We start from the raw sequence: 57,671 nt of genomic DNA, 5'->3' as shown, positions 1-57,671 counted from the left end.
GTAATGTCCAAAAAAATCTCGGCAAAGCTCAGAAAGGCTATGGCGATATCAAGCAGGACATTAAGGAAGGCAAGTAAGAAAACAGCTGGCCGGTGGACTGATCGCCGCCCCCCTTTGGCGTGACGTTAGCCGGCCAGCTGCCCGAATAACCCTGTAGAGAAGCCATATCAGGCGTCTTTACAAGTGCCACGTAACAGCCTGACTGTTAGCGGCAAAAGCTGGCGCTTTCCCGGTCGGCATTTGCTTCCGGGTCGAATTGACTCCCCTACTCTATGGAGAATTCCATGCATCAAACATCCCAATCAGAACATGCCACGCAAGCTTGCATAGCGGCGTGCAGCCTGTGCCACCAGATTTGCCTGCAAACCGCGATGAACCATTGCCTGGAAACCGGCGGCAAGCACGTCAAAGCCAAACATTTGCGCCTGATGTTGAACTGTGCCGAGATCTGTCAGACTTCGGCAAATTTTCAACTGACCGGTTCGCATTTTCTGCATCGCCTGCACGAGCTTTGCGCGGAGATTTGCGAAGCCTGTGCGGCGGAATGCGATGAAATCGGTGACATGAAGGATTGCGTCGTCGCCTGCCAACAATGCGCCGACAGTTGCCGGCAAATGCTCAGCACACATCATTAAGCCCGGATTTTCCGCCGTCATGCGCCCTGTATCTCTGTTATTGGCGGCGGTAGTGGTAATGGGCCTATCCAGCTGCGCGACAGTTCCGGAGACCACTTTGCCGGCCCCCGCCACCTGGTCAGGCGATCACGCGGCAAACAGCTCCCTACTCGGCAAAATCAAGTGCCGCGCCAGTCTTTACTCAGTGTTGTGCTGAGCTAACAACACGCATTCCTATTGTCCAAAGCAAACCCGGGAGAACCCACCATGAGCACCATAGTCACCAAAGACGGCACAAAAATTCACTACAAAGACTGGGGATTGGGACCGGCCGTAGTGTTCAGTCACGGCTGGCCGCTAAGCGCCGATGCGTGGGAGAAGCAAATGGTCTATCTCGCGGCGCACGGTTATCGTTGTATTGCCCATGATAGACGCGGTCATGGCAGGTCTGATCAGCCATGGATAGGTAACGATATGGAAACCTATGCCGACGATCTGGCGGAACTCATCGAAAAACTTGATCTAAATGACATAACCTTGGTCGGCCACTCGACCGGCGGCGGCGAGGTGGCGCGTTATATAGGTCGCCACGGTTGCCAACGCGTTGCCGGCGCAGTGTTGGTGGGTTCGGTATCGCCGCTGATGCTGAAAACCGATAATAATCCGATTGGATTGCCCATCACGGTGTTTGACGGCATTCGTAGCGGCGTCGCCGCTGATCGTTCGCAATTTTTCAGGAATCTGACGTCTCCGTTCTACGGTGCCAATCGGCCGGACGCGACGGTCAGCCAAGGCCTGCGCGATGCATTCTGGTTTCAAGGCATGCAAGGCGGCCTGCTCAACCAATTCGAATGCATCAAGGCGTTTTCCGAAACCGATTTTTCCGACGATCTAAAGAAGTTCGAGATACCGACTCTAATTATCCACGGCGACGACGATCAAATTGTGCCGATTGCCGCCTCTGCGCTGGCGGCAAGCAAATTTATTAAGAACGCAACGCTGAAAATTTACCCAGGTGGACCGCATGGCTTGGCCGACACGCATACCGACCAGCTAAATAACGACCTGCTTGCGTTTCTTAAACCTTGAACTGAGGAATCGTGGGTTATGGATGATTCGAAGCCTACCATCCATTGCACTAGGTACTGCCCCCAATAGCATTAAGAACTTGTAGGTGCGAATTTATTCGCACCAGGAACGCCAAAGGTCGAATAAATTCGACCCTACTGCAATATGTCCAACTCTTAACTTAACGGCATTGGCGGATATGACGCTGAGTTGACGGTTCTTGCTGATCAGAATCATTATTTACCCTGAATGTGTGACAGCGTACCGACTCCAACCTGGTTTAACTGTATTTTCAAACCTCAATACGAGCTATTGAATAACAAATATTCGATAGTTTAGTGATCGATAAATAAATTATTAAGAGCGGCAGGAGTTCTGAGTGACATCCGCCCTCTTTAATAAAATCGCCGTAAATATTCATCCCGATAGCAGTAGCAAAATACGCTGTTATTCAGATCGAAGAGACTATTATGTATAAACCTGTTTTTTGTATCTGCCAAGACATCGGTCAGACAGCAACTATCGTTAATAATCTGAAAATGGCAGGGTTTTCTAACACTGAAATATCCCTGTTATTTCTGGATAACGCCACCCTCCCCTCCCGCCAACAAACCGCCGACGAAAATGCCGATGAGGCCGAAACGGATAGCTACGGCCTGGAGTGGACCAGCAAAATCGACAGCCTGGAAATTCCGGGCATCGGCCGCTTCATCGCCGCCGGGCCGATTATGGTTGAATTAAGTCGCACACCTAAAATCGACCAGGTTGCCGATTTAATTGCCGCGTTAATTGGCGTCGGCATCCCGGCGCATGAAGCCGCGCACTACCAAGAAAAAATCAAAGCCGGGCGCACGCTGATTGCCGTGAATACGGCAACGGCTGAGACTCGGGGTGCCGCAAACACGATTTTCCAAGAGGCAGAAGCCGAAGATATTTCTTCGTCGGAAGAAGTAACGATCACCGTTTGATGCGCCTTTGCCGCATTACAAAAAACCACCACACAGGACTTTTACTATGCACAGCATTGAAACGATAGACAGTTTACTCATTGACGAACTTGCCGCCACTGAGACCTACAGTCAGGTATTAAAAAAACTTAAGGAAGAGGTTTCACTCGGTGAATCGGAGTTACTGCTGCCGATTTACGAAGCGCATAAAGCAGCCGTTTCCAGTTTGCAGACTCAAATTCGCGAACTGGGCGGTACACCGGCCAAGGACTCCGGTGTATGGGGTTCTTGGGCCAGTTTGATTCAAGGCGGCGCCAATGTCTTCGGTAAAAAAGCCGCGTTAAAAGTATTGCAGGAAGGCGAAAAGAGCGGTCTGGGAGACTATGAAAAAGCCCTGTTAGATCAGAAACTCGGTTCCAATATCCGCACATTAATCCTACTCAAGCTGCTCCCCGCGCAACACGCCCATATCGATACCTTGGATCAAATGATGAGCTCGCTGGCCGCTTAGCGACACTTCTAGCTTCCCCGCAGGCTTTAATCCCGCAAACAAGAGCAGTGTAGATCCCGCTGCCCCTGTCACAGTTTCAAGGAGTTCCACAGCATGCTTACCACTATTCCCGACGTAATCTTTAAAACCCGTGTTCGCGATGAAAGTGTCGCCGGCGAAAATCCATTCCGCTGGCAAGACGTCAGCAGCGACGAGATTTTCAAAGGTAAATCCATCGTGATTTTCGCGTTACCCGGCGCATACACCCCCACTTGTTCGAACAAGCATCTACCGGGCTATGATGCCAAATACCAAGAGCTTAAGGCTCATGGCATTGATGAAGTCTATTGCCTGAGTGTCAACGATGCGTTTGTGATGTATCAATGGAGTCAGTATCTAAAAATCGCCGACGTCAAAATGCTGCCTGACGGTAATGGCGAATTCACCGAGGCCATGGGCATGCTGGTGAAAAAACACAATGTGGGGTTCGGTAGCCGGTCCTGGCGTTATTCGATGTTGGTTGAAGACAAAAAAATTCTGCAACTTTTTAGCGAACCCGGCCAAATCGATAACTGCCCGGACGATCCGTTTACCCTCAGTGATGTGGACACCATGCTGGCTTATCTGCAACAGCAGAAATGAGTCTATTGCAATGACAGAGTATGACTATGATTTGTTCGTGGTGGGTGCCGGCTCCGGCGGCGTGCGCGCCGCCAATGCAGCAGCCAATCAGGGCGCGCGAGTTGCGATTGCGGAAGTTCGCCACTTTGGCGGCACCTGCGTCAATTTGGGCTGCGTTCCTAAAAAACTGTTGGTATACGCCGCGCAGTTTAAAGACGACTTTGCCGCTGCGGTCGGGTTTGGTTGGACACTGGACAATGCCTCCTTCGATTGGCCCAGCCTAATCGCCAACAAAAATCGGGAAATCGAGCGCCTGCAAGCGGTCTATCAACACCACTTGCAACAAAACCGCGTGACCATCTTCAATGGCAAAGCGCAGTTGCTCGATGCCCACACCGTCGCGGTCGCCGGCAACCAGTGCACGGCTAAACGCATTTTGCTGGCCACAGGCGGCTGGCCGTTTGTGCCGGATATAGCCGGCAAGCAGCATATCGTTACTTCCAACGAACTATTTTCCCTAGCAAAATTACCCGAACGCATCGTGATTGTCGGTGGCGGCTACATAGCGGTCGAATTTGCCAGCATTCTTAACGGCCTGGGTGTCGATACGACTATTTGTCAACGTGACGAAAAACTGTTGGAAGGCTTTGACGAGGATATTCGCGACTTTCTGGCCGTAGCGATGCGCAAGCAAGGCATTAAGATTCTATTTAATTGCGACGTGCAAGCCATTGCGCCGGATGGCGATGCCTATAGCGTCAGCTTGCTGGACGGTAATACCGTGACGACCGACCTGGTGATGTACGCCACCGGCCGAACCCCCAATTCGCGGGGATTCGGCCTGGAACAACTGGGCGTGGCTTTGGACGACAACGGCGCGATCATTGTCGATAGTCACTATCAAACCAATCTGCCCTCTATCTATGCGCTGGGCGATGTCACCGACCGGATCAACCTAACGCCGGTAGCGATAGCCGAAGGCGAAGCACTGGTGAGTAATTTATTTGCCAAGCAGCCGCGATCGGTGAATTACGACAACATCCCCACCGCCGTGTTTTGCCAGCCTACTATCGCCAGCGTCGGTTTAACCGAAACCGAGGCGCGGCAAAAGTATCCGGACATCGATATTTATAAAACCGAATTCAAACCCATCAAAAACACGCTGTCGGGTAAGGACGAAAACACCCTGATGAAAATGATCGTGGAGCGCGAGACGGACCGAGTGATCGGTCTGCATATGATAGGCGCTGATGCACCGGAAATTATCCAGGGCATGGCTGTGGCGATGCGTGCCGGCGCGACCAAAGCCATCTTCGATTCGACTATCGGCATCCACCCAACAGCTGCCGAAGAGTTTGTTACTCTAACATGCAAAGTTGCTTAACGAAAAACTCCGATTAAGTTATGATTCTGGCCAATGTGTGGAGCCACGGGCTTGACTTTCCTACCCCCCAATTGCGCGGGGACAACGATATTGAAACGCCGGGTTAATTGTTAGACCATCTGGAGGGTAAGTGAAGCAGACCGATCAAACCCTGCTGGAACAATTGCAAATTACCGAATTTGATATTGCCAATCGCAAAACCTTGCTGTCGCTGACCGATGACGACTTTATGGTCTTAAGCAGCTTTGGCAATGCCATTGCCGTCCGCATCGATTCTTTGGTCGCTCGCTTCTACGAAATGCAAACCAGTGTCCCGGAAATCGCGCTGTTAATCGGCGACGCCGATACCCTGCATCGTCTGAAAAATGCCCAACGTCGCTATGTGCTCGATCTATTCAGTGGCGTTTACGATCTCGACTATGTCAATAATCGCCTGCGAATTGGCTTAGTTCATAAGCGGATTGGGGTAGAGCCTAAGCTGTACCTTTCGGCAATCAGCACGCTAAAAAGTTTATTGATCGAAATAATTTTTGAGACATTACCCGGCGACACCGAGCGCCAGACCATGGTAGCGGCACTGGATAAACTGTTTTTATTCGACATTACACTGGTGTTTGAAACCTATATCCGTAGCCTGGTTTCGGAAATCGAAATTTCCAAACAAAAGTCCGAACGCTATGCTTGCGTACTGGAAGAGAAAGTTCGGGAGCGTACGCAACAACTGGAGCAAATGACACGCATCGACTCACTGACAGGCTTGTTGAGTGTGCGCTATCTAACGGAAACTCTGACGCAAACCCTGCGCTCGGCTCAGCGTCGTTCTGAACCGGTGTCGATTGCCTATATCGACATTAACGACTTCAAAGCCATAAACGACGCTCAAGGTCACCAGCGTGGCGACGAAATCCTGCGGATTGTTGCTGCGGCAATAAAAAGAGTATCGCGGATAGAAGATCGCTGTTTTCGATACGGGGGAGATGAATTTTGTTTGATTCTGCCAAACTGCCTAGAAATCCATGCCCAAGACATTTACATCACACGCCTAAATACGGTTATTAAACAAGAGTTGGAGGATGTAAATTTGAGTGTCGGTATTGTTCAGACCGGTCCGAACGAGTTTGAAGAGCCCAATTTATTGGTTAACCAAGCTGATTTTAGAATGTACGAAGCCAAGAAAAAGTTCAAAGCCACAGAAGGTACACAATTTACCTGTACCTTACCGGACTGAAGTAATTTACCAGACGGAACTCGAAAGCCTTAGTTCGTCGTTCCCGCGAAAGCGGGAACCCAAAGACAACAATCATAAACATGGTTTCCCGCCTCAGCGGTGTGCTGGTTCATAGAGCGACTTCGATCTTTATTCGGTTTCCTCTTGTCAAGCCTCGGCGGCACAAGGCGATGTGTTAACCTTTGTCTATCGACTTACTTCACCTCGCCTTCCCGCTTGGTTTCCATTTTCAAGTTCTGGAACTCATGCTGTTCCAACTGGCCGTCGTTACCGGCATCCACTTTGTCGAAGGTTTGCAATAAGTAAGGAAAATTCTGTAATTCGCTTTTAGTGACGACGTGATCGCCATTAACATCGGCTTGGGCAAAGGTGGGCAAATTACCCTTGCCGTCAGGCGATTTTTTAGCCGGATTGACTTGCGAATTTTCCGCATTCGCCGGGTGCATGATGGCACCCAGGCCAATGACCAGCACGCCCGCTATCCGGGTAACTTTTGAAAATTGCTTGATATTGTCAGAGGTATTGCTGATTGTTTTATTGGTTTTCATGATGATTCACTCTGGTTAGTGGATAGTGATCTGTAGGGTGGATAAGCCGTGCGCATCCACCAAGATTGCCGGATGCGCTCCGCTTATCCAGCCTACGATTGGTTTAGGCTGTTTTGACTGAATATTTACGATTCCATTTGATTCATGGATTGAATTGTTTCCCGAATACACGTTAGGCTGCACAAAGCACAGCTCCGGCTTTCCGACCTAGGTAATTCATTCTTCGATAAAGCTTGAGTCTACGCTCTACACAGTGATTAAGTCGGTTCGCTGGCACACATACTCATGCTGCTATTTTTTCGCGATAGCTATCTGCAAAATCTAGGCGATGCTGTTACCACAGCTAACCGCGCACTAGAGTTGTCACTGTGTGTGCTAGCGCACCGATCACTTCCCTTTTTATTTATAAAGTTTTATCGAGCACCGACGGTGGATGCTCTTAGCTTTGGTGACATTACAAATTATCAGGGAGCCGTTATGAATAAAGAACAGCAGGAATACCTAACTCAAACCATCAAAGATGCCGATGGCTATGTTTCAGGTTTAGGTGATATGGAACTGGAAAGGTGCTCACGCAAAAGGCCGGGCAAACTGGAAAGCAAACTCGGTAATTTCAGAGAAAAAATAAAAAAAGGCCATAAGCCACAATCCTTTTAATCGATTTGGGCAGACAGGACAAACTCGTCCGCTCGGCAAGTTTTACCTGTCTTCCCATCGCTTAAATCCGATATAGCGCTTTAAAAAACTCTCGAAAATCTATAACAGTAGGATTTTGACCTCGAAACTAGAGGCACTTAAGCCAACAACACAGATGGAGACTGCTTATGACCAAAATAAATAGCCCTAGCCAAAACTTACTATTGGGTGCATTGCCGGCTGAGACTTACGAACGCCTGCTGCCTGATCTGGAACTTATTCAAATGTCTTGCGGCGAAGTCATATACGAGCCGGGAAGCGAATTGCGTTACGCCTATTTCCCGACGACGAGCGTGGTGTCCAATGTTTACATCGTTGAAGACGGCACTTCAAGCGAACTTGCCATCGTCGGCAACGAAGGCTTTATCGGCCTGGGCCTGTTTACGGGCGGGCTCACCATGCCGCATCAAGCCGTGATCAGCAGGTCCGGCTACGGGTACAGGCTGCGGCGACAATTGTTCATTAAAGAATTCGAATCCGGGGACGGGAGCAGCACGGATAAATCTTTATTCCAGTTGTTGCTGCGTTACATACAGGCATTGATGACCCAAATCGCCCAAACTGCGGCTTGCAATCGCCACCATTCCATTTACCAACAACTGTGCCGCTGGTTGCTCCTAAATCTTGACCGATATTCCTCGAACGAGATGCTGGTAACCCATGATCACATCGCCAATATGCTTGGCGTGCGCCGGGAAAGCATCACCGATGCTACCGGCAAACTACAAAAAAAAGGCCTGATCAGCTGTAGCAGAGGCCATCTCAGCGTGTTGAATCGGGCGGCTTTGGAAGAACAAGCTTGCGAGTGCTATCAGGTAATAAAAGTCGAATTTGACAGGCTGATACCTATTTCGGCCGAGGCCCCCGACAATCTCAGCGAATCAGTATCAGTACCAGGCGTTTCGGACAAAACGTCCAAGCATCCTTTGGATACGCTCAATCTGAATAAGTCCATTAGCTAGATATTTCTGTAATTACTCAGTGAAAACAGCGTAAAGCAATCGTAGGCAGGATAAGCAAAGCGCATCCGGCGAGCGTGGCGGATGCGCGGCTTAGCCACCCTAAAAAGTCGCAATGGCTGAATAGTCACGATATTTTTACCCGTTGCGCTTAGCGCTGTGCGGCAGCGCACCGACTTTCAACCAGCCCTGTTATTAAATAATAACCGGCACACTCAACTGCTCGACTCGTTGTAAATAACCCCGAAACCAATCATCTGGGAGTTTCATTATGTCTTACATACCATTAATCAATAGCTTGCTACAAAATGAATTATCCGCCGTAGCAGCGTATCAACAGGCACTGAATAAATTTCGGAAAGAGACTGCGCTGGGCGAAATGGATGTTTTAATGTGCTCTTTTGAGGAACATAAGGCAGCCGTTTTCAGTTTGCAGGGCAAAATCCAACAATTGGGCGGCACAGTTGTGCAAGACTCGGGCGCCTGGGGAACTTGGGCGCAAATAGTGATAGTCTGCGCTAATTTATTGGGTAAGCAAGCCGCGCTAAAAGCATTGCGCGAGGGCGAATTAACCGGCTTGGAAGAATATGAAAAAGCGCTACAGGACCATGAATTACCTACCGAGATTCGCGGTTTGCTTGAAGCGAAACTACTGCCTGCTCAACAAAGACATATGCGGACTTTAGATAGTCTGTTGAACGCCGTGATGGCGTAGCGAAAGTTCTTTTAATTCATGCTCGTCACTCCCGCGACAGCGGGAGCCCAGTGGCATCAATAAACTGAATTCGCCTTTCTGACTTATGGCCCGCGTATACTCCAATGCCGATAAGTTAAGAGTTGGACATGCTGTAGAGTCGAATTTATTCGACTTTAGGCGCCCATAGTGCGAATAAATTCGCACCTACAAATCCTTAACTTAACGGTATTGCCGTATACCCTGGCATAACGGATGTTTAAAAGTTACCTAATCTTCGATGACGTAGCCCTGCACCTGAAACACCCGCAAACATATATCGACCACTTGCTCGTCCAAACTAATCCCGCGTTGCCTGATAATTTCCGTTAGCGCTGCATCAATGCCCAACGCCGGGCGATAAGGCCGATGCGAGGCCATCGCTTCGACTATATCCGCGACCGCTAGTATCTTCGATTCCAGTAACAAATCGTCGCCATGCAGGCCCTGCGGATAGCCGGAGCCATCGATCCGTTCGTGGTGTTGACGAATAATTTCGGCAATCGGCCAAGGAAAACTCACATCTTTCAGAATATTGAAACCGATGACCGGATGTTCTTTAATCAAGCCAAATTCCATCGCCGTCAAACGCCGGGGTTTGGCCAGGATTTCCGCCGGCACCCCAATTTTACCCAGATCGTGTATTGTGGCCGCCAGATGTAAACCGTGAATTCTATCGGCGTCCAGGCCAAATTCGGTGGCGATTTTTGTGCAAATTTTGGCGACGCGCCTTTGGTGGCCACCAGTGTAGGAATCGCGTTCTTCACCGGTGTCGGCAATCACCTGTATGGTTTTCTCCAGGCTTTCCCGCAGTTGTTCTTGATAGTCAAATTTAGCTATTGCGGTGCGTAGCGCGGCGATGCCAAAACCGACGTCACCTGAAATCTCCTGCAATAGCTGCCGTTCGGCGGTCGACCATGTGTCAATCTTGTCGCCATACAGATTCAAACAGGCAACCGCCTTGCTGGACAGTCGGAACGGCAGACAAATCGCAGAATGATAACCGCGCTGCAACGCCTGTTCTCGCCAGGGCACGTAGCTGGGATCGGTAGCGATGTTTTCGACGAACTGAACTTTTTCCGAACGAATCGCCCTCCCGGTTGGGCCGTTACCATGGGCCGTAGTCTCCGACCAGCTAATATTTGCGATGGTCAAGTAGCCGTCATCGTGGCCGTGACAAACTATGGCATCCACGCGCTTGTCCGGCCCGAGATCGGCAAATCCCACCCAGGACATCCGATAGCCGCCGGTTTCAACGGCAATCCGGCAATATTCGTTTAGCAGGTCGGTTTCCGTGGTGGCTCTGATTAAGGCTACGTTGCTTTCGCTAAGCATTTTCAGCGCTCGCGACGTTGCTCGTAACTCGATCTCGGCCAAATGGCGTTTGGTGTTGTCGCGAATATTGCACTGGATGACGTCAATCCCATCGCATTCGTAGATATTGCTGACAAACTCGACCGGAATACTGCGGCCGTCTTTCGTCTGCAATGGCAGGTTGTCGTAGCGGATATGGCCTTTGGTCTGCAATTCGCTAAACTCGGCCTGGTTCAGTGCGCTATCTCTGAATACGCCGATGTCCCACAGCTTTTTCCCGAGAAACTCCTCGTGCGAGTAGCCGAGCAATTGCATCAGGAAAGGATTAACCTCTTCAATAGTGCCGGTTTTCGCGTTCAGCAGCAGGATACCATCCTGAGCTGTTTCAAATAGCCGGCGAAAACGCGCCTCCGAAAATCGTAAGGCTTTATCGGCTGCCAGCAGTGTCGCGGCATAGTCTTCAGCTGTTTGCATCGGTGACGCCAAGGTTGTTTGAAGGATTGATGCGGTCTTGGGTTATGGGGTAATAATGTCAGCGAATATTTGTGAGCACTTCGATAAACCGTCATCCCCGCGAAAGCGGGGATCCAGGCTTTTGATTTCTCTGGATTCCCGCCTGCGCGGGAACGACGAAACCAGGGCTTATTAAGCGCCCCTAGTATTCGGCCTAACAGCGCTCATCATGATGCACTTCGCCTGCTTGGACTGACAAACTAAAAATGGTAATGCGCGCCCAAGCCGACGTATTCCACTTTATCTTTGTAAAACTGGCCGCTGGGCGAATAGCCGTTGAAGTATTCGACCATCAGCTGTAGTTTGCGGCCCAAGACTTTGGAATTGTCGAACTCCACACCGGCTCTGGCCGAAATATCGGTACTCCAATTGTTTTGGTCGTAATTCTTGATGTCGGCGGCAATGATCGGACGCATCGATGCAAAATCCAGGCGCCATGGGCTTCTGAACTCGATACCGTATTGCGCGGACCATTTTCTTAATGCGGAAGGTTCTCTATGAAACAAGCCGCCACCGCCGCCGTAGATACGCACGCCGTAAGGCAGTTCGTAGGATAGCTTTAAGTCTACGCCTTCGTAACTGAGATTAACCCGCTCGAATGTGGTGTTGACCTTGCGCAGCAAAAACTCGTCGCCCAAATGCGAACTCTGATGATACAAGCGGCCGAATGCGGAAAACTGCCCGGTACGCACACTGGAGTAAATCGAGGCAATGAAATCGGTATTCACCAGGTCGGCTGACGAGGCATCCAGGTTGAAGTCGCTGAACACGCCGGCCTGCAAGCCGGCTTCCCATTGCGCCGTGGAATTGCCGATATTGGCCCGATAGAACGGAATGGTTTCGCCAAAGCTGACCGACGCTATATTTCGACCGTCAAAGTTATTACTTTGGTAATTGCGATAAGCCGCGGAAAAATGCGCCCAGCGCGGATCGGCCAATAAAGATTTGAACAAATGCCCGGTCGGCAGCAGTCCGGTCGGTAACACCAAGGTCTCGGCTGTCGTCAATGTTGTTGGATCAGCGGCAAGTGAGGCGGCCTCTTTGGCATGCACTTCAGTGGTTTCGGCTATTTTCACGGCATTAACGCCGGGACTCTCCGCCAAGACTTTACTGGCTTGGGCGCGTTGCGCAGCCGACATCCCTACCACCGGCAAGGTGTTTACGCCGTCTTTTACCGTCAATGCCGGCATATCCAGATTTAAATTATGCTTCAACGCGGCAGCGGCATAACCGGCGATATACGCATCATCCGCAGGCGTAGCTTGCGCCATGGGTGCGGACAGCAACAAAACGCCCGCCAAGCTGGTCAGTGGATACTTCATCATTGTTTACTCGGCACGCTGGTTTTAACCAACAACTCGTTTTGTACCGAATTCACATGTTCCTGACTTTTAACCAAGCCAATCGCTCTGCCGACCAGCTGTTCGGAATCCACCGTGCCGCGTAAGGTGACTACGCCGTTTACTGTCGTCACATCAATCGGTGCCAATTTCAAAAAGTCGTCGCTTAGCAAGGCTGTCTTAACTTTGGCGGTAATTGCCGAGTCGTCCAGGTATTCGCCGGTTGCTTTAGTGGTATCCACTACCGCATCCTTGGCCGCGTCAATGCGTTTTTCGGAGTTATTAATGGCTTGATCGATTTGTTTGCCGGCTTTTTCCAATGAGTCGTTGGAAGTTTCGGCGGCTTTATCGATGGATGCACCGGCTTTTTCAGCTTGCTGTACTACCGATTCTTTCGCGGCTTCAATGTTCCGCTCTGCCTTTACGGTGGTTTGTTCGATCTTTTGTCCGGCATTTTCCACGGCTTTATCGACTTTTTGCCCAGCTTTTTCCGCCTGCCCTTCCGGCTGACAAGCGGCCAGCCCTAAAGCGGCCGATAAACAAGCCATGGCAAACAGTTTGCTGGTAAAGAGTTTGTAGAGGTATTCGGTTTGAGGGTTCATGGCTTATTCCTTGGAGATGAGTGTTTACGGAAAACGTGCCGACTCAGCATGCGATAGGGAACATGCGCAAGTAGTTAGCTGATCCGGCGGTCTGAAAGCTAATTTCGATTCTAGGGCCAGAACCGCGCACAGTCTGTACGCTGGCGAACATTAGCCGGGTGATGGCGTTGAGGTGGCGTCGATAGAGGATTTTTATAGTGCGGATTCACCCAGCGGTTGAGGGCATTGTGAGCTGTCATTGCTCGACATTGCTCTCAAGAAACGGTCCACAATACGCCGACTGCTCTTTTTAGGATGAAGGCTACCGGAAGTTTATCAGCCGGAATAACAACTAGCCCGCAGCATATGGCGCCTGGATTGGAATCGCGTTTGTATTCAGTCAGCGCTGGAGCGCCGCTAACTAATCGCTTACAGCAGATTCAGTCTTTTCAACCGGAAATAACTTCTCGAACTCCTCGGCGGTCACTGCTTTCGAGAACAAATAGCCTTGCCCGTAATCGCAGCCGGCCTTAAGTAGCAGGTCGCGTTGCTCCGCCGTTTCCACCCCTTCCGCAATCACTTTCATACCCAGTACGTGCGCCATCGCGATAATGGCTTCGCAGAGCGCCATGTCAGTGGAGTTGGCGACCAGATTGGAGACAAAGGCCTGGTCGATTTTTAAAAAATCGATGTGGTATTTTTTTAAATAAGATAGCGAGGAATAGCCGGTGCCGAAATCGTCCAAAGACGTCTGCACGCCGGCATCTTTAAACGCTGTCAATTTATCGGCGACGATACTGGAGTTATCCAACAACAGTCCTTCGGTAATTTCCACGGCAATACAGCCGCCCGGCAAGCCCAATCGGGTTAAATGTTCAAACCAATCGGCCATTTTGTCGCTGTTATTGTGAAACTGTGCCGGAGATTTATTGATACTGATCTGAAACATAGCATGGTGGTTGACGCGCCACTTGGCCACTTGATTGGCTACCTGATGGAACACCCAGGAACCTATTTCGGTGATCAGACCACTGTCTTCCGCTATCGGGATAAACTCGGCGGGACTCACCAAACCCCGAGTGGGATGCTGCCAACGTAACAGCGCCTCGGCTTTTTTAATTTCGCCCGTCGCCAAATCCACAATCGGTTGGTAGGCCACCCAGATTTGATTATCGATCAAGGCATGCCTAAGATCGTTGGTTAACCGCAATCTAATCTCGGCGGCTTCCTGCATGGCCGGTGTGAAATAGCAAAAACGGCTGCGACCCAACTCTTTGGCGGCATACATGGCCTGATCGGCCTTCTTCAGCAACTCTTCCATGGTCTCAGCATCGTCAGGGAATAAGGCAATGCCGATACTGACCGAGACATAGCAACGTTCGTTATTGAGTTGAAACGGTGCCGTCATAGTGCGCAGCATGGCCTGCGCCACCCGGTCGATGCTGTTGATTTCATGCAGTTCGCTCATGATCAGCGTAAATTCATCGCCGCCGGGTCGCGCCAAGGTGTCGGTGTCGCGAATACAACTCGTCAAGCGCTGCGTGGTTTCCTTGAGTAATCTATCCCCTACATCGTGCCCCAAGGTATCGTTGATGTCCTTAAAATGATCCAGATCCATGAACATCAAAGCCAGCTTTTGGTGCTCGCGGTGCGATTTGTTGATCGCCCGCTGCAAGCGGTCCAGAAACATGCGCCGATTGGGCAGGCCGGTCAGCGGATCGATATTGGCTTGTTTATGGATCAGTTCTTCCGCGCGGCGCTGTTCGGTGATGTCCGACGACATCGCCACGCGGCGAATCTCCCGGCCATTATCGCCATACACCGTGCTAATGGATAAGCGCGCCAGATATTCCGAGCCGTTTTTGCGCCGGTTCCAAATTTCGCCCAACCATTGGCCGGTGGCATTCAGCTGTTTCCACATCTCGAAAAAAAAAGCCTCATCATGCCTACTGGATTTCAGCAAAGACGTATTTTGGCCGATGGCTTCGGCGGCCGAATACCCGGTAAGCTTGGTAAACGCCGGATTGACGGCAATAATTTTATGCTGAGTATCAGCCACCATAATCGCCTCTTCGATAGCCAGATAGACGGTGGCCGCCAGTTTTAACTCCCGCTCATTATTTTTGCGTTCGCTGATATCGACCATGGCGGCCAGACAGGTTTGCCGGTCGCTGTCGGCTATGGCCTCAACCGCCACCCAGCATGGACGCCCACCGGGCTCCAGCACGATTTCGCAATGCTGAGCGCCGGGATTGGTGAACACCTGTTCCAAAAACCCGTTGAAAACCGGTCGATATTCGCTACCCACGATATTGGCAAAGTGTCGCCCAGTTATTTTGCCGCGCTCGATGCCCAGCATGCGTTCGCCGTTGAAGTTGGTCTGCTGGACGCTGCCGTCCGTGCTCAGCGTAAAGTAAGCAACCGGGGCAAAATCGAACAGTTCGGCATAGCGTAACAAAGCTTGTTCGGCACCGGTCCGGGCTTCTTGTAAAGCTTCGTTTTGCATCTCCAGTTCGATCTGATGCACTTGTAACTCATGCACCAACCTATGTTGCGATTCGTTGAAACTTGGCGGCGCGGTCTCTGCCAATTGCCGCTCGGCGCGTTGGCGTAATTCGCCGGTATTCGAGCCGACATCATGTCGTTTTTTCATCGCTGTTCCTTAATTCGGCTTCCAGCTTTTTAGTTTCAGAGATGTCTATGAAGGTAATCACCACACCGTCGATTAAATTGTCCTGCGTGCGGTAAGGCATGATGCGCACCTTAAACCAGCGGTCATCACGGGCTGTGATCTGTTTTTCCACAAACACCAGGCTGCGCAACACCTCTTGGGCGTCTTGTTGCAGTGAGGGATAATCCAGATCGGTGACAATATCCGATAACGGCCGGCCGACATCGGCGGCGATCACCTTGAATAAATGGCTGATGTGGCTGGTAAAACGGCGGATGTTCAGGGTGTTATCCAAGAATATCGTGGCAATTTCCATGCTATTCAGCAGATTGTTCATATCATTACTGGCCCGCGACAAGTCATCCACTTTGACCTGCAATTCGGCATTCACGGTTTGCAGTTCTTCGTTCAAGGACTGCATTTCTTCCTTGGAGGTGGTCAACTCCTCGTTGGTGGATTGCAATTCTTCATTGGTCGATTGCAGCTCTTCGTTGGCAGACTTCAGCTCTTCTTGCGAAGTCTGCATTTCTTCGCGCAAGCTTTGTAAATCCTCGCGGGCTTGTTGCAGTTCGCTTTGCAAAGCTTTCTGGGTGGCGCTGGGCGATTTACGGATGGCGCTGCCGGCCGCCGGCGCCGCGACATCGGTAAACACCACAATCAACATGCCGTTTAAGGCCTCGGGTTTAGTGATGGCCTGCACCGTCAGATTCACTATCTGGCTGCCGCCGTTGGTACCGACGCTGAGCCCGGCAACGTGCACCGCTTCCACTTGGCTGCGGGCTTTTTTTAACGCGTTAATCAGTTCGTGTCTTAAGCCTTCGCGGGCCATCGCGTGAATGTTCCAATTGGCCTTGCCGGCTGCCGGTTCCAGGTATTTACCGGTGCGGCCGCTGATATAAAGGATATCGCCGCCGGCATTAACCAATACCGCCGCCGGTGAAAAATGCTGCAGCAACAACTGATCAGCCAAGGTTTGCAGATTGGCGATGGATGAGGTTTTGTCGGTGTCGTTAGTCATGGGTGCTATTGGGAAAAACTTGGTGGGAAAATCTACATCCAAAGGAAAAGGCGCGCCGATCCGCCGGTAAAGTCGGGATTTGTTATCGATGACAGTGAATAAATGCCCGGTATTGCCCGTGGTTTCGGCATTGCCGAGCATTAGAATCCCCTGATTGGCGAGCGCGTAATGGAACAGCAAGATTAGTTTTTTCTGCAATTCCTGGCTTAAGTAAATCAATAGATTACGACAGCACAGCAGGTCCAGCTTGGTAAACGGCGGGTCCATGATCACGTTGTGCGGCGCAAAGATCACCATCTCCCGGATTTCCTTGTTGATTCGATAGCCGCCGCCTTCTTTGCTGAAAAATCTGCTCAGACGTTCCGCGGATATATCTTCGGCGATAGTGGCCGGATACAGCCCTTGCCGGGCTTTGTCTATCGCATCCTGATCCAGATCGGTAGCAAAAATTTGCAGTTTAAACGGCTGCGGCGCTTGGCTGGCAGCCAAGGCTTCCTTAAAAATAATGGCCAGCGAATAGGCTTCCTCGCCGGTAGAACAGGCGGCCACCCAAGCCCGTAAGGCCTTTCCGGCCGGATACTGCGCGAGCAGTTCCGGAATGGCATCGGTTTTCAAAGCCTCCCATACCGCCGGATCGCGGAAAAAATTGGTCACACCGATCAACAGCTCCTTGAACAGCAAATCCAGTTCTTGCTGGTTCTCGCGCAAATAGCGCACGTACTTGGCTATCGACTCAATCTGGTGCAGCCCCATACGCCGCTCGATCCGCCGATAAATGGTGTTTTTTTTGTACAGCAAAAAATCGTTGCCGGTACGCTCGCGCAACAGGATCACAATTTGGTCGAGCGCACTTTGATTTTTTAACTCCAGGACAATGTCCGGCACGGCATGCAAGCCGCGCGGGCTATGCTGTAGATAGGCCAGGATTTTTCCCCACAGCTCCGGTGGAGTGGCAACGATGTCCGCTACGCCGGCATTAATCGCACTACGCGGCATCGAATCGAATTGCGCGGACTCCGGGGTTTGTACCACGGCCAAACCGGCATTTTCCTTAATGGCGCGCAGCCCCAAAGTACCGTCGGAACCCATGCCCGACAGGATAACGCCGGTCGCGCGTTCGTGCTGATCGTCGGCCAAGGCTCGAAAGAACGAATCTATCGGCAAACGCAAGCCTTTGGGTGCCAGCGGTTCCAGCAAATGCAGCTTGCCGTGCAGGATTGACAAATCTTTGTTAGGAGGAATTACATACACCCAGTTCGGCGCAATTTTCATGCGATCCCCTGCTTGCGTGACGGTCAACGGTGTTACCCGTTGCAGCAATTCCGGCAGCATGCCTTGATGATTGGGATCGAGATGTTGGATCACCACAAACGCCACGCTGCAATTGGCGGGCACTTGTGTGAAAAACTGCTCGAACGCTTCCAAGCCCCCAGCCGAGGCGCCGATAGCGATAATAGGCGGCGTATTATTCGAATCGATACTGGGTTTGCTGGTATTCAGGACTTTGGGTGCCGGCTTGGCGGCGCTTACCACCGCCAAAGCATTGGAGCCTAAACCGGCCGGGGAGGTTTTAACCATTTTTCAGCTCACTTTGGGTTAAATGAACGGCAGAGAATTGCATCATTACCTTTTGCCATTCCTTAACACGCATAATTTTTAAGGTACGTAGAGAGTACAGTCATAAGCGGTCAACCCAAAATTAATTCTAACTATTCGGCAAACTCGCGGTAGGGTCGAATTCATTCGACCGGACGCTTCAATACCGGCAAAAAGGCGAATGAATTCGCCCCTCCACCTTTGTCGTCTGCTTAACCCGATAAAAACCTGTCAGGGCTGAATAGTTACAATTAATTAAGTGCTTGTCTGCATACCCGCCAAGCACATTGGTTGCGGCTTTGACTCTAGCTATTCCCCAAGCTCAAGTCGGTACGCTAACGCACATGGGCGCTGCGCCGGACGTTTTTAGATTGAATAGCGCACCGCTGGACAGCGTCCGCATTGCACTTGTCCATCTCTAAAAGCCGTGGTAATTGGAATTTGGATTACACCGTGCAGATGCCGGCAGAGAGGATTCGGGCAGAATTATTAACTGGCGGTTCGGCGGCCGGCCAGCAAACTTTGTTGCAACTTATTGTTGTCCACCCACAAATCACCCGCCAACAGCTGACCAATCTGCCCTTTCAGATCGGGGTCCCGGTCGGCTTCAAAGAACAAGTTATGGACAATGTTGGAATGGTAAAAGCGTTCTACGAATAGGCGCATCGTGTTGAAACCCAACAGATAATTCTGATCGTCTTCGACATGCAGCTCGGGATCTGCTTCACGACCTTCCGCAAGCCCTTGATGCAAGCGGTCGGCGACGCGCGCAGCACTGGTAAAGGCCAGAAACACTCCGGAAGAAAACACCGGATCAAGAAAACCGGCGGCATCCCCGCAACACGCGTAGCGGGCGCCGTAACGGCTCTGATTGGTGTAGCTAAAATCCGCTTCAACCCTAGCGGGCGCGGACTGCTCAGCTCCTGCCAGCAAACGATTCAAGACTGGCGAACAAGCCAGATACCGGCGTAACAGCTCCTCGGTATCACAGTCACGGGGTTTGTCCTTCTGCACCACCAAGCCCACGCTCAAGCGCCGCCCGGCCAAGGGAATAATCCAGATCCAGCCAATGTCCACGACCGGGACGTAAATATTCCCGGAACTGAATAGTTCATCGGCCTCTTCGCTGGCTTGAATATTCTCGAAGTGGGCGTAAACCGCGAACTTACCCAAATTTTCGATCCGTTTGATGCCTTTGTCTTTTTTGCCCATCAGCGCGCTGCGGCCGGTGGCGTCGATCAAATAGCGGCAGCGGTAGCGGCTGTGATCGGACACGATGCTGACTCCGTCAGACTGAAAGGAAACATCCAGGACTTTTTCCTCCTGATGGGTTTCGACGCCGTGTTTCGCGGCGTTTTCAAACAGCATTTGGTCGAACGGAGCGCGTTCTATCTGGTAGGTTTTGCGGTGTACACTCAACGGGAAATACATGCGCTGTGCGGTGACTTCGTCCATGAACACCGCCCCGCTTTTCGACAGATTGCCGTCACTCCAATCTATGCCTAAGCGCTGTATCACCGGTTCACTAAAAGGCAGCATCGATTCGCCGATATGAAAACGCGGATGTCTACCGCTCTCCAACAGCAAAACCTTATGACCATATTGCGCCAGCAACGTCGCTGCCGTCGAGCCGGCCGGGCCGCCACCGACTACCACCACATCATGGTCAAAACTGTTTTGCTTGTTGGCTATCATGTTTAAAGGTTACTGATTAGTCGTTCGGATAGCCGTCTTCAGCGGCGTTGTAAATAGCACGGTACACAGTCCAATGTACGCCGCCGATGCCGGCCCCAGTGTAAGTGATGATGCCCACGCCTTTGTAAAACTCATCGGTGCGCATCACGTCCGGACCAAAGTAAAAAGGTATCCAGGCTTTGCCGGTTTGGTAAGACTTGGTGTCGGTGGGTTGTCCGAGAATTTCATGAACCTGGCCCTGAGTCATGCCCAGCTTGAGTTTGGCGAACGGGCTATTGGCCGGAAAGTTACCATCAATGCGCGAGTCCGGCGCCGTGCTTGACTGAGCCGCCGGAGCGCCTGACTCAGCGGGTGCTTTATTGCTGGATGCGCAGCCTGTGCCCAGCGCTAAAGCGGCGAAGAATGCTAATGTTTTATAGTGTTTCACAGAGATACCTTCAGGTTAGTTTTGGTAGCGGTCAATAGTAGTTCAGTTGCCGCCATTTTTCACCATCGTCTATTTTTGGATAGTAGGACGCCATCACTCCCAACCACCGACATCAACTTGCCAACCCGGCGTATGCGGCGTTAGCGCTATGGTTTGTGCCCCTTTTCCAGCTAAAACCGCTTCAAGCAAAGGAATAGCGGCTAAAATGGGCATACTATTTACCGAATTAGTCCAGGCCGCCGGAAAAATGGCCTCGCCTGCTTGCGGTCTGCCTATTTGCATCAGACGTCCATCCACTGCTCCAGCCGCCAATACCAAGGCACAGGCGAAAGCCGGGTTGCCACGACCTGGATCGAGATATTCCGGCCAGGTTTCGTCATAACAAACCAGCAGCAGTTCCCCGCCCTGGCAAGCCAACTGGCACCAGGCTTCCAGTAAGGCCATCGCCAAGGTGTCTGATCCCGCCGCTAACGCGCTGGCGGGCTGCGTGCATTGTTGGGCAATACTCCAATAGCCGGCCGCCGTATTCTGAACGGAATTGTGAAATCCGGCAGGTGAAATCACCCCATCGGCTTTGACCAATTCTGTGCAAATCTGGTCGGTCGTCTTAATTTCCCCGGCCACACTGGCAAATATTGCCGGCAAGGCTGATGGCGAACGCTGTGCTTGCTCGCAAGCCGCGGTTGCCGCGCTAAAGGCCATTTGCATGGCCTGACTGCTGCGCCGACGCAACAGCGGCGGAATGGTTTCGCGATTGATATCAAAGGCCGGAAACGGCAGGCTGGCCCGAAATTCTGCGTCCGGCGCACAGGCCGCAAAACCCAGTAGACTCATGAATTCCATTAAGCGGCCTCCAGCAACACACTGGCGTTGTTGCCGCCAAAGCCAAACGCATTACTCAATATCAGGCGGGGGCTGACTTTCAAGTTAGGGGCTGCCACCACCGGAAACCGGCATTCCGGGTCAGGTTCTCGCAAGCCGCAGGTGCCGGGTAAAAACCCGCGCTCCAAGGCCAGCAGGCTCACCACGGTCTCCACTGCACCGGCCGCACCCAGCGTATGGCCTAACAGGCCTTTTACGCCACTGCAAGGCGGCGGATTGGGAAATAAGCTACTTACTGCTCTGGCCTCGGATAGGTCGTTCAGGGTGCTGGCAGTGGCGTGCAAATTGATGTAATCGACCTCGCTGACGTCGCGTCCCGCCAAGCGCAAGGCCTGCGCCATCGCGGTAGCAGCACCGACGCCATCAGGGTGCGGCGCGCTCATGTGATGCGCATCGGAAGACTCGCCCACTGCCAATAAGCGGGGCCGATCTGCATTTTCCGCGTTAGGCTTTTCCAGCAATATTAAAGCAGCGCCCTCGCCTATGTTGATGCCTTGACGCTCGGCATCCATGGGCCGGCAAGCTTCAGCTGAGATTAACTGCAAGCTGTTGAAACCGCGCAGGGTCAGACGGCATAAACTGTCCACTCCTGCGACTAACACTGCGTCACAACAGTCGGTGGCAAGCAAGCGTTGCGCCGCAGCCAAGGCTTTGGCACTGGAAGAACAAGCGGTGGAAATGGCATAGCAAGGCCCTTGTAAACCCAGTTCCAGCCACAAAAACTCGGCTGTCGCTTGGGCTGTCTGTACCTTGGTGAAATAAAAATCGTCCGGCATGACGCCGTCTTGGTGCAAGCGGGCATAAGCATTCTCGGAGTCGTAGATGCCCGAGGTGCTGGTGCCCAATATCAAACCCACTCTTGCCGCACCGTGCTTTGCGATCACCCGCTCCACGTCAGCCCGAAAACCGCCTTGTTGCAGCGCCTTTAATGCCAATCTGGCATTACGGCAGTCGTAGGCTTGCAAGCTAGGCCGAATTGCCGGCAACGGTGAAGTCACCTCGCCCACCAATGTGGTGAACGGAATAGCAAATAGCGTCAGCGGTTTCAGGCAAGTTTGGTTAGCAATCAGACTGGCATACAAGGCTTCCACATCATCACCGCCGGCGCTGACGCACTGGTAGGCCGTGACGACGACAGGAGAAATCAGCGGGGACAAGGTCATTTATTGGTTGGCTTTTGGATCAGTAGAGGGCAAAGCAGAAAACCCAAGGTGACACCCAAGCTTACCGAGAGTGCCAGAATTGGCAAGGTGGGCGTTTTCCCCAAGCCCAACGCACCGAAGGACGCAATGGTAGTCAGGGTCGACGAGGCGATGGCGTGATAAGTCACATCGGCGTCTTTGCCGCGATTCTCGATAAAAAAGATGCCGTAATCCACGCACAGCGAGACCGACAGCAACAGACCGATGACGTGCAGGAAGCTGACTTCCTCGCCCATCAGCGCCCAGGTGGCGAAAATGAACAGGACGGATGCGAGAGAAGGCAGCAAGGTCAGCAACACCTTGCGCATGTCGCGTTGTTGCAGCCAAATAAACAAGGCCATCACGCCGATACCGATGCCCAGCATCACTAAAGACCGGTCCCGATATTTGCTTGCCAAATGATCCAGTTGATCCTTTTGGCTGAAGTAACGGGTGCCTTCCAAACCAGCCAAACCGGCTATCAACTTATCGGGATCATGCTCGCCCAGCCAGAGCGACAACATTACCCCGGTTTGGCCGGTCACTATTTGCCCGGACAGAATGTGTCTAACCGATGACGCCATTACGTTTTCTGGCAACAATGGCTCAGGCGCCGCGGGTAACAAATTGCCCAATTTCTCGACTGACAGGCCCGCCTTGGCTAAGCCCGCTTGCCAGGCTTGTTGAAACGCTGGCGTTGTAACACCTTGATAGAATTTGGCGTTTTCAGCTTGCAACTGCGCAGATACCAACCACGGAAACAGACCGTGATACTCGCTAACCACCCCCGCTTGCTTCAACGACTGCAACCGACGCTCGGCGGCTTCGGAGCGTTGCAGTGCAGTTTCCCAGTCGTCTGCTTGTATCAACACAAACCGGCCCGGTTCGATACTGGAAAAATGCGAGCGTACCGCCGCATCCTGCTGCTTCAGCAAATCCATGTCTACCGCCAACTTCTGCATATCGTCCATCCAGCGGATTTGCGGCAGGCATAACCCGGCTAAAACGACGCCAACAGCAAATAAACCCAGTAAGATTTTCCGGTGCTTACCGCAGAAATCCACCCAGGCCGCAATGCCCGGCAAATGCGCGGAGTGTAGCGAAGAATTAGTCAGTAAGGCTGGCAACACCCAGCGAGTCAGGCCCAAGGAGGCGATGATGCTGGCCAATGCAAACACCGCAATTTGCTCGAAGCCAGGAAACCCGGTAAAGCCTAAGGCACCGTAGCCGATCACGGTGGTCAAGCCGCCCATTAACAGACTCGGCCACAATAAGCGGACCGCCGATAGCGGCGTGTTGCGGTGTTTGGCGCAATGCACCATCACATGAATCGGATAATCGGAGGAAATGCCGATCAAACTAGCACCCAATGCCAGCGTCAAACTATGCACCTGCGGAAACACCAAGGCGGTTGCCAAAGTGCCGAGCACAAACGAAGCGCCCTGCACCATCATCACCCAGTGCAAGGCCGAAAAGGAATGAAACAGGAATAGAAACACCAAAGCCACGGCCAGGCTGGATACCACCGACACCAGCGTCACATCCTGGCTAATCTCACTTTGCGCGGCCACACTGAATACCGGTACGCCGGCCATCGATAACTTAAACACGCCGCCGGCTTCCGCATTCAAGCTGTCGAAATTTGCATGAATCGCCGCTTGCAAGCGAGTCTGCGCCTCGGAGTCCAGCGCAGCCGGACGGCTTTGCAGGATTAACGCGCCGCCGCTACCGAGTTTGGCTTGCTGCTGAAATTGGCTCTGCAAGGCCTTGAAACCGTTCAGAGACAGTAACAAGGGGTCCTGTTTGGCGATGGCTTTGACAAAACTGCCTTGCGGCGAAAGCAAGGCTTGCTTTAATCCGTCGGCCTTAGCTGCCAATTGGGAAGGATCGAATAATTCCGGCGCATCTGTTTCCGGATTTAGACTGAACAGGCGGGGGTGGTAAGGCGCGTAAGAAGCGACGGCATCAACCCAGTCGCGGGGCGGCTGGTCGGCCGGCCAGACTTGCTCTACATCATCGAGTTTGGCAAGTTGAGTCACCAGGCGAGCACTCAATGCGGCAACGGAAATCGAGGTATCGCCGGCACTTGTGCCTGCCGCTGGGGCTGGCTCGGTCTTTTCCACGACGAGTAAGTAGCGCCGCGATAGTTCGCCTGACTTTAACAAGCCCGCCAATAGCCGGGAATCTTCATCGTCGGTAGCGGTAAAAAACGCGTTGAGGTCAGTCTCGACCTTGATTTGCCAGAAAGTAATCGCCAGCAATAAGGGAAACAGCAGCACAAACCAGCGCTTTCGCCAGACAAAAGACACGCCCTATTCTCCGCTGGCTTCCAGCAGCAAACGCTGGAGGGAATATTCCTGTTGCTGCGCTTCGCTGGCTTTCTGCATTCGGTATTCGGTGGATTCACCATCGGCTTGTTTGATCAGGATGCGCCGTTGCTCGTCTTTGTCGTCGCCTGCAATCTCGATGGCTGGGAGCGCATCAGCAGTCAATTCCGGCTTCGGCGTCATCCGCAACGTCCATTGCTTGCCTTGTTTTTCGGCGGAAATATCATAGCTTGTTTGCAGTTCGTCGGCTCGCCCTTGCAGGATGGTACGAAACACCTTGATTTGCTCGCCCGCCGGTCCTGCAGAATCCAAAGCAGCATTGTGGCGTTGATTTTGCTGCGGGTCCCAATAGAGCATGCGCTGGTCGGTAATCGCCATGATCACCCGCGTGGGTTGCAGTTGCAATTTGACCAGGCTGCCATCCGCAGCGGACAGCATGACGCCTTGTCCATGCCATGGCTCGGCTGCCAACTCCAGTATGCGGGTTTCTTCATAGCTAAATTGCGCCTGACCCGTTTGCCGGATGCGCGCCAGTAATTCAGCAAGCACGGCGTCATCCGCGAATCCAGCGATGGGAAACAAAGCCAAAAGCAAAAAAAGCACGCGTTTAATCGTCATCCTTTGAACACCTTATGGCCGTTCATGGCGATGACTTTAAACGTCTCCAATGCCGGCGGAATTTCCAAGTCGGGAAAACGCCGATGCCGGTAAAACCATTCGCCGGTTCCCAGCAGGCCCATCAATAGGTACACCACCACACCTGTATAAAGCGCCCAAGCGGTTTGCCCGGCGATCAGCGGCAGGGCGGCGCAGATGACGATATTGACCGCAAAAAATAAGGTCCACACCCAGGTCAGATTCCGGCAATAATCGGTAATGCCGGGCACTAACTCCGGAAACTGCAAACGCACTAAGCGTTCGATAAAAGAAGGTGGCGACCATAGGGTATGTCCGAACAAAAATGTCAGCCACAAATAAGCGAATGATGGCACCAGCCAGACAAAATAGGTCGTTGCAAAATAGGCGCCGGCCAACAATACCGCAGCGAGAGTGAAGCTCGCCAACCGTGCGACGAGACCAGTCGAGGTAATGCCGCGCCATAGGGTCAGCGCGGCGAAGACGATTAGCTCTAAGCTGGCAAAACCGAGACCAGTCAGATAGGCACTTAGAAAAGGATAAGCGACAACAACACCGGCGATTAAGAGCGGTTTGATGACATGCCCCATGATTAACGGGTGCGATTAGCGGCGACGAAATCTGCGAGCGAGCGGAGAGAAAGAAAGATCTGATTATTGCGTTCGTCACCGGAGGTGATCTTGATACCGTATTGCCGATCCAGCATCACGCCGATTTCCAGCGCGTCGATGGAATCCAAGCCCAGTCCGCCGCCGAACAACGCATCATCCGGCGACAGATCGTCCGGAACGATGTCTTCCAGGAGCAAGCCCTCGATAAGCATGGTTTTCAATTGGCTGATCAAGTCATCTGACATGGCTATTTAAATTCCATTAATAAACGCCGGATTCTACACAAATTCCCGGAGAGGTTCAAAATCACTTGGATTGCGGCGCCGGCAATGCCAAAATTGCCGAACGCTTACCCACTCAACACCCAATGCCGACAGATAGATACATGCGTCCTTTCCTGGCTTTAAAGACCCTGTTATTCACGCTAATCGTCCCCGGCGCGGTGCTGATTTACGTACCTTACTGGCTACTTTCCGATCCGAACAGCAACTTGCCGCACGCCAATCTGGCATGGGCTCTGCCCTCAGGGCTGTTTATCATCCTGGGTTTAGCTATTTATCTGCGTTGCGCTTGGGATTTTGCCGTTAAGGGACTGGGCACACCCGCCCCAATAGATCCGCCCATAAAACTGGTTATTACCGGACTGTATCGCCGCACCCGCAACCCAATGTTTCAAGGCGTTTTGCTGCTGTTATTGGCAGAATGTTTGTTGTTTACCGATCCGCTCCTGTTAGTTTATGCGGGCTCGATTGCGCTGTTTTTCCATATTACCGTGGTATTTCGCGAAGAACCGGACCTTGCCAGTCGGTTTGGCGCGTCTTACAGCCACTATTGTCGGCAGGTGCCGCGCTGGGGTTTTGCGTTAAAGGCCTTTTCGCCGGAGCCGGTCTGAAGTGCTCGACAGTGCTTTGCATATCATTTTTATCTAACCCACCCACCATTTCAATGCCATGAAGGAAACACTGAAGAATTTCATCTTTGCCGAGCTTATCTACCATGAAGATCCGGTCTCTTTCGGCGATGAGGATAATTTGCTGGACGCGGGATTGGACAGCATGGGTATCATGCGTTTGATCATGTTTGCCGAGAAAGAATTTGGCGTCACCTTGCCGGACACGGAAATCGAACCGGATAACGTCGGCAGCCTGAATTCGCTGGAAAGCTGGATCCGCCGCAGCGGTTACGCAGGATGACCGATTCCGCGGAACAGCTGTTCAATCCGGGCGATTATTTTACCTATGTACTCGACCAGGAAATTCGTAACGCCGGTATGCCCGGCGGTTATTGCGGGTTTGCGTTGCAACTGGCGGAAACACCGGATTTGTCCGCGCTGCAACAGCGCTTGGATTTACTGGTAGAACGCTTCCCGCAAGCGTCCGCCAACATCGAGCCGCGCGGCAAGCGTTTCGCCTGGGTCGCCACCGGCAATCCAATACTGTTGGAATTGCATCAATGCCAGCCTGATGCGAATGAGGCCGATGAAACCCAACGCTTGCTGCTGGACATTTTCAATCGCCAGGAATCCCGCCCGCTGACGGTACACTGGATAGCCGGCGCTGACGGCGGCACTTTATTGCTGATTTGGTTGCATCCCCTGCTCGATGCGCGTGGCTGCAAGATACTGCTCGACTTCCTGTCTACAGAACGTCCGGAAAGCTTTAGGGATTCGCCGTCGCTGATCGAAGCCAAATTGGCGCAATGGAGCTTCTGGAAAAAACTGCAATTGTTTTTCAAAGCCAAGCGCCACAATACCGCAGCCAATAGCCTGGATAGTTGCTTGCCGACTCAGGTTGAACAAGGGCCGCAACGCCTGCAATTAAAAGTACAGCGTTTCGATGCCGACCAGTCACAGCGCATCGCCAAACTGGCGCAACAGTACACCGGCCTGACCGGCCGCACGCTGTATTACCTGGGCTGCTTCATGCGCGCCATGGAACTGGTCGGGCCGCCGGAGCCAAAAGACGGCTATTGCATCCCCTACGCGTTCAATCTGCGCCGGCAGAACGCGCCGACACCGATGTTCGGTAACCATATCGGCTGCCTGTTCGCCCGCGCTACCCGCGACAAAGTTAGAGATAGAACAGGCTTGTTTGCGCATCTCTTGAGCGAACATAAGCAAGTGGTACGAGATGAACTGGACTTGGCCTACCTGCCGCTGATGTGGCTGGGCCAATGGCTATCGCCCGACAAATACGCCAAAGTCTTGCGCAAACAACACAGTGGCGGCGAATTAAGCTCGTTGTGGTTCTCCGACATCGGCGAACTGTCCTGGGGCAAGACAGGCTTTCTCGGCGTCCCGGTGACCGATCTATCCCTGATGTGCTGGATGACCTTGCCGCCGGGTTTGGCGCTGTTAGCCTGCCAGCATAATGGCAAGTTGGTTTTGTCCTATAGCTACTTATCGCCGGCGATAGACGAGGCTTGGTTGGATGCGGTGATGGAGAGGATGAATTTGGAGTTGTTGGAAACTGCCGAAAGCTGAGTGACGTATCGTTCCCACGCTCCAGCGTTGGAATGCAGTTGGAACCGCTCCAGCGGTTCGGGACGCTGAAGCGTCCCTGACAGGGTTCCCATTTATGCCCCGCGACTACGCCGGAGCGTGGGAACCATCCGTAGGCCATTATTTTTACCTCATGCTGCTGACACCTTTTCTATACCAATGCCAACAACAACCCGATGCCCTGGCCTTGCAAGAGCAAGATCGAAGAGTCAGTTATCGGCAACTCCTGCAACAGGCGCAAACCATCGCCGCGGCTTTGCAAGCCAAGGGCATCCAACCCGGCCAGCCGGTCGCGATTCATCTGGATCGTGGCATAGACGCCGCTAGCGCATTATTCGGGGTCCTGCTGAGCGGGGCTTGTTATGTGCCGCTCGACCTAAAAAACCCAGTCGCCAGACTGAGCTTTATCATCGCCGATGCTCGGGTTCGTGTAGTAATTGGATCGCGCGCGCGCGCGCCGGCTTGGCTGGATGACAGCCTGTGGCTCGATATCGCCAGCTGTAACGAGGCGACGCCAGCAACTGTAGAAACTCCCGCCGAATCGCTGGCCGCGATTTTATATACCTCCGGCTCCACCGGCCAACCGCGCGGCGTGGCTATTAGTCACCGGGCGATTTCGGCGTTTACAAGCTGGGCCTCCGAATTGCTTAGATTAACGCCGGCCGACCGCATCGCCAGCAGCGCACCGTTCTTTTTTGATCTATCCACCTTCGACTTGTACGCCGTGTTAGGCGCCGGCGCCAGCCTGCATTTCGTTCCGAGCGGCTTGCCTATGGCCCCGGCCCGCTTGAGCGCCTGGCTAAACGAACGAGCCATCAGCGGCTGGTACACAGTGCCCTCGCTGTTGGCCTTCTTGACCTACAAAGGCAACCTAGCCCAAACGCCGCTGGCCGGGCTGCGCTTTTTAATCTTTGCCGGCGAAGTGTTACCAACCCCTGCCCTAATCGACCTAGCCGCCAGTCTACCGCAGACGGCCTTGTACAATTTCTTCGGCCCCACCGAAACCAATGTCTGCTGTTATTGGCCAGTGGCACGGGAGCGCTTGGTCGCCGAGCAAACCATTCCCATTGGTCTGCCCGCTGCCGGTTGCGAACTAACTATCGACGCTGAAACCGGCGAGTTATGGGTACGCGGACCGACGCTAGCTAGCGGCTACTGGCGCGACGGTCGCGTGCAGTCTTTTATGAGCGCTGACGGTTGGTATGCCACCGGCGACCGCGCCAGCCTGGAACAAAACGAATACCGCTTCCATGGACGCCTCGGCCGCATGCTGAAATGCTCCGGCTACCGGGTCGAGCCGGCGGAAATCGAAACTATCGTCAACGCCATCCCCGGTGTCAAAGCGTGCGCCGTGATCGGCATGGACGATCCCACCGCCGGCCAGCGTCCGGCGTTAGCATTGGTTTTTGAGCAGGAAGCGTCCATCGGTGAGATTCGCAAGGTGTTGAACAGACAACTGCCGGCCTATATGCAACCGAGTCGTTATTTGGTTATGGAGGATTTGCCGAAATTGGCTAATGGGAAACTGGACCTTCAGCAGATAAACAACTTGTTCGAAACTCAACTATGATCTCGGAAAACCAAATATAGGCAGCCGCGTATGTACGAGTTGTTAACGATCCTAGTAGGCGGAATATTAGCCATTTACGTGACAGCGGAATGGGTACTATATTTCCTGGAATCGAGGCATTGGTTAGGTTTGATTCTGAGTGTATCAGCTCCTTGTTTCGTGGCAGTCGGCCTATGGCTCAAACTACGTTGGGCTTTGTATTTGCTAGCCGCCGCCATCGGCATCACCAGCGCTTTATTTGTCTCAGGGAATTTTAAACTTCTGTTACCAGCATGATCGATATGCAGTTGTCGTATTGATAGCTGAGAAAAACACCGGTAGTGACTGGCGATAACAGACAAGTTTTGAATCATCTAATCCGTTTTATGATCACCTTCTCTCTCATCGACGCATCCGAGCAAGACCAGGATTTCATCTTTGAAACCTTCAAACTCTCGATGCGTGATTACATTGAGTGGGCCTGGGGGTGGGACGAGGAATTCCAATATACCGGCTTCTGGGCAGCCCTACCGGTTAAGAACTTTAAACTAATTTGTATTTCTGGGGAGCATGCCGGCGCAATCTATGTGGAAGAGAGCGAACAAAGTCATTGGATCCGCACCCTATTCCTGCGCCCGGAATTTCAAAGACTTGGAGTGGGTTCCGCTTTGCTTATACAAGAGGCTTTCCGAGCAAGAAGTCTGAACAAGAAATTGATACTAAAAGTCATTAAGATCAACCCAGCAAAACGCCTGTACGATCGTATTGGTTTCAGAGTAGTGGATGAAGACAGCAAGACTTACCACATGCAGTGGGAGTAAAAATCATATCGTTCCCACGCTCCGCGTGGGAACGCAGCCCCAGACGCTCCAGCGTCCTGAACAAACAGCCAGCCAATGGGCCGAAGCCGTTACATCATCACTGAACCCCAGCAAGCACATTTCATGACCTGTACAGTGGTGGAATGGCTGCCAGTCTTTACTCGGCCAGATACCGTGCAAATCCTGCTCGATTGCTGGCAATATCAAAGGCAACAGGCAGGTTTAGAGCTATATGGTTACGTAATTCTGGAAAACCATCTGCATTTCATCGCGCGAAATACCGCGCTGGATAAATGCGTTGCCAGCTTTAAAGCCTTTACCGCACGGCGGATCATCGACCACTTGCAGGCCAAACAAGCCGAACGCTTGCTGGAGCGCTTACGGTTTGCCAAATGCGCACACAAGCATGATCGGGAGTTCCAGTTCTGGCAGGAAGGTGTGCATGCGGAGTTGATTCTTAACGACAGGATGATGCGGGAGAAGTTGGATTATATTCATGCCAATCCGGTGAAGCGAGGGTATGTGAGTTTGCCGGAGCATTGGCGTTATTCCAGTGCTTCGAACTATGCGGGACTGGATGGTTTGATTGAGATTGACGTCTGGTAATCGTGACGCTGGAGCGTCTGGGGCGGCATTCCCACGCTGGAGCGTGGGAACGATACAATAAGGGGTAAATCTTTTCGCCTGTGTAAAACCTCAATGACTATGAGCACTGACTTTTCCGGAATACCTGCTTACGCAGGCCCACCGAACCAAACCCAAATCCGATCCCGCTTGCGTGCCGTTGCCGAGCTGGGTGTGTTCCGTCATGCCATCCCCACAACCATCGGCGGTTTTGGCGACGACTTTGCTGCGTTGGTCAAAAGCCATCGCCGGCTCGGAGAAGCCTGCCGCGATCCCGGCCTGATGCTGGCGATCAACGCCCATCTGTGGGGCTCGGTCTTCCCTATTCTGTTGTATGGCACAGCGTTGCAACAGGAAACATATTTGCCTTCACTGTTGAGCGGGAAATGGCTGGGCGGCCACGCCATCACCGAGCCATCCTGCGGCTCCGACGTGCAGGCGATGACCACTCGCGCGGAACTTAGTGGCAGCGAGTATGTTTTGAACGGCGAAAAACGCTACATCAGCAATGTGCCCTTGGCTGATTGGCTGGTGGTTTACGCGAAGCTGGACGGCAAGATTTCGGCGTTCCTGGTTTCCCGCGACGATGACGGGTGTAATTTCTGCAATGACGGGGCGTTGGACGCTTGCCGGGGCAGCGCTACCGGCAGCGTAAACTTGAAAGATTGCCGGCTCGATGCTGAGCGCCTGTTGGGTAAAGTCGGCGCGGGCACGCAGATGATCCAAAAAGCGCTGGAATACGAGCGCGCCTTCGTGTTTGCCGGCATCGCCGGGATTATGGACTGGCAATTGGCGGAAGTGGTGCGTTACAGCCGGGACCGGCGCTCCGGCGGCGTACATTTGGGCAAGCATCAGGCTATTGGCCACAGGATTGCGGATATGAAGTTGCGGCTGGACACTGTCGATTTATGGTTAGGCGAATGCGCGCGATTGTGCGACGCAGGCCAACGCCTGACAATGGCTTCAGCGCAAACCAAGCTTTATGCGGCCGAAGCCTTCTTGCAATCCAGCCTAGATGCGGTGCAGATCATGGGCGCGGCGGGTCTCGAATCGGGAAGCATAATGGCGCAATTGGTGCAGGATGCCATGGCCGGCCGCTTGTTTTCCGGCAGTTCGGAAGTGCAGAAAAACCTGATCGCCGCCCTGCTCGGCACCGGCGACGCTTACCGGCTTAACCCGCAATCGCTTTCATGATGAATTTTTCCGCTTACCGCAACTGGCAGCCTACGCCATTAATGAAGGTTTCATTTGCAATAACTATGGCTGCTCCGCTGGCAATGGTCATTCAACCTAGCATTTGGCCTTGGGCCTTGGCACTCCTGATTACCGACCATTTGGTTTTAACCTTTGCCGGGCTTTGGCCGCGCTGTTCCTGGGTGGGGTCGAACTGGACTTCGTTACCGCCAGCTTCCGCCGCGCGGGGCGAAATTGCCATCACGATTGACGACGGCCCTGATCCCGACATCACACCCGCCGTCCTCGATATATTGGATCATTACCACGCCAAGGCGACATTTTTTTGCATTGCCGATAAAGCTCAGCGCTACCCGGACCTGTGCCGGAACATCGTGAAACGCGGGCACGCCGTGGAAAATCACAGCATGTACCACAAATACCATTTGCCGTTTCTATTGCTAAATGGCTGGATGGCCGAACTAAACGCGGCCCAGGATGCTCTGACTAAGGTGACCGGCATTCGTCCGCGATTTTTCCGGCCGCCGGTGGGTTTGCGTAATCCTTTGCTGGACCCGGTACTCAAGCGTTTGGGTCTGCAATTGGCGAGTTGGACCCGACGCGGCTTCGACACTATCGAGGGCAATTCGCAGGTCGTATTGGCGAAATTATTGAAAGACCTAAAGGCCGGAGACGTCCTGCTGTTGCATGACAGTAACGTCGCTGTTACTGAAAGCGGCCAGCCGGTCATTCTGGAAGTGTTGCCGCCCTTGTTGAAGGCCATTAACGCCGCAAGGTTACGCACCGTAACACTGGGCGAAAGTCTGGATGGTTCCGACTAAGTTCAGGAACAATCCTGTTTATTAAACAAATCTTGACTGCGGAGCTATCAGCCATGAAAAAATACTATTCCATCACCGCTTTGCTGTTCTTTCTGAGCGCCTGCTCCTATCAAGCGCCCGATTATTTGCAAGTTATTGCCGCGCCGGAATTAAACCAACTGATGCAAAAACAGGATATTTTTCTGGTGGACGTGCATACGCCAGAGCAGCGGCATATCAAAGGCACCGATGCGTTTATCCCTTACAACAACGTAGAAAAATATCTGGATAAACTGCCCAAGGATAAATCTACCCCGATTTATCTGTACTGTGAGGGCGGGCCGATGGGTAATGCCGCAGCCAAAACGCTACACGAACTGGGTTACGAGCATTTAAGCAATCTGGAAGGCGGCACCAAAGCCTGGAAACAGGCGGGGTTCGGGTTCGAATAAACTTGCAGAGTATGAGTTTTTAATCGCTGGAACAGCGACAACTATCAGCGGTTCCAGCGACGGAAGATTACCCGTGTTTATTCGACAATACTGTCGACCTTGCCGTTTTTAAATTTCACCACAAAGCGGTTGAACAGGTTAGACCAGTAAGTCCAGTCGTCGCTATCCAGCGAGGGCGTCACATGCTGCGGCGGGTAGCCGATGGCCGCCAGCACGGCTTTTTTACTCATATCTTTCTTGACTTGCCCCGCCAGGATGCTTTCGCGTTCGACGGCGGTAAATTGATTGAGATCAACTTTGCTGGTCCCGGCGATTTTACTGAAGGCAATCGGCATGTCGTCCTTGGTAAACTTCTGCACGTTTTCGATGGTGATCAATTGGCCGCTAGGCTCCACTCTAAGCACCGCGTCGTCGGAATTCAGAGATAGCAATGCGACCGGCGTATTGATCGGAATCAACTGGCCCTTACGATAATTGGTGGTGCGGAACCGATTCTGCTCTTGGAACAGACTGAACTGCGTATAGTAAACCTGAGCGGGCTGGACCACCGCTGCCGCGCCTTCGCCGGGTTTAAGCTCTTTTTTACACCCAACCGCCAACACAGCCAGGCACAGCAGCATAAAAATGTAGTTTTTTCTAAACATAGTCAAAATCCCTCTAGCAAAAGGTTAAGAACATGCTGACGCCAGGCAAAATGCAGCGCCGCGACGGTAAAAACAGATAGTACAGCCGGGAAAGCCCTAAAAACAAACTGAACAGACAGCACTAGGGCGAATCGATTTTAATCCCGAGTTTTTCCAGAAACACGGCCGGCGAGGCGAAACACATTTCGCGGCTCACCGCATCAACAGCGGCCTGGATGGTATGCCCCTTGGCCAATACTTCGCCGGTTTCGGCATCCGCGACCAGGTATTTAATCTTCATCCGGTATTCCCACTCCACCAACTCCGCCGATACCCTAATCCGCTGTTCAAACTGTGCCGGGCGCACATACCGTAATTGCAAATCCACGATCGGCCATACGTAGCCTGTCTCCTTCATCGCCATATAACCGTAGCCGATTTTGTCCAGCATCGCGCAGCGGGCGATCTCGATGTATTTGCAATAGTGGCCGTGCCAGGCAATATTCAATAGATCGATGTCATGAAAAGGTACGGTCATTTCGACTTCGGCGCGTAGCATAGTCACTTGTCCTCGGCAGCAATCGGGGCTTTATCGTTTGCAGCCGGCCGGCCCCAATACGGGTAAAAATTAAACCATTGCAGAGGCGCAATCCGGCAATAGCCTTCCAGTCGCTCGGCATATTGTCTTGCCAGGGCAGCCAAGGCGTGACTACGTTGCGGGCCTCCACGCGGGATGCGGATATTCGCGGCAAATGGCTCGAGATGAATTTTGAATCGTCCGTCTACCGGAAAGCAGAACAGGGTGAAAACCGGACAACGTAACAACGAAGCTAACAGATACGGGCCTTGCGGAAATTCGGCGTCCTCTCCCAGGAAACTCGCCGACACGGTGCGGCTGCCCTGCACCGGCACCCTATCGCCCACCATCACCAAAAACTCGCCGCGCTCGATCTTTTCCTGCAAGGTAATTGCTATCGCCGGACTTAACTCAGTGACTTGAATCAGCTGGATGGTGGCGCTGCCACGGCTGCCGAGCAGGCGGTTAAACTTCTCGGCATGCTTGGTATGCACCAAGATGTTGAGATGGATGTGGCCGCGCACCGTGGCGATGGCCTGACAGATTTCCAGATTGCCGATGTGGCCGGACAGCAGCATGGCGCCGCGCTTTTGGTCGATCAAATCCAGCAGCAGCTGGCGATTGGGAAAATCCACTTGTTCCGGCGTGATATTGCCGGTCCAAACCACAATTTTATCCAGCAAGGTTTCGCCGAAGCTCAAGAAATGCCGGTAACTCTGCCAGAGCCCGCTACCTATGCCCAACTCCGGGTAAAACCCGGCTAAGTGGCGCAAATAGTCCCTCGAAGACTCGCGGGCAAGACGCCCGGCGATAAAGTAGTAACTCACCACCGGCCGCAAAAATAAACGAAATACCCAGCGGCCGAACAGCCGATACACCCATACCAACGCCCGTATGCCCCAAAGCAGGCTGTTTTCCTCCGCGGCGGCCCAATGCCGGGCGGCGGCGTTTGCGGGTTTCATCGGAAATGCCTCAGCAACAGTTTTGGCCAGCGTAACAACATGCCGAAAAATAAACGGGCATGGGTCTGACTTAGCAGCAGATTATCCTCCCAAGCCCGGAAATGTGATAAGCCGTCAAGCGGATAGCGCACTTGGGTGGGAATGGAGATGATCGACACCCCTTGCCAATATAGCCGGACCAAAATCTCGGTATCGAAGCCCATGCGATTTTCCATGGCAATGGTTTGGATTAACTTTGCGGTAGAGGCCAGCGGGTAAACCCGGTAGCCGCACATCGAATCGGGAATGGCCCAAGACAAAGTGTTGATATGCACCCAGACATGGGTCAGATAACGGGCGTAGTAGCGCAGTTTAGGAATCGATGCATCGAAGAGCGCCCGGCCGATGACTACCGCCTCCGGCGCTTGTTCGGCAGCGTTGAGGAATTTATCCAGATCGTTTAAATCGTGTTGACCATCCGCATCGATTTGCAGTGCATGCGAATAACCTTGCGCCAGGGCAGCTAGGATGCCAGATTTTACCACCGCGCCCTTCCCCTGGTTTACCTCAAACCTGATAGTTTGTACCAAGGCATATTGCTCGGCCAAACCACGAATAACCTCGGCGCAGGACGCATCGCTACCATCATCCAGCAACAGACAAGGTAATTGACGAGCAGCCAAACGCTCAACAATCCGGGGGAGCGGCTTTTCGTGGTTGTAGACTGGAATGAGGATGCAGGGCTTAAACAAGGTCGTCATGAAAATAAATTCTACCCGAGCTATATTCGCAGGCTGGCGAACGGTAACAAAATGTCAATTTGCCGGTTTGTTGCAGATAGTGCAATTCCAACTCCAACTCTTGGCCAGGCAACAACAGCTCCTTAAATTTTACCGATTCCATATGACTGAAGGCGCGGGTTAAACTCAGGTACTGGCGGGCATAATGTACCGCCCATTGGATTTGCACGACGCCGGGTACTACCGCAATTTCATCGAAATGACCGTTGAAATAAGTCAGATCTTTGGGAATGCGCAAGGCCAACACCACGCAGTCGGCCTGGATTTGTTTGGCTAGCGTTTCCGGGAACAAAACGCCTGCTTCGCTCCCCTGCACTACTGTACTCAAAAGCTGGCCTTCACTTTGCGGCGCACCGCCATTTCTGCTGCCATCAACAAACCCATCAACACATACGATATACAACCATTATAAAGGCTCCACAACCAGCGGTCGCCGTAGCAAATGGTCAGCAAGGAGATCGCCGCGTTGCCGAGGAAAAAACAGCTCCAAACCAGCGTCACTTTCCGGGTATACAGCACACCATGGGCGGGCAGATCCGGATATTCCAGCCTGGCCAGCCGTTCCACCACTGTCGGCGGATGGATCAAGCTAAAGGAAAACACCGCAAAAAACAGCAGACTGACGAACACCGGATAAGCCAGCAGCCAACCGGCATCGTTAACCAATGCGCCAAGCAACAAGAATAGCGCGCAAGCCAATATCAACCGAGACTCCGCTGCGCCGGCGGATTTGCCGGACTTTTGCAGCCAGTAACGTAGCAAGAATAAGCCGGCGAGCCCCAAGGCCATGGCACGCGGCTGAAAATAATCAGCGGAAAACCAAATCAGAAAGGGATAGCAGACCGTCACTGCGCCGATAATCACATTGAGGATGATTTGCCGAGGCTCTGCTTTGGCTTTTGGGCAAACGCTTGTATCGAGATTTGCCTGGATCTTGGCTGGGATCAGGTTGTTGAGAAAGTCTTTAAACATCCAGCCTATTCAGCGCTGATCCGATACACGGTATCGACCACATCCTGGATGGTACGGGCGTTTTTGAAATCTTCGGGATTGATGCGTTTGCCGGTAATCTCGCGCAGCCTGACCATCAAATCCACCGCGTCTATGCTGTCGATATCCAAATCCTGCCGCAAGTTTGCCTCCAAGGTAATGTCCTCGGCTGCCAGCTCGAACATTTCCGACATCAGTTGTCTTAAGGTGGCGAATACGTCTTCTTGGGTCTTCATACGGGTTTTGTTTCCTATTGCGATACGCTAAAACCGAACAAGGTTTGTTCTGTAACAAATGCTTAACATGTACGATTGAACGCGTATCGGTCGATATTGTATTTTCTTCGGAGCCACGCCAAATCCAAAAGCGTCTCTGCCAACTGTGCAAATAAATTACTACGCCAAGTATGGATTATACCCTGGGTTACGGCAGATCGCTTACGCTGCTAGCAATCGAAATCACGAAACATCGTCCAAACGCCAATACCAGATAGCCCTATCTAGCCGACAAGATCCGCTTTGCTGGCCGCCTATGACTGCTTGAACTAAATTCGGCAACCCATTTTCCGGCAATCCCGGGCCATTCGCCGGCTCGCGTGTCAGTCGCAATTGCCGCCCCGCTCCGCCAGACCTCGCTAGCGTCATCGCCAAAGCCCAGGTGGTTTGGCTGCCGGGCAGATAGGATCGGTAAACTTCCGGCAAAGGCTGTTCATACCAGACCACTAAAACCTGAGGCACATCCAACAGCATGCCGCCAGCTTCCAAAAAGACTGAATACAGCCCTTCCGTGCCGTCGGCCAAAGCCACATAAGGCAGATAACTTGAGCTATGGAAACTGGACAAGCCGGCTATGGCATTGTGCACGCATTGGCTGAAGCGGCTAGGCGAAACATGTTCGCCCGCTGCCAAATCTTCCAGCATCTCGAAATAATATTGGCTTTCGCCGTGGTTCGAGAAAAATACCGATGGCATGTCGCCGTTTTCGTTGCGGCAGCGCCAAGTCACAGCGCAGGCGGCTCTGGCTAAAGGCGACAATCTACGTCTTTGCATTGCCGGTAAAAATCCCACATCGGCATTGCCCTGGTTATACGGCAATATTTCTCCATCCGGCCAGCTATTGAGATTGGGATGCTGCGCCGACTGCCAAAAACACCAGTACTTCAGCGTAAAAGCCAGGCTGCGTTCCAAACCCGTCGCTTCCATGCTGTCGGTCAACTCAACTATCCCAGCGCTGGAAAACCAAGGATGTGTTGATACCGCCGAATGCAAAATTATTGCTGACGATGTAGTCTGCATCGATGTTGCGGCCGTCGTCGGTCAGATAATCCAGCTGCGCGCAACGAGGATCGGGATTGTCAAGATTCAAGTTGGGATGAAACCAGCCTTCGCGCATCATCTGAATCGCCACCATAGCCTCCAAGGCCCCGCATGCGCCCAAGGTATGGCCGGTAAAGCTTTTCAAACTGCTAATCGGCGTGTTGCCGCCAAATACAGCCGCAGTAGCCTGGCTTTCGGCAATGTCGCCCTGTTCGGTGGCGGTACCGTGCGCGCTGATGTAAGCAATTTGATCGGGTTCAAGCTGCGCATCCTGCAAAGCCAGACGCATCACAACTTGCATCGTGTCGGCATTGGGTTGCGTGGCGTGCACACCGTCGGCATTGGTGGCAAACCCGGCAACTTCGGCGTAGATCCGCGCGCCGCGCGCCAACGCGCGTTCCAGTTCCTCCAAAACAAGGGTACAACTGCCCTCGCCTATCACCAAACCGTCGCGGTCACGGTCGAAAGGCCTGGGGGTCAGCTCAGGCTCGGCGTTGCGGGTACTGGTGGCATACAGCGCATCGAACAAAGCGGCTTCGGTGGGACAAAGCTCCTCCGCGCCGCCGGCCAGCATCACATCCTGCAGACCGTATTTGATAGCCTCATAAGCGTAACCTATGCCCTGGCTACCCGAGGTACAAGCGCTGACCGACGGAATGACCCGGCCGCGCACCTGAAAAAACAAGGCCACGTTGGCGCAGGTGGTATGCCCCATCATCTTCAAATAGGTGGTGGCATTCAGATTGCCGATGTCGTGATTGATCAGCATTCTGCCGAAGTCGGCGATAGCGGGCGTCGATCCGACCGACGAGCCGTAGGCTACGCCGGTGCGGCCGCTGCTGATCACCGGATCGCCCAACAAACCGGCATCTATCATGGCCAATTCGGTAGCTCGGGTCGCTAATAAAGAAACACGCCCCATGCTGCGAGTGTTTTTACGGGTGTAATGCGCCGGCAGTGTGAAGTTTTCCACCGGCCCGGCCAGGCGGGTCAGCAGGCCGTTATAAATTTCCCATTCCGGAATGTAACGGATGCCGGATTGCTTTGCCAGAAGTCTGCCGCGTATTTCCTCCCAATCGTTGCCGATGGGCGAAAAGCCGGCCATACCGGTGACAACGACGCGCCGCGTCAACACAAACCTCCGTTAACGGAAATTACTTGGCGGGTAATGTAGCCGGCATCTTCGGACATTAAAAACGCCACCAATGCGGCGACTTCTTCCGGCGTTCCCAAACGCTTGGCCGGCACTGCGGCTAGGGCTTCTTCCAAAGGCAAACCTTCCAACATCTCGGTCTCGATTAAACCTGGGGCCACACAGTTTACGGTGATTTTGCGTTTTGCCAACTCGATTGCCAGGGCTTTAGTGGCGCCTATGATACCGGCCTTGGCCGCGCTGTAATTGACTTGTCCACGGTTACCGACCAAACCAGACACTGAAGACAATGTCACGATACGTCCCGGCTTGCGCCGCTGTATCATCGGCATGACTAGCGGATAGAGAACGTTGTAAAAGCCATCCAGATTACTGCGCAGGACTTGATCCCAATCTTCGCCACTCAGCGCCGGAAAGGCATTGTCTCGTGATAGCCCGGCATTACAGACCACACCGTAATAAGCGCCATTTCCCAGGATGTCGGCTTCCAAACTGTCTTTAGCTGCGCTGCGGTCGGCTAAGTCAAAACTCAGCACCCGAACCTGGCGACCCATCTCGATAATTTGCTCTTGTACTTGCTTTGCTTCATCCAGCCGACTGCGGCAATGAAGGACAATATCGTAGCCTTCGCGAGCAAGGCGCAAGGCAATCGCTTTGCCGATGCCTCGGCTGGATCCCGTGACCAGGATGGTTGGTTGGCTCATATTCCTTTTCCGGCGAGAAATTTTTTTGAATCCTGTGGCAGCAACACATTTAACTTTGAGCTGGCGTTGATATCTTGCCCTGAAATCGTGCAATCAAACACCGACATATCGTTGGCGGCCTCGATAATCTTTTCCGCTCTGACGGTCAACTTTGCACCGCAAGGGAAGCTACCGACCGAGCACTCAAAGTAACGGGTACCCAATAAAAACCCCAATCCTATTGCTTCGCCTCGGCATTTACGGTGGTAACCGGAGTAGGCGGCAATGGCCTGCGCCATGTATTCCAATCCCACCCAGGCCGGCACGTTATCTTCAGCACTGGAAAACAGACCATCGTCGCGGACGTTCAGTTCGGCCACAATATGGTCGTCACCCACTTCCAGCACCCGGTCCAGCAACACCATACGCCCGGACTGAGGTACTAGCGTTTCGATGGGGTAAGGAAAAGCCGCAGGACTGTCAGGGATGTCCAATGAGCAAGGAGACATTGTTTCCGCCGAATGAAAAAGAGTTGCTGAGGCAGTATTGTAGCGGCTTTAGCGACTGGTTTTCCAGCCCGACCAAATTCAGCCTAACCATATCCGGATCAGGCTCGCCATCCCACAGATGCGGGGGCAAACGACTTTCCTGATGTAAATCGGACAGTAGCAACCAGCACAAACCGGCTTCGAGCGCGCCGGCCGCCCCCAAGCAATGGCCGGTAGACGGTTTACTGGAACTGCAAAATGTATCGCTACCGAACAACTGCCCAACCGCCCGATTTTCCATCGCATCGTTTTGCCAGGTTGCTGTACCGTGCAGGTTGATGTAATCAATTTGCTCGGGCTTTAGCCGCGCATCGTCCAGTGCGGCCTGCATCGCCAGATGTGCGCAGCTGCCGTCAGGGCGTGGCGCGGAAATGTGATAGGCATCGGCACTGGCACCGACGCCCAGCAAGGCGATTTCGCCGGGGGCACGGGTCATTAGAAATAAAGCCGCACCTTCGCCTATCATGGTGCCGTCGCGATTTTTACTGAACGGATTGCAAGTGGTTTTGCTGAGGGCACCCAACGCAAAAAAGCCTTCCAGCGTGGTGCGGCATAAACTGTCGGCTCCGCCTACTAAGACCGCATCGCAGACACCCAAGCGCAGCAAGCGGCGCGCCGAGGCCAAGGCATTGGCGCTGGATGAACAGGTCGTGGACACGGTGTAGGCCGGACCACGAATAGCCAGGTAAGCCGCCAAAAACTCCGCCGCACCACCCAGTTCCTGCTGCTTGTAGTGATAGTGGGTTGGCATGCTCCCGGTTTCCCGGAACACTTGCACTGCGGCTTCACCCTCGGCAATCCCGGAAGTGCTGGTGCCGACTACTATACCGACCCGTTCCGCACCGTAACGGGTTATGGCTTTGCAGACCGAAGCCTCAATCTGGCGGAGCGCTGATAGCAGCAAACAGTTGTTGCGGCAATCGTAGTGTTTTAGGTTAGACGGGATAGCCGGTAGTTGAGTTGCCACGCCAAATGCAGGAATGGTCGAGTCCAGCCAGGATGGCGGTACAGGCTTAACCGAATGCCCGGCAAGCCAGCCGGCTAAAATATCCGCCTTGCTGTCGCCCAGGGCGCATACCATGCCTAAATCATGTAAATACAAAAACTACACCGCTCAGGCAGTTTGATACGTTGCCAAGATGGCCTCGATTTTGTTGGCGGACCGCTGTGTCATCGGGTTTTCTTCATCCCAGGCATAGCCGGCCAGGATGGAACAAATCATGGCCTTGACGCTGGCCAACTGATTTTCTTCGAAGATGATTTGTTGGAAACGGCCATCGTACCAGGCCTCCACATAAGCCCGAAATACCTCTATGCCTTTGCGCAAAGCCTGCTCGTATTCGACAGACCAGTTTACCGGCTCGCCGCGTAATTGCCGATCAACCAAGGGCACGGCCAGCGCAGCGGACTTCATCGCGATTGTCACACCCGATGAAAACACCGGGTCCAGAAATTCGCCGGCGTTGCCGAGTAAGGCAAAGCCCTGTCCATACAGTTGCTTGACGTTGGCCGAATACCCGCCGATGGTGTTAGCCGGCGTATCGAAGCAGGCGTCGGCCAACAGTTCAGCGAGCCGAGGTTCCTCCATCGCGATTTCTTTTAGTACGTCCAACGGCTCGCCGCTGCGCTGATCCAGAAAACCGGCTGGCGTCACCACGCCCAGCGAACATCTGCCGTTGCTGAACGGAATTAGCCAATACCAAATCTCATGAAATTTCGGATGTATCGCGATCAGAATTTTATTACGGTCGTAATCGGATACGGTAATCCGATCTTCGATATGGGTGAACAAGGCCCGGCGCGGCGACAAGGATGAAGGCGTTTCCAGGTCCAATAAGCGCGGCAGCACCCGGCCAAAACCACTGGCGTCCAACACCATCGCGGCTGTCCATTCCTTTTGGACACCATTGGCATCGACACTGGTCAGGCGGGCTTGGCCTGGATTACTAAAATCGGCGGCCAGGATAGTTTGTTGATAATGGATAGGCACACCGGCGGTTTCGGCGCTGTCGGCCAATACCTTATCAAAATGCGCTCGGGGTACTTGAAAGGTGGTGCCCCAGCCTGGGCTAAATTTCTGGGTAAAATCGAATTCGGTCAGTTTGCCAGCTCTGGAAAACGCCGCGCCGTTTTTGAACTGAAAGCCTTCCGCCGTCACTGCCGGTAACATGTCGGCGTCTTCCATAAACGCCATGCACTGGGGCAGCAGGCTTTCGCCTATCGAAAAGCGCGGGAACTGTTCTTTTTCCAGAATCACCACCTCGTGGCCGCGTTGTTTCAGCATTTTCGCCGCCACGCTGCCCGAGGGGCCGGCCCCGATTATCAATACATCCGCATCCATTTACTTTCCCGCCCTTTTATCCGGTTAAAATATGTCCAGCAAAATTCAGTAACAGCGGCAAAGCCGTTAAGTTAAATTTGGTGTATTCCTTCTCCCTCGGTACCCAAGGGCATAAATACCCGCAAGGGTGTAAAAGAGAAGGTTAGGATGAGGGAATCAAAATAAGGTAATTGCCTTGTTCAATTCTCCTCACCCCTACCCTCTCCAGCAGGAGAGGGAATTTTTACGACTATCTCTAACTAGTTAGGGAGTTAACTTAGCGGTATTGCCCCAAAAAAATCCCATTCAATGCAGGAAACCCACAAATCTCCGGCCCCACAGACAGCAATCGATTCCAGCCACACAACCCCGTTTGCACTCCACAACGGCCAGATAGTCAGCAGGGGCACTCTATGGGCCGATGTGACAGCTCTTGCAGCGCAATTGCCCGAACGGCCTTATCTGTTCAATTTATGTGAAAACCGCTATCTGTTTTGCATCTGCCTGTTGGCGGCGGCTGCGCGCGGGCAGATTTGCCTGCTTCCGCCCGCGGGACAGATGGCGGTAATCCTGGAAATTCTCCGTGATTATCCCGGCGCGTATATCGCCAGAGAACACGCTCCACAGCAAGCGGGTTTGGATTGGTTCGAAGTAATCCCGCCAAATTCTAAATCCGCTGCTTCTCCACCCCTTTTCGACTGGCAGCGCACCGCCGTGATCGCCTTTACCTCCGGCAGCACCGGCAAACCCAAGCCCTGCCCGCACAGCCTAAATACCTTCAAAATATCTTCCGAAATGGCAGTAAGCAGTCTAGGATTAGCCGAGCAGCAATTATTGATGCTGTCCACTACCCCGCCGCAACACATGTACGGCCTGGAAACCTCGGTATTTTGGCCCTTGTTTTCCCAACTGGTTCTGCACGATGGCCGCCCCTTCTTCGCCGAAGACATCCGCCAATCGATTAAAACCGCGCCGTGGCCTACGCTACTGGCCTCCACGCCCACGCATTTACGTTCCTTAATCAAGACCGAAGCCTCTTGGCACAATCTGGCTGGCATCATTTCCGCCACCGACACTTTATCCGAAAAACTGGCCGGCGAAACCGCGGCAATTTTAGGGCAATCGCCGCGCGAAATCTATGGCAGCACCGAAACCCTGTCGTTTGCCAGCCGCGAGACCTTGCGGGAAAACCTTTGGCTGCCTTACTCAGGCTGCCGCTTGACCCAAGATAAAAAAGGACAGACTTGTCTGGAATCCGCGCATTTGCCGCATGCAGTACCGCTGCAAGACAGCGTGCAAATCGAAGCCGACGGTCGTTTCGCCGTATTGGGCCGCGATCAGGATATGGTGAAAATCGGCGGTAAACGCGCCTCTTTAACCGAACTGAATCGCCGATTGAAAGACATCGACGGCGTGGAAGATGGCTTCTGCTTTATCCAGGAAAATGGTCGATTGGCCGCTGTTGTGATTAGTCAAATAACCAAGCAGGCGATTAAGCTGGGATTACAGCCGTATCTGGACGAAGTATTTCTGCCGCGCAAAATTCATTTCGTTACGGAGATTCCCCGCAACCAGACAGGTAAACTTGCAAAAAGCGAACTGGAAAAGCTATTAGCGGGTTTGGATGAACGCAACTGAAATGCCGCTCTTTCAGTGTAATCGGCCACAAACCCCCGACTGATTAGATGCAAGGTCATTGGCATGGCTTAAGCATCTTGATAATCGGGAACAGTCATATACCAAGCTAACCGGTTGGATAACACTTCAAAGTTGTATGCCACGACCTACCTGCGGGCAACATTAGTCAATCGTGGCGCCTTGCGTCAGCCGGCAATTTATCGAATAAGGGATTTTTGGCGATGCCGTAATGCTCCGGATAATACACGGCCGCCAGGTGCAAGCCATGCGGAGGCGAAGTCATCGCCGCTTGGGAGCGGTCCTGGACCACCAGCAATTCCTTCGTCCACTGTACAGGCCTTCGGCCCATGCCGATCTCCATCAAGACCCCGGCGACATTCCTGACCATATGGTGTAAAAAAGCGTTAGCGCACAGATCGATGATCACCCGCTGCTCGTCTCGATAGACATCAATGAAATGCATCAGGCGATTGGGGCTGACCGACTGACAGCTCTGGGCCCGAAACGAGGAAAAATTGTGTTCGCCCAGCAGGGCTTGCGCAGCCTGATGCATCGCTCGCTCGTCCAAGGGTTGGTAACACCAGGTAGCCTGAGTCCTTAACAGCGCCGACTTCATCGGCCGATTCAGAATTACATACCGATAAGCCCTGGCTATGGCGCTGTAACGCGCATGAAAGTCGCCCTGGGCAGGCTGGGCCCAAGTGATACGAATATCGTCCGGCAATTGACTGTTGCCACCCATTAGCCACGCATGCATATCGCGCTCGATCTGGCAATCAAAATGCACCACTTGTTCCAGTGCATGCACGCCGGCATCGGTACGTCCGGCGCAAAGCACGGTAATAGGCTGATTGGCGATTTTGCTCAAGGCTGCTTCCAGCCGGCCCTGTACGGTTGCTCTGCCTTCCTGCCATTGCCAGCCGGCATAGGCACTGCCGTCGTATTCGATGCCTAAAACGATGCGCGGCATATCAGTGACTGACTATTCATGAATCCATACCCGGCAACCCACAGCAACCTGCTCGAATAATGCAATGACGTCGGCGTTTAGCATACGCACACAACCGTGCGATTCCGGCTTGCCTTGCATCAATTCATCCGGCGTGCCGTGAATGTAGATGTAGCGCCAGGTGGAATCGACATCGCCATAGCGGTTTTTACCTGGTTCCAAGCCGCCCAACCAGAGAATACGGCTGAGTATCCAATCGCGTTTCGGATGCTGCAAGGCCAATTCCGGTGTATAGATTTCGCCGGTCGGCCGGCGGCCGGCCAGTACGCTGTTGATAGGCAGGCCGGCACCGATTTTGGCGCGGATTTTATGCCAACCGGTCGGTGTGCAGTAACTGCCTTTCTTTTCGCCGAGGCCATTTTTAGCGGTAGAGACCGGAAACTCAGCCAGCACCGCGCCGCTATCTAATAAACGCAGGCCTTGCTCGGCAATGGAGATGTCTATGTAGCTAGCTGTAGCGGCGAATTCATTCGCCGATTTAGACAACTTGTCAGAGGCGAGTGAATTCGCCTCTAAAGAATATCGGATCATTTCACAAACAAGGCTATCGATTCGACATGCGCGGTTTGCGGGAACATGTCCATCACGCCCGCCTTGACCAGTTTGTAACCCAGCTCGTTTACCAAAATCCCGGCATCGCGGGCCAAAGTGGACGGATTGCAGGATACATAAACAATGCGCTCCGGCCGCCAATGTTTCAAATTGTGCAGCACTTCCGAGGCGCCGGCCCGTGACGGGTCCAGCAACACCTTGGTAAACTTTTGCTTTGACCAGGGCTGGTCTTTCAGATCCTTGGTCAAATCGGCAACGTGAAACTCGACATTGTCCAGATTATTCAACTTGGCGTTCTCGCGTGCGTGCTTAACCAGCGGTAGGTCGCCTTCCACCCCCACGACCTGCCCGGCTTGAGTCGCCAGCGGCAACGTAAAGTTGCCCAAACCGCAGAATAAATCCAGAACCCTGTCGTCCTTGGTCAATTCCAGCGCAGCCAAGGCCCGCGTCACCATTTTTTGATTGATCTGGTAATTGACCTGGGTAAACATCGCCGGGCGGAAATTGAATTTAACCCCCTGCTCAGCTAAGGCATAACTCGGGATCACTTCCGGCTCGCCGTCCAGCGGGACGATAGTGTCCGGGCCTTTTGGCTGTAAACAAATGCTGACCTGATGCTGATGGGCAAATTCGCGCATTCTTTGCTTATCCGCGTCTGTGGGCGGTTCCAGCACGCGAAACGCCAGTACGCATTCGGTGTCGCCAATCGCGACTTCAATTTGCGGAATTTTGTCTTTCACCGTCAAACCGGCAATCATCTCGCCTAGTGCAATCAATTTTTCGCCGACGATGGGATTCATCACCTTACAGCTTTCGAGTTCAGCCAGAAACGGATTGCGCCGTTCCCGGAAGCCCACTAAGACCCTATTCTTTTTTGCCACCCATTTCACGCCCATCCGGGCTTTGCTGCGATAACCCCAGTGTGGGCCGGTCAGGGCCTCCCAAATTTGCGGAATTTCAACTTTGCCGATGCGGCGGAACTGGTCGCGAAGTAAATCTTCTTTAAAGTTGATCTGCTCGGCGTCGTCGACGTGTTGAAAACTGCAACCGCCGCAACTGCCGAAGTGCGGACAAGCCGGCTCAACCCGATGTTCGGAACGGCTGAGCAAATTAACTACCTTGCCTTCCGCATAATCCTTGCGGCTGTCGGTGTAGACAAACTCCAGCGTTTCGCCGGGCAAGGCTTCGTCGATAAATACGACTTTACCATTGACATGGCTGACGCCACGGCCATCGTGGGAGAGAGATTCTATGGTAACGGTGACGGGATCTAGCGGGAGTTTTTTCTTGTGGGCCATTATGAAATTTGCTTCGAGTTACTGCGATTCGGGTTAGCCCCGATGATAAATCGGTCAGGGAATGCAATTGCGCCCCTGACCTGGTTTGCCGGTCAAGTCGGAAAAATACCAGTGGATAAATAGCGGTCACCGCGATCGCAGACAATGGCCACGATCAAGGCATTTTCAACTTGTTGGGATAATTGCAACGCCGCGTAAACGGCACCGCCGGACGATACACCGGCAAAAATGCCCTCTTCCGCCGCCAAAGCGCGCGTGGTGTTTTCCGCATTTAGTTGATTGACTTCGATGATGCTATCCACGCGCACCGAGTCGTATATCTTGGGTAAATATTCCTTCGGCCATCGACGAATGCCGGGGATTTTCGAGTCGCCTTCCGGTTGTACACCGATGATTTGAATCGCGGGATTTTGTTCTTTCAAATAGCGAGATGTGCCCATGATGGTACCGGTAGTACCCATGGAACTGACGAAATGGGTAATTTTGCCCTGCGTGTCGCGCCAGATTTCCGGACCTGTGCCTTCGTAATGCGCCAAAGGATTATCGGGGTTGGCGAATTGATCCAGAATTCGCCCCTCGCCGCGCGCTTCCATGGCTCGAGCCAAATCGATAGCGCCTTCCATGCTGGCTTTAGCCGGCGTTAGGATGATTTCCGCGCCATAGGCTTTCATCGATGCAATACGCTCGGCGCTCATATTATCCGGCATGATCAAAGTCATTTTGTAGCCTTTAATTGCCGCCGCCATCGCCAGGGCAATGCCGGTATTGCCACTGGTGGCTTCGATCAAGCAGTCGCCGGGCTTGATCTCGCCGCGCGCCTCGGCGTGTTGAATCATACTTAAGGCCGGCCGGTCTTTAACCGAACCGGCCGGATTGTTGCCTTCCAGCTTGACCAAAATGGTATTGCCGCCAGCAACCGGCAGGCGTTGCAAACGGACTAATGGCGTATTTCCGACAAAAGACTCTATGGTTGGGAAGTTCATGACTTTAACATCCGGTTAAGGTTACGGCGGCGATTATAGCAAGTTCCGCACCTCAAGCGCCGCTGTAACCCAAGGCCAAAAAATTTCATTTATAATCGACTGACCGCAATCGAACCAGCAGCCGACATGGAATCCATCGATCTAACTAGTCCCGAGCTTTATATCAACCGCGAGCACAGCTTGCTGGAGTTCAACTTTCGGGTGCTCGCTCAAGCCCTGGACGAAACGCTACCCCTATTGGAAAGGCTGAATTATTTATGCATTTCTTGTTCCAATCTGGACGAGTTCTACGAAGTACGCGTCGCCAGTTTGATACAAATGGCGGAAATGGACCCCAATCTGGTCAGTTCCGACGGCTTAACCATTAACGAACAGTTCGAAAAAATCTCAATCAAAGCGCACGAACTGGTCGCCGAACAATATCGGGTGCTTAATGAGGTACTGATCCCCTGCCTGGAAACCGAAAATATTCGCTTCCTGCGGCGTGATCGTTGGAGCCCCGCGCAAAAAGTCTGGCTGGAAAAATATTTCAACGAAGAATTACTACCGATTCTGACCCCGGTAGGACTGGATTCCGCCCATCCGTTTCCGCGCATCCTAAACAAAAGTTTAAATTTCATCATCTCTCTGACCGGCAAGGATGCGTTCGGCCGCAACAGCGGCCGGGCGATTTTGCAGGCACCGCGCGCGTTGCCGCGTATCGTGCAATTACCAGTCACCGATACCGATAGCGGGCCATACGATTTTGTATTTCTTTCCTCCATCATTCACGCTTTCGTCAATGAATTGTTCAACGGCATGATGGTGAAGGGTTGTTATCAATTCCGGGTGACACGCAACAGCGACTTTTTCGTCGACGACGATGCGATTGACGACTTGATGCTGGCCGTGGAAGGCGAGTTGGCGATGCGCAATTACGGCGACGAAGTGCGACTGGAAATCGACGGCAATTGCCCGGAAGAAACCGTCAACTTCCTGTTGGCGCGTTTTGATTTAAAACACGACCGTTTATTTTTGGCTAACGGTCCGGTCAATTTGAGCCGTATCCAAACCATTTTGAACATGGTCGAAAGACCTGATCTGAAATTTACGCCGTTCAAATCCAGTGTGCCTTCGGCGCTTGGGCGCAATAAAGACATTTTTGCCAGTATCCGTAAGCAGGATATTTTATTGCACCATCCTTACGAATCCTTCTCGCCGGTGGTGGATTTTATTCGTCAGGCAGCTGCCGATCCGGATGTGTTGGCCATCAAACAAACGCTATACCGGACCGGTGTGGACTCGCCCATCGTCGCTGCACTGATCAAGGCCGCCCGCGCCGGTAAAGAAGTCACGGTCGTCATCGAGCTGCGGGCGCGTTTCGATGAAAAAGACAATATTGGTCTGGCCGCCAAACTCCAAGAAGCGGCGGCCCATGTGGTGTACGGCGTGGTCGGATATAAAACCCATGCCAAGATGTGCATGGTCTTGCGCAAGGAAGGCGCCACTCTGCGCAATTACGTGCATTTGGGCACCGGCAACTATCACCCGAAAACCGCCCGACTTTATACCGACTACGGCCTGTTTACCTGCGAAAAAGAACTGGGCGAAGACGTGCGCCGGGTATTTATGCAATTGACCAGTCTAGGCAAAGTGAGCAAATTGAATAAGCTGCTGCAATCGCCGTTTACGCTGCATCACGGCATCATGAAGATGATCGATAGGGAAATTGAAAATGCCAAGAAAGGCAAGCCGGCGAAAATAGTTATCAAGGTCAATGCCGTGGTTGAGGAGCAGGCCATACAAGCCCTGTACCGCGCATCGCAAGCCGGCGTGGAAATCAAAATGATCGTGCGCGGCGTCTGCTGTTTGCGGCCGGGCGTACCCGGTGTTTCCGAGAATATTGAAGTACGCTCCATCGTCGGCCGCTTTCTGGAACACACCCGCATCTATGCGTTTTGCAACGGCGGCGACTGGGCGGTTTACGCGTCCAGCGCCGATTTGATGAACCGCAATATGTTCCGCCGCGTGGAAGTCTGTTTCCCTATCGCCGACAAACGGATTGCCGAACGGATCCTTAACGACCTGGATGCGTATCTCAGGGATAACGCCCAAGCCTGGCAATTGCAAAGTGACGGCCAATACCGGCATTTGCGCGCCGAAGGTCAAGCTGTTTATCAAGTACAAACCGAACTGCTCAAAGCGTTTTGCGGATAGAGAAAGCCATGAGCCAAAAACCCCGCCAAATTCGGCAAGTGGTGTTGGATACCGAAACTACCGGTATCAATCCCAAGGAAGGTCACAAGATTATTGAAATTGGCTGCGTGGAACTGATTAACCGGCGTTTGACCCGCAACCATTTTCATGTGTACCTGAATCCGGATCGGGAAATCGATGCCGGCGCTATTGAAGTGCATGGCATTACCAACGAATTTTTAAAGGATAAACCCCGCTTCGCCAATGTCGTCGAAGACTTTATGCGCTTTACCCAAGGCGCGGAGCTGATTATTCACAATGCACCGTTTGACGTCGGTTTCTTGAATCACGAATTGGCTTTGTTAGCCGGCGAACCCCGTCGCGTCGAAACGAATAGCACCGTATTCGATACCTTGGCTTACGCCCGGAAAAAACACCCCGGCGCCCGGAACAGTCTGGATGCTTTATGTAAACGCTATGGCATAGACAACAGTCACCGCGAGTTACACGGCGCTTTACTCGACGCCGAGATCCTGGCCGAAGTCTATTTATTAATGACCGGAGGCCAGGCTTCCTTGCTGGATGAAGGTGATCATACCGGCAATGGTAACGAACAGCCTATCGTACGTCTGTCGGCCGACAGACCGCCGTTAAAAATCATTGCATGTAGTAGCGAAGAGGAACAGGCCCACCAACAGCGCCTAGCAAAAATAGCCAAAGTCAGCGGCAATTGTTTGTGGCAACAGTAAGTTGGGTATATTTAGACACCCTGCTTTCAAAATCCCCAGAACTCGGTGTCTTCAAATGAAAAAAGTGGGGCACTGGGTGGTGGTTCGATGACCAACTCGCGAAGAGGCATGGGTTTGTGTACGCCGTAGCCTTGCGCAAAATCGACGCCTATGGTTTTTAAAACCTCTCTAATCTCGGCGTTTTCGACGTATTCAGCAATGGTTGCTAAACCCAGGGAATGAGCGATTTCGTTCATGGATTTCACTATCGCTATATCGGCCTTACTATTTAAAATATCTTTAACAAAAGCCCCGTCAATTTTCAAGTAATCGATATTTAAATTCTTCAGATAGGAGTATGAAGAATAGCCTGACCCGAAATCATCCAGGGAAAATTTGCAATCAAACTGCTTGATTGCTTTGATGAAACTATTTGTTAAATAGAAGCTTTCCGCAGCAACCGTTTCAGTCACTTCAAAAATCAGCTTATTAGTCGGCACACTGGTCGACTCTAAAATACCTTTAAGAAACCCCAAAAACTCTGCACTGTTGATGGATTGCCCGGATAAATTAATGGCAAACCCATCGATATGATCGAAATAATGTCTATTGTTCTCAATCCACAACAGTACATTGGTAATTACCCACTGATCTATTTCTGGCATGCGCTTACAGCGTTCCACGGCCGGTATGAAATGGTCGGGCGGAATAATATTATCGTTTTCGTCCTTAATGCCGAGCAGAATTTCGTAATGTTGATGACTGGCACTGGTTTCGTCTACGGCGGTAATCATTTGGCAACGCAAAAATAACCTATTCTCGGAAAACACCTTGTCAATATTGCCTATCCATTCGTATATTTTATTTTGACGCTTTAAATTCTCGTCATCATTCGTAAAAAGCAATACATTATTCGGACCGGAACGTTCCGCAGACATACTGGCGGCATCAGCGTTTTGCAACAACTCATTAACATCGAAATTGTTCTGTTCGAACGGCACCAAGCCGATGCTCACACCAATGGTATAGCTTTTCTCTTGCCATTGAAATCGAGATTCGCTGATGACTTTTAACAGTTTCTTGGTTAAATCATAAGCGGTTTGCGCAGTACAATCTTTTAACAGCACCGCAAACGATTTATCGCCGATTCGCGCGAATAAATCGCAATCGCGCAACTGCTCGCTGATTAAATGCGTGAGGGTTTTTAAGAATTGTTTGCCGCCCGTGACACCGCAAACGTTGGTAATGACTCGAAAATCCAATACCTCTATATGACACAATATATGGCCGGTGCTGTCGAGTTTAACTAGCTCGACTTTTAGCTGTTTAATAAACTCGTCCTTGGTAAGCAAGTCGGTTTCCGCGTCGTGCGTTGCGTTATAAATCAGCTTGCTATGCATGTTTTGCAACATTTGATTGGTCGCGCGATCCATTAAAGGCACGTCCAGGCTTTCTATTCTATTAGCCCCGCCATTTTCTAAAAGTAATGCTAATTCGCTCTTACTAAGTTCTAACTTAGTTAGTCCATCGCGGTTAACAAAAACACAAATCGGTAAAACATCCCCTATCCAGACCAGTTTCATAGGTTCAAAACCTTCCGAACCTCTATAAATTATCAGCCATTCTCCGACCTGTAGTTGTGCAACTTGTACCGCCCATTCAGATTCTATAATGTCCTGCGTAGATTTCGGTGCCGGAATTCTGATGGTGTCCATCGGTTTCCTAACTTTTGGCACCCCGCTGCCTACCAGCAAAGCAAATAACTCCTCAATAACATTATCGCGTTTGAATAAATTAGGACAAACCGCGCCTAAATTATCCTCGATAAATTTAAGTGTGGTGTGAATGCTGACCGATTGCATATTAAGAAATGAATCTTGCTCGTAAAGCCAAAATAGCAAATCGTCAATAACCTTGAGATAGGAGGTTTTTTCTTCGGGATTAGCTTCCTTGTTTAACTCGGCAATCACTAACAGGTCTTGCCATCCAGCCCCAAGGAGCGTGGGTATGATCGATGGTACGGAGCGGCCGGCTATGCGCTTATCGACTTCCTGCTGAATAGTCAGCCTTGCCATCTCCAGTTTTTGTTGGCCTTCGTAGGGCTCTATGATGCGCTTAATGTTGGTGTCATTGGATTTGGTCAATTTTTTTGCGACGTCATCCAGCTCATGTTCGACTTCTGCGAAGACGTTAGGATTGCTTATAGACTCAGCGGAAATCCGCGCAATCGCTTTTTCTACAGTATTTTTTATATTGGTATTTTTGATTACTCGATTACTTTTAATCGCAGGTTCCAAAATAGCCAGTTGATTAAGTATTTTGCGAGCAGGATGCGATTCGGAATCCAGAAAATCATTACCTTGCATGGGCAATGACAACAAAGGTAAATGAATACTTTCCAAATAATCTTTAATGTCTGTAGAAAACTCAAGCTCACCGAACAAGGCATCAAAAAACTTGCCATATAACTCAAGACGCTGAACGTCGTTTGCTGCCAATGATTTTGCTTCAGGACTATCCGCCTGTAATTTATCGGTAAGGCTTTTTTGGAGTGCGCTGGTATCTAAATGAGGGGCGGATTTCGCCGCGATATCCTTTTGAATTTTAGCAATTGCAACTAAAACCTCCTCGGGGTTAAAGACCGGTAGATGATGACTAAGCGGCTGACTGTTTTCCTCGCGTCTGGTATCCGTAGGTACGTTAATTGTTTCGCTTAAAAGATTGAGTAATTTTCCAGTAACTTGGGTTAAAGGTTGGATAGATTTGTGAACGGCAAGTGGTTCCGCATCCAAATAATCATTGAAATATACATGATTTTTGTCGCTATTTTTAGCATCAAAAGCCGGGCCGCTCTGCTTACTATGAACCGGCATTACCAACCGCGCCGATTCAAATTTCGTTAAAGTCGCGGCTGCTTGCTTGTAAAAATTCGGTAGTTCGATAATTAAGGTTTTCTCGAAGCAATTATAAATTGCCTTTTTTATATTGCACCCTAATTCCAGCTGTAAGAATATTTCCCTAAAACTATCGCATAAAACCGCTGGACCGATTGGGTTATTGACCGTATTGTCAAATACCCCAAACACTCTGCATAACTCTCTAACTAATAGACTAAGCTCGTCGTCAAAATAGTTTTTAAGCTTCCTGATAGAGGCCGCCATATTCAACCAGTCTTCAAAGTCGTCTTTTTCGATTAGCGAAAGCGACTCATGATATAAGGCGTCTATGTTTTTTTCACTGTCACCAGAAATATAATCTACCTGATATATAACCGAACAACAAAATTCACTACTAATAATCTCTCTGTTCAGCTTTAGAGTAGTAATTAAATCATCGAACGCCGACTGAGTGGAAAAAAACTCGGAATGCGCATTCGCGGCATCCATACAGTCGCCAAGCGAGTCAAAAAACCTATCTACTAGTAAGGGTAAGCTTTCTATTAGAAATTGTTTAAATATGTTTTTAAAGTTTTCTTGATTTAAATTGTCCGGCGAAGTATCTATATTGTCATGAGTTGAGGCGAGCGATCCAACACTTGCTATTTTTCGCAAAGCATTGAACGTAGTGGCGGGCATCTGTTCAGTGACAACGCCTACCCCCGTAGAGCCGATATGCGTTATTTGCGCATCTACTTCAAAAGTTTTTAGCTCAAACTCTAGTTGAATAGAAAAGCGGATTTTTATATTTTTATCTAATACAATCTGCGGATGATTTTTATCAAAAACCAGATAAAATCCACCGCTACAAAAATCCAGAATACGGCATTCCAACGGATGAGTTTGGTCGATTATCAACAAAGCCTTTAGATCAATCGCATACCTGATGTAGCGACGTCGTTTGCTTTTTTTAATACTAGCAGACATAAATCAGATGAAATAGTAACAAACTACCGTAGTAATAGACACCGACCCAATTCTTTAAACACGGTCGTTGTAAACTCCGAAAATAGATTATTTGAAATTATCTAACGGAGCGGAAATGTATTTATTTAAGCACCATCTATCTAACGACAATACTGGTGTGGATACTATACCACGACAAACCGGAGTGTACTCCCGCTAGCAGTCCAGTTTAGACCACTTCCGGCGAATATTTTGCTTATGGTGAGCGCACGCTCGGCTTAAATGGCTAACGGCTTATCGCCAAGAGTCATAACACCACCCTATTCAACGGGTTCAAGGACTCACAACACTACCGGTGTTTTAGAACAACCGTTCGCTCGGTTTGCGAGTGATTTTACTTGCCGATTGCCTCTGAGTTTGGGATAAATGAAACAATCCTACAACCCAATAAAACCCAAACTTGAAATCTATGAATCACTGGCTGATGAAATCAGAGCCCGATACCTTCGGCATCGACGACTTGTTTAACCGACCCGAACAAACCGAGCATTGGGACGGGGTGCGCAACTACCAAGCACGGAACATGATGCGCGATGATATGAAAATCGGCGATCAAGTGTTTTTTTACCATTCCAACTGCGACGAACCGGGTATCGTCGGCATCATGCAAGTGGTGCGCGAATCCTATCCCGACTTTACCGCTTTCGACCCGGACGACAAGCACTTCGATCCAAAAAGCAATCCGGACAAACCCACCTGGTATATGGTCGATGTAAAGTTCGTCAGAAAGCTATCGCGTAATATCAGTCTGCGTGAATTGAAACTGAAAACCGAACTAGCCGATCTGGCTTTGCTGCGCAGAGGGAACCGCCTGTCTATCATGCCGGTGAATGCCGAACAATGGGCGTTTATTTTGAGTTTGGAGTAAATCTAAGCATTGGCAGGGTTTAGTTCTACGCTCATTACGGTTACTCGGTGGTTGCGATAATATTCGTCGGTCAAAGCAGTCCAGCCCAGTTTTTTATAAAAATCAGCTTGATCCGGCGTGAACAGATAGAGTTTGGCAACGCCGGCTGTCTTGGCTTGCAGCATGACATGTTTTACCAACTTTGCGCCTATGCCCTTCCGGCGGAATTCGGGGGCCACATAAACGCTGGCTAACCATGGCGTCAGTTCGGGGCGGGTATCCATGTCGCTTTCTATGATGGCTGCGGAGCCGGCCAGCTGGTCTTCATGTTTATAGATAAAGGTGCTGGGGATTAGTGCGCTGCTCAAATATGCTTGCATTCTATCGATGCGCTGTTCCAGGGTTTGGCCGGGATTGAGATCGGCCCATTCGGCTTGGTGCCATTTTGCTAGAGTTGGGATTTGGTGGGGTTCTTGGGAGAGGTTGAGGATATTCAATTCCATCGGAGACTTCGTAATAACTATTAGGTGTCGCTATCGCGACGGCTCTATTTAATGTCGGGTCTCGG

58 protein-coding genes (1 of these 58 running past the window's edge) are annotated in these 57,671 nt (G+C 51.9%); 25 read left to right on the top strand and 33 right to left on the bottom strand.

Annotation, left to right across the window (positions count from 1 at the left end):
- The 9 genes from A1332_RS26440 to A1332_RS09370 all read left to right on the top strand — a co-directional run.
- Window positions 1–77, top strand: partial view of a CsbD family protein gene (locus tag A1332_RS26440; RefSeq protein ID WP_082879621.1) — the final stretch only. Its footprint begins 196 nt before the window's first position; the window shows 77 of its 273 coding nt (coding positions 197–273); its start codon lies off the left edge, out of view; its stop codon occupies window positions 75–77.
- Window positions 78–284: 207 nt separating this feature from the next.
- A complete protein-coding gene (locus A1332_RS24735) occupies window positions 285–635 on the top strand; it encodes a four-helix bundle copper-binding protein (protein WP_082879620.1) in 351 nt (116 codons plus the stop codon).
- 19 nt (window positions 636–654) lie between these two features.
- Window positions 655–831 carry a hypothetical protein gene (locus A1332_RS25270; protein ID WP_157203982.1) on the top strand — a complete coding sequence of 59 codons (177 nt, stop codon included), beginning with the start codon at window positions 655–657 and terminating at the stop codon, window positions 829–831.
- Between the two features lie 50 nt (window positions 832–881).
- Window positions 882–1,703, top strand: coding sequence for an alpha/beta fold hydrolase (locus tag A1332_RS09395; protein WP_064008232.1), 822 nt, complete (start codon window positions 882–884; stop codon window positions 1,701–1,703).
- Between the two features lie 449 nt (window positions 1,704–2,152).
- The gene (locus A1332_RS09390; RefSeq protein WP_064008231.1) at window positions 2,153–2,650 is read left to right on the top strand and encodes a hypothetical protein; all 498 of its coding nucleotides are present in this window, start codon (window positions 2,153–2,155) and stop codon (window positions 2,648–2,650) included.
- A 46-nt stretch (window positions 2,651–2,696) separates the two neighbouring features.
- Window positions 2,697–3,140: a DUF2383 domain-containing protein gene (locus tag A1332_RS09385; protein WP_064008230.1), complete on the top strand. Its 444-nt coding sequence runs from the start codon at window positions 2,697–2,699 to the stop codon at window positions 3,138–3,140.
- Between the two features lie 93 nt (window positions 3,141–3,233).
- Window positions 3,234–3,761, top strand: coding sequence for a peroxiredoxin (locus A1332_RS09380; protein WP_064008229.1), 528 nt, complete (start codon window positions 3,234–3,236; stop codon window positions 3,759–3,761).
- Window positions 3,762–3,771: 10 nt separating this feature from the next.
- Window positions 3,772–5,124 carry a glutathione-disulfide reductase gene (gorA, locus tag A1332_RS09375; protein WP_064008228.1) on the top strand — a complete coding sequence of 451 codons (1,353 nt, stop codon included), beginning with the start codon at window positions 3,772–3,774 and terminating at the stop codon, window positions 5,122–5,124.
- 130 nt (window positions 5,125–5,254) lie between these two features.
- The gene (locus A1332_RS09370; RefSeq protein WP_064008227.1) at window positions 5,255–6,352 is read left to right on the top strand and encodes a protoglobin domain-containing protein; all 1,098 of its coding nucleotides are present in this window, start codon (window positions 5,255–5,257) and stop codon (window positions 6,350–6,352) included.
- 194 nt (window positions 6,353–6,546) lie between these two features.
- On the opposite strand, the gene A1332_RS09365 is transcribed toward A1332_RS09370, so the two are convergent.
- Window positions 6,547–6,900 (bottom strand): hypothetical protein, encoded by a 354-nt coding sequence (locus tag A1332_RS09365; protein WP_064008226.1) that lies wholly within the window; start codon window positions 6,898–6,900, stop codon window positions 6,547–6,549.
- 285 nt (window positions 6,901–7,185) lie between these two features.
- Here A1332_RS09365 and A1332_RS25265 point away from each other — a divergent pair, with 285 nt between their 5' ends.
- From A1332_RS25265 to A1332_RS09350, 3 genes are all read left to right on the top strand, one after another.
- Complete coding sequence (locus tag A1332_RS25265) at window positions 7,186–7,557, top strand: hypothetical protein (RefSeq protein ID WP_157203981.1); 372 nt, start codon at window positions 7,186–7,188, stop codon at window positions 7,555–7,557.
- A gap of 167 nt (window positions 7,558–7,724) precedes the next feature.
- Window positions 7,725–8,558 carry a Crp/Fnr family transcriptional regulator gene (locus A1332_RS09355; protein ID WP_064008224.1) on the top strand — a complete coding sequence of 278 codons (834 nt, stop codon included), beginning with the start codon at window positions 7,725–7,727 and terminating at the stop codon, window positions 8,556–8,558.
- A 268-nt stretch (window positions 8,559–8,826) separates the two neighbouring features.
- Entirely contained in the window at window positions 8,827–9,270 is a 444-nt protein-coding gene (locus tag A1332_RS09350; protein ID WP_064008223.1) for a DUF2383 domain-containing protein, read from the top strand.
- A 249-nt stretch (window positions 9,271–9,519) separates the two neighbouring features.
- Here A1332_RS09350 and A1332_RS09345 read toward each other — a convergent pair whose 3' ends face one another.
- The 13 genes from A1332_RS09345 to A1332_RS09285 form a co-directional block, all read right to left on the bottom strand.
- Window positions 9,520–11,076, bottom strand: a complete 1,557-nt coding sequence (locus tag A1332_RS09345; protein ID WP_064008222.1) for an HD domain-containing phosphohydrolase — start codon at window positions 11,074–11,076, stop codon at window positions 9,520–9,522.
- A gap of 239 nt (window positions 11,077–11,315) precedes the next feature.
- On the bottom strand, window positions 11,316–12,440 hold the full coding sequence (locus tag A1332_RS09340; RefSeq protein ID WP_064008221.1) for a DUF1207 domain-containing protein: 1,125 nt from the start codon (window positions 12,438–12,440) through the stop codon (window positions 11,316–11,318).
- The gene (locus A1332_RS09335; RefSeq protein ID WP_064008220.1) at window positions 12,437–13,057 is read right to left on the bottom strand and encodes a BON domain-containing protein; all 621 of its coding nucleotides are present in this window, start codon (window positions 13,055–13,057) and stop codon (window positions 12,437–12,439) included. Before A1332_RS09335 ends, A1332_RS09340 begins: the two co-directional genes overlap by 4 nt.
- 400 nt (window positions 13,058–13,457) lie before the next feature.
- Window positions 13,458–15,689 carry an EAL domain-containing protein gene (locus A1332_RS09330; RefSeq protein WP_064008219.1) on the bottom strand — a complete coding sequence of 744 codons (2,232 nt, stop codon included), beginning with the start codon at window positions 15,687–15,689 and terminating at the stop codon, window positions 13,458–13,460.
- Window positions 15,673–18,303: a chemotaxis protein CheB gene (locus tag A1332_RS09325; protein ID WP_082879619.1), complete on the bottom strand. Its 2,631-nt coding sequence runs from the start codon at window positions 18,301–18,303 to the stop codon at window positions 15,673–15,675. Before A1332_RS09325 ends, A1332_RS09330 begins: the two co-directional genes overlap by 17 nt.
- 507 nt (window positions 18,304–18,810) lie before the next feature.
- On the bottom strand, window positions 18,811–20,016 hold the full coding sequence (locus A1332_RS09320; RefSeq protein ID WP_064008218.1) for an NAD(P)/FAD-dependent oxidoreductase: 1,206 nt from the start codon (window positions 20,014–20,016) through the stop codon (window positions 18,811–18,813).
- A gap of 16 nt (window positions 20,017–20,032) precedes the next feature.
- Entirely contained in the window at window positions 20,033–20,443 is a 411-nt protein-coding gene (gene bamE, locus A1332_RS09315; protein WP_064008217.1) for an outer membrane protein assembly factor BamE domain-containing protein, read from the bottom strand.
- A gap of 93 nt (window positions 20,444–20,536) precedes the next feature.
- Window positions 20,537–21,286 (bottom strand): beta-ketoacyl synthase chain length factor, encoded by a 750-nt coding sequence (locus tag A1332_RS09310; RefSeq protein WP_064008216.1) that lies wholly within the window; start codon window positions 21,284–21,286, stop codon window positions 20,537–20,539.
- Window positions 21,286–22,488 carry a beta-ketoacyl-ACP synthase gene (locus tag A1332_RS09305; RefSeq protein ID WP_082879618.1) on the bottom strand — a complete coding sequence of 401 codons (1,203 nt, stop codon included), beginning with the start codon at window positions 22,486–22,488 and terminating at the stop codon, window positions 21,286–21,288. Before A1332_RS09305 ends, A1332_RS09310 begins: the two co-directional genes overlap by 1 nt.
- Window positions 22,485–24,815 carry an MMPL family transporter gene (locus A1332_RS09300; protein WP_064008215.1) on the bottom strand — a complete coding sequence of 777 codons (2,331 nt, stop codon included), beginning with the start codon at window positions 24,813–24,815 and terminating at the stop codon, window positions 22,485–22,487. The genes A1332_RS09305 and A1332_RS09300 overlap by 4 nt, the downstream gene beginning before the upstream one ends.
- Window positions 24,816–24,818: 3 nt before the next feature.
- Window positions 24,819–25,451 (bottom strand): LolA family protein, encoded by a 633-nt coding sequence (locus A1332_RS09295; protein ID WP_157203980.1) that lies wholly within the window; start codon window positions 25,449–25,451, stop codon window positions 24,819–24,821.
- On the bottom strand, window positions 25,448–26,059 hold the full coding sequence (locus A1332_RS09290) for a hypothetical protein (protein ID WP_064008214.1): 612 nt from the start codon (window positions 26,057–26,059) through the stop codon (window positions 25,448–25,450). The genes A1332_RS09295 and A1332_RS09290 overlap by 4 nt, the downstream gene beginning before the upstream one ends.
- A gap of 2 nt (window positions 26,060–26,061) precedes the next feature.
- Window positions 26,062–26,325 carry a phosphopantetheine-binding protein gene (locus A1332_RS09285; protein WP_020481178.1) on the bottom strand — a complete coding sequence of 88 codons (264 nt, stop codon included), beginning with the start codon at window positions 26,323–26,325 and terminating at the stop codon, window positions 26,062–26,064.
- Between the two features lie 65 nt (window positions 26,326–26,390).
- On the opposite strand from A1332_RS09285, the gene A1332_RS09280 reads away from it, so the two are divergent.
- From A1332_RS09280 to A1332_RS09235, 9 genes are all read left to right on the top strand, one after another.
- Window positions 26,391–26,972 carry a methyltransferase family protein gene (locus tag A1332_RS09280; RefSeq protein WP_082879617.1) on the top strand — a complete coding sequence of 194 codons (582 nt, stop codon included), beginning with the start codon at window positions 26,391–26,393 and terminating at the stop codon, window positions 26,970–26,972.
- A 58-nt stretch (window positions 26,973–27,030) separates the two neighbouring features.
- Window positions 27,031–27,273 (top strand): acyl carrier protein, encoded by a 243-nt coding sequence (locus A1332_RS09275; protein WP_064008213.1) that lies wholly within the window; start codon window positions 27,031–27,033, stop codon window positions 27,271–27,273.
- Window positions 27,270–28,562 (top strand): hypothetical protein, encoded by a 1,293-nt coding sequence (locus A1332_RS09270; RefSeq protein WP_064008212.1) that lies wholly within the window; start codon window positions 27,270–27,272, stop codon window positions 28,560–28,562. Before A1332_RS09275 ends, A1332_RS09270 begins: the two co-directional genes overlap by 4 nt.
- A gap of 94 nt (window positions 28,563–28,656) precedes the next feature.
- Window positions 28,657–30,150, top strand: coding sequence for an amino acid adenylation domain-containing protein (locus A1332_RS09265; protein WP_231890252.1), 1,494 nt, complete (start codon window positions 28,657–28,659; stop codon window positions 30,148–30,150).
- A 344-nt stretch (window positions 30,151–30,494) separates the two neighbouring features.
- Window positions 30,495–30,950, top strand: a complete 456-nt coding sequence (locus A1332_RS09255; RefSeq protein WP_157203979.1) for a GNAT family N-acetyltransferase — start codon at window positions 30,495–30,497, stop codon at window positions 30,948–30,950.
- 75 nt (window positions 30,951–31,025) lie between these two features.
- The gene (locus A1332_RS09250) at window positions 31,026–31,556 is read left to right on the top strand and encodes an REP-associated tyrosine transposase (RefSeq protein ID WP_064008208.1); all 531 of its coding nucleotides are present in this window, start codon (window positions 31,026–31,028) and stop codon (window positions 31,554–31,556) included.
- A 93-nt stretch (window positions 31,557–31,649) separates the two neighbouring features.
- Window positions 31,650–32,768 (top strand): acyl-CoA dehydrogenase family protein, encoded by a 1,119-nt coding sequence (locus A1332_RS09245; protein ID WP_064008207.1) that lies wholly within the window; start codon window positions 31,650–31,652, stop codon window positions 32,766–32,768.
- 65 nt (window positions 32,769–32,833) lie between these two features.
- Window positions 32,834–33,589 carry a polysaccharide deacetylase family protein gene (locus A1332_RS09240; protein ID WP_231886710.1) on the top strand — a complete coding sequence of 252 codons (756 nt, stop codon included), beginning with the start codon at window positions 32,834–32,836 and terminating at the stop codon, window positions 33,587–33,589.
- Between the two features lie 53 nt (window positions 33,590–33,642).
- On the top strand, window positions 33,643–34,020 hold the full coding sequence (locus A1332_RS09235; protein ID WP_064008205.1) for a rhodanese-like domain-containing protein: 378 nt from the start codon (window positions 33,643–33,645) through the stop codon (window positions 34,018–34,020).
- A gap of 77 nt (window positions 34,021–34,097) precedes the next feature.
- Here the strand turns inward: A1332_RS09235 and A1332_RS09230 are convergent, their stop codons facing one another.
- The 13 genes from A1332_RS09230 to A1332_RS09170 all read right to left on the bottom strand — a co-directional run bounded on the left by A1332_RS09230 (window position 34,098) and on the right by A1332_RS09170 (window position 43,992).
- Window positions 34,098–34,664 carry a hypothetical protein gene (locus A1332_RS09230; RefSeq protein WP_064008204.1) on the bottom strand — a complete coding sequence of 189 codons (567 nt, stop codon included), beginning with the start codon at window positions 34,662–34,664 and terminating at the stop codon, window positions 34,098–34,100.
- A 121-nt stretch (window positions 34,665–34,785) separates the two neighbouring features.
- Entirely contained in the window at window positions 34,786–35,202 is a 417-nt protein-coding gene (locus A1332_RS09225; RefSeq protein ID WP_064008203.1) for an acyl-CoA thioesterase, read from the bottom strand.
- 2 nt (window positions 35,203–35,204) lie between these two features.
- On the bottom strand, window positions 35,205–36,182 hold the full coding sequence (locus A1332_RS09220) for a lipid A biosynthesis acyltransferase (protein ID WP_064008202.1): 978 nt from the start codon (window positions 36,180–36,182) through the stop codon (window positions 35,205–35,207).
- Window positions 36,179–36,922 carry a glycosyltransferase family 2 protein gene (locus tag A1332_RS09215; protein WP_064008201.1) on the bottom strand — a complete coding sequence of 248 codons (744 nt, stop codon included), beginning with the start codon at window positions 36,920–36,922 and terminating at the stop codon, window positions 36,179–36,181. Before A1332_RS09215 ends, A1332_RS09220 begins: the two co-directional genes overlap by 4 nt.
- Complete coding sequence (locus A1332_RS09210; protein WP_064008200.1) at window positions 36,906–37,289, bottom strand: AMP-dependent synthetase; 384 nt, start codon at window positions 37,287–37,289, stop codon at window positions 36,906–36,908. The genes A1332_RS09215 and A1332_RS09210 overlap by 17 nt, the downstream gene beginning before the upstream one ends.
- A complete protein-coding gene (locus A1332_RS09205) occupies window positions 37,286–37,933 on the bottom strand; it encodes a hypothetical protein (protein ID WP_082879616.1) in 648 nt (215 codons plus the stop codon). The genes A1332_RS09210 and A1332_RS09205 overlap by 4 nt, the downstream gene beginning before the upstream one ends.
- 5 nt (window positions 37,934–37,938) lie before the next feature.
- Window positions 37,939–38,187: an acyl carrier protein gene (locus A1332_RS09200; protein ID WP_064008199.1), complete on the bottom strand. Its 249-nt coding sequence runs from the start codon at window positions 38,185–38,187 to the stop codon at window positions 37,939–37,941.
- Window positions 38,188–38,409: 222 nt separating this feature from the next.
- A complete protein-coding gene (locus tag A1332_RS09195; protein ID WP_064008198.1) occupies window positions 38,410–39,165 on the bottom strand; it encodes a beta-ketoacyl synthase chain length factor in 756 nt (251 codons plus the stop codon).
- 1 nt (window position 39,166) lies between these two features.
- Window positions 39,167–40,402, bottom strand: a complete 1,236-nt coding sequence (locus A1332_RS09190; RefSeq protein ID WP_082879615.1) for a beta-ketoacyl-ACP synthase — start codon at window positions 40,400–40,402, stop codon at window positions 39,167–39,169.
- A complete protein-coding gene (gene fabG / locus A1332_RS09185) occupies window positions 40,396–41,124 on the bottom strand; it encodes a 3-oxoacyl-ACP reductase FabG (RefSeq protein ID WP_064008197.1) in 729 nt (242 codons plus the stop codon). The genes A1332_RS09190 and fabG overlap by 7 nt, the downstream gene beginning before the upstream one ends.
- Complete coding sequence (locus A1332_RS09180) at window positions 41,121–41,612, bottom strand: hotdog family protein (protein ID WP_064008196.1); 492 nt, start codon at window positions 41,610–41,612, stop codon at window positions 41,121–41,123. The genes fabG and A1332_RS09180 overlap by 4 nt, the downstream gene beginning before the upstream one ends.
- On the bottom strand, window positions 41,584–42,732 hold the full coding sequence (locus tag A1332_RS09175) for a beta-ketoacyl-ACP synthase (protein ID WP_064008195.1): 1,149 nt from the start codon (window positions 42,730–42,732) through the stop codon (window positions 41,584–41,586). The genes A1332_RS09180 and A1332_RS09175 overlap by 29 nt, the downstream gene beginning before the upstream one ends.
- Before the next feature lie 33 nt (window positions 42,733–42,765).
- A complete protein-coding gene (locus A1332_RS09170) occupies window positions 42,766–43,992 on the bottom strand; it encodes an NAD(P)/FAD-dependent oxidoreductase (RefSeq protein WP_064008194.1) in 1,227 nt (408 codons plus the stop codon).
- A gap of 402 nt (window positions 43,993–44,394) precedes the next feature.
- Between A1332_RS09170 and A1332_RS09165 the strand changes: the two genes are divergently transcribed.
- On the top strand, window positions 44,395–45,609 hold the full coding sequence (locus A1332_RS09165; protein WP_231890251.1) for an AMP-binding protein: 1,215 nt from the start codon (window positions 44,395–44,397) through the stop codon (window positions 45,607–45,609).
- 166 nt (window positions 45,610–45,775) lie between these two features.
- Here the strand turns inward: A1332_RS09165 and truA are convergent, their stop codons facing one another.
- The 4 genes from truA to cysM form a co-directional block, all read right to left on the bottom strand.
- Window positions 45,776–46,579: a tRNA pseudouridine(38-40) synthase TruA gene (gene truA, locus A1332_RS09160; protein ID WP_064008193.1), complete on the bottom strand. Its 804-nt coding sequence runs from the start codon at window positions 46,577–46,579 to the stop codon at window positions 45,776–45,778.
- Window positions 46,580–46,591: 12 nt separating this feature from the next.
- Complete coding sequence (locus tag A1332_RS09155) at window positions 46,592–47,104, bottom strand: L,D-transpeptidase (RefSeq protein ID WP_064008242.1); 513 nt, start codon at window positions 47,102–47,104, stop codon at window positions 46,592–46,594.
- Window positions 47,105–47,145: 41 nt separating this feature from the next.
- A complete protein-coding gene (rlmD, locus tag A1332_RS09150; protein ID WP_064008192.1) occupies window positions 47,146–48,468 on the bottom strand; it encodes a 23S rRNA (uracil(1939)-C(5))-methyltransferase RlmD in 1,323 nt (440 codons plus the stop codon).
- Between the two features lie 92 nt (window positions 48,469–48,560).
- A complete protein-coding gene (cysM, locus tag A1332_RS09145; protein WP_064008191.1) occupies window positions 48,561–49,451 on the bottom strand; it encodes a cysteine synthase CysM in 891 nt (296 codons plus the stop codon).
- Between the two features lie 126 nt (window positions 49,452–49,577).
- Here cysM and ppk1 point away from each other — a divergent pair, with 126 nt between their 5' ends.
- Window positions 49,578–51,647: a polyphosphate kinase 1 gene (ppk1, locus tag A1332_RS09140; RefSeq protein WP_064008190.1), complete on the top strand. Its 2,070-nt coding sequence runs from the start codon at window positions 49,578–49,580 to the stop codon at window positions 51,645–51,647.
- An 8-nt stretch (window positions 51,648–51,655) separates the two neighbouring features.
- Complete coding sequence (dnaQ, locus tag A1332_RS09135; protein ID WP_197491428.1) at window positions 51,656–52,375, top strand: DNA polymerase III subunit epsilon; 720 nt, start codon at window positions 51,656–51,658, stop codon at window positions 52,373–52,375.
- Between the two features lie 26 nt (window positions 52,376–52,401).
- On the opposite strand, the gene A1332_RS09130 is transcribed toward dnaQ, so the two are convergent.
- Window positions 52,402–56,217, bottom strand: coding sequence for a DUF1631 family protein (locus A1332_RS09130; RefSeq protein WP_064008189.1), 3,816 nt, complete (start codon window positions 56,215–56,217; stop codon window positions 52,402–52,404).
- A gap of 448 nt (window positions 56,218–56,665) precedes the next feature.
- On the opposite strand from A1332_RS09130, the gene A1332_RS09125 reads away from it, so the two are divergent.
- Window positions 56,666–57,124: an EVE domain-containing protein gene (locus A1332_RS09125; protein WP_064008188.1), complete on the top strand. Its 459-nt coding sequence runs from the start codon at window positions 56,666–56,668 to the stop codon at window positions 57,122–57,124.
- A 2-nt stretch (window positions 57,125–57,126) separates the two neighbouring features.
- Here A1332_RS09125 and A1332_RS09120 read toward each other — a convergent pair whose 3' ends face one another.
- On the bottom strand, window positions 57,127–57,606 hold the full coding sequence (locus A1332_RS09120; RefSeq protein WP_231890250.1) for a GNAT family N-acetyltransferase: 480 nt from the start codon (window positions 57,604–57,606) through the stop codon (window positions 57,127–57,129).
- Between the last annotated feature and the right edge of the window lie 65 nt (window positions 57,607–57,671).

Source organism: Methylomonas methanica, assembly GCF_001644035.1.
Lineage (GTDB): Bacteria > Pseudomonadota > Gammaproteobacteria > Methylococcales > Methylomonadaceae > Methylomonas > Methylomonas methanica_A.
This window is presented reverse-complemented; position numbering and strand designations above follow the sequence as displayed.

Excerpts from the sequence above, each read along its gene's own strand:
- A1332_RS24735 (WP_082879620.1), top strand. The coding sequence starts at position 285 with ATGCATCAAACATCCCAATCAGAACATGCCACGCAAGCTTGCATAGCG.
- A1332_RS25270 (WP_157203982.1), top strand. The coding sequence starts at position 655 with ATGCGCCCTGTATCTCTGTTATTGGCGGCGGTAGTGGTAATGGGCCTA.
- A1332_RS09395 (WP_064008232.1), top strand. The coding sequence starts at position 882 with ATGAGCACCATAGTCACCAAAGACGGCACAAAAATTCACTACAAAGAC.
- A1332_RS09390 (WP_064008231.1), top strand. The coding sequence starts at position 2,153 with ATGTATAAACCTGTTTTTTGTATCTGCCAAGACATCGGTCAGACAGCA.
- A1332_RS09385 (WP_064008230.1), top strand. The coding sequence starts at position 2,697 with ATGCACAGCATTGAAACGATAGACAGTTTACTCATTGACGAACTTGCC.
- A1332_RS09380 (WP_064008229.1), top strand. The coding sequence starts at position 3,234 with ATGCTTACCACTATTCCCGACGTAATCTTTAAAACCCGTGTTCGCGAT.
- gorA (WP_064008228.1), top strand. The coding sequence starts at position 3,772 with ATGACAGAGTATGACTATGATTTGTTCGTGGTGGGTGCCGGCTCCGGC.
- A1332_RS09365 (WP_064008226.1), bottom strand. The coding sequence starts at position 6,900 with ATGAAAACCAATAAAACAATCAGCAATACCTCTGACAATATCAAGCAA.
- A1332_RS25265 (WP_157203981.1), top strand. The coding sequence starts at position 7,186 with ATGCTGCTATTTTTTCGCGATAGCTATCTGCAAAATCTAGGCGATGCT.
- A1332_RS09355 (WP_064008224.1), top strand. The coding sequence starts at position 7,725 with ATGACCAAAATAAATAGCCCTAGCCAAAACTTACTATTGGGTGCATTG.
- A1332_RS09350 (WP_064008223.1), top strand. The coding sequence starts at position 8,827 with ATGTCTTACATACCATTAATCAATAGCTTGCTACAAAATGAATTATCC.
- A1332_RS09345 (WP_064008222.1), bottom strand. The coding sequence starts at position 11,076 with ATGCAAACAGCTGAAGACTATGCCGCGACACTGCTGGCAGCCGATAAA.
- A1332_RS09340 (WP_064008221.1), bottom strand. The coding sequence starts at position 12,440 with ATGATGAAGTATCCACTGACCAGCTTGGCGGGCGTTTTGTTGCTGTCC.
- A1332_RS09335 (WP_064008220.1), bottom strand. The coding sequence starts at position 13,057 with ATGAACCCTCAAACCGAATACCTCTACAAACTCTTTACCAGCAAACTG.
- A1332_RS09330 (WP_064008219.1), bottom strand. The coding sequence starts at position 15,689 with ATGAAAAAACGACATGATGTCGGCTCGAATACCGGCGAATTACGCCAA.
- A1332_RS09325 (WP_082879619.1), bottom strand. The coding sequence starts at position 18,303 with ATGGTTAAAACCTCCCCGGCCGGTTTAGGCTCCAATGCTTTGGCGGTG.
- A1332_RS09320 (WP_064008218.1), bottom strand. The coding sequence starts at position 20,016 with ATGATAGCCAACAAGCAAAACAGTTTTGACCATGATGTGGTGGTAGTC.
- A1332_RS09310 (WP_064008216.1), bottom strand. The coding sequence starts at position 21,286 with ATGGAATTCATGAGTCTACTGGGTTTTGCGGCCTGTGCGCCGGACGCA.
- A1332_RS09305 (WP_082879618.1), bottom strand. The coding sequence starts at position 22,488 with ATGACCTTGTCCCCGCTGATTTCTCCTGTCGTCGTCACGGCCTACCAG.
- A1332_RS09295 (WP_157203980.1), bottom strand. The coding sequence starts at position 25,451 with ATGACGATTAAACGCGTGCTTTTTTTGCTTTTGGCTTTGTTTCCCATC.
- A1332_RS09290 (WP_064008214.1), bottom strand. The coding sequence starts at position 26,059 with ATGGGGCATGTCATCAAACCGCTCTTAATCGCCGGTGTTGTTGTCGCT.
- A1332_RS09285 (WP_020481178.1), bottom strand. The coding sequence starts at position 26,325 with ATGTCAGATGACTTGATCAGCCAATTGAAAACCATGCTTATCGAGGGC.
- A1332_RS09275 (WP_064008213.1), top strand. The coding sequence starts at position 27,031 with ATGAAGGAAACACTGAAGAATTTCATCTTTGCCGAGCTTATCTACCAT.
- A1332_RS09270 (WP_064008212.1), top strand. The coding sequence starts at position 27,270 with ATGACCGATTCCGCGGAACAGCTGTTCAATCCGGGCGATTATTTTACC.
- A1332_RS09265 (WP_231890252.1), top strand. The coding sequence starts at position 28,657 with ATGCCCCGCGACTACGCCGGAGCGTGGGAACCATCCGTAGGCCATTAT.
- A1332_RS09250 (WP_064008208.1), top strand. The coding sequence starts at position 31,026 with ATGGGCCGAAGCCGTTACATCATCACTGAACCCCAGCAAGCACATTTC.
- A1332_RS09245 (WP_064008207.1), top strand. The coding sequence starts at position 31,650 with ATGACTATGAGCACTGACTTTTCCGGAATACCTGCTTACGCAGGCCCA.
- A1332_RS09240 (WP_231886710.1), top strand. The coding sequence starts at position 32,834 with ATGGCTGCTCCGCTGGCAATGGTCATTCAACCTAGCATTTGGCCTTGG.
- A1332_RS09235 (WP_064008205.1), top strand. The coding sequence starts at position 33,643 with ATGAAAAAATACTATTCCATCACCGCTTTGCTGTTCTTTCTGAGCGCC.
- A1332_RS09230 (WP_064008204.1), bottom strand. The coding sequence starts at position 34,664 with ATGTTTAGAAAAAACTACATTTTTATGCTGCTGTGCCTGGCTGTGTTG.
- A1332_RS09225 (WP_064008203.1), bottom strand. The coding sequence starts at position 35,202 with ATGCTACGCGCCGAAGTCGAAATGACCGTACCTTTTCATGACATCGAT.
- A1332_RS09220 (WP_064008202.1), bottom strand. The coding sequence starts at position 36,182 with ATGAAACCCGCAAACGCCGCCGCCCGGCATTGGGCCGCCGCGGAGGAA.
- A1332_RS09215 (WP_064008201.1), bottom strand. The coding sequence starts at position 36,922 with ATGACGACCTTGTTTAAGCCCTGCATCCTCATTCCAGTCTACAACCAC.
- A1332_RS09205 (WP_082879616.1), bottom strand. The coding sequence starts at position 37,933 with ATGTTTAAAGACTTTCTCAACAACCTGATCCCAGCCAAGATCCAGGCA.
- A1332_RS09200 (WP_064008199.1), bottom strand. The coding sequence starts at position 38,187 with ATGAAGACCCAAGAAGACGTATTCGCCACCTTAAGACAACTGATGTCG.
- fabG (WP_064008197.1), bottom strand. The coding sequence starts at position 41,124 with ATGAGCCAACCAACCATCCTGGTCACGGGATCCAGCCGAGGCATCGGC.
- A1332_RS09180 (WP_064008196.1), bottom strand. The coding sequence starts at position 41,612 with ATGTCTCCTTGCTCATTGGACATCCCTGACAGTCCTGCGGCTTTTCCT.
- A1332_RS09175 (WP_064008195.1), bottom strand. The coding sequence starts at position 42,732 with ATGGTATGCGCCCTGGGCGACAGCAAGGCGGATATTTTAGCCGGCTGG.
- A1332_RS09170 (WP_064008194.1), bottom strand. The coding sequence starts at position 43,992 with ATGGATGCGGATGTATTGATAATCGGGGCCGGCCCCTCGGGCAGCGTG.
- truA (WP_064008193.1), bottom strand. The coding sequence starts at position 46,579 with ATGCCGCGCATCGTTTTAGGCATCGAATACGACGGCAGTGCCTATGCC.
- rlmD (WP_064008192.1), bottom strand. The coding sequence starts at position 48,468 with ATGGCCCACAAGAAAAAACTCCCGCTAGATCCCGTCACCGTTACCATA.
- cysM (WP_064008191.1), bottom strand. The coding sequence starts at position 49,451 with ATGAACTTCCCAACCATAGAGTCTTTTGTCGGAAATACGCCATTAGTC.
- ppk1 (WP_064008190.1), top strand. The coding sequence starts at position 49,578 with ATGGAATCCATCGATCTAACTAGTCCCGAGCTTTATATCAACCGCGAG.
- dnaQ (WP_197491428.1), top strand. The coding sequence starts at position 51,656 with ATGAGCCAAAAACCCCGCCAAATTCGGCAAGTGGTGTTGGATACCGAA.
- A1332_RS09130 (WP_064008189.1), bottom strand. The coding sequence starts at position 56,217 with ATGTCTGCTAGTATTAAAAAAAGCAAACGACGTCGCTACATCAGGTAT.
- A1332_RS09125 (WP_064008188.1), top strand. The coding sequence starts at position 56,666 with ATGAATCACTGGCTGATGAAATCAGAGCCCGATACCTTCGGCATCGAC.
- A1332_RS09120 (WP_231890250.1), bottom strand. The coding sequence starts at position 57,606 with ATGGAATTGAATATCCTCAACCTCTCCCAAGAACCCCACCAAATCCCA.